General features: G+C 63.4%; 57 protein-coding genes, 2 pseudogenes and 1 riboswitch. Of the genes and pseudogenes, 34 read left to right on the forward strand and 25 right to left on the reverse strand.

The window, feature by feature from the left end; translation table 11 throughout:
• Positions 1-185, reverse strand: a pseudogene (locus A5481_RS28370) (DUF1236 domain-containing protein); the annotation flags it as partial.
• A gap of 247 nt (positions 186-432) precedes the next feature.
• Here A5481_RS28370 and A5481_RS28375 point away from each other — a divergent pair.
• The 5 genes from A5481_RS28375 to A5481_RS28395 all read left to right on the forward strand — a co-directional run bounded on the left by A5481_RS28375 (position 433) and on the right by A5481_RS28395 (position 4665).
• A complete protein-coding gene (locus tag A5481_RS28375) occupies positions 433-675 on the forward strand; it encodes a hypothetical protein (RefSeq protein WP_048435010.1) in 243 nt (80 codons plus the stop codon).
• Positions 676-708: 33 nt separating this feature from the next.
• Complete coding sequence (locus A5481_RS28380) at positions 709-885, forward strand: DUF1328 domain-containing protein (RefSeq protein WP_048435009.1); 177 nt, start codon at positions 709-711, stop codon at positions 883-885.
• A 36-nt stretch (positions 886-921) separates the two neighbouring features.
• Complete coding sequence (locus A5481_RS28385) at positions 922-1125, forward strand: CsbD family protein (protein WP_048435008.1); 204 nt, start codon at positions 922-924, stop codon at positions 1123-1125.
• A 155-nt stretch (positions 1126-1280) separates the two neighbouring features.
• Entirely contained in the window at positions 1281-1763 is a 483-nt protein-coding gene (locus A5481_RS28390; RefSeq protein ID WP_048435007.1) for a hypothetical protein, read from the forward strand.
• A 166-nt stretch (positions 1764-1929) separates the two neighbouring features.
• On the forward strand, positions 1930-4665 hold the full coding sequence (locus A5481_RS28395; RefSeq protein WP_082173213.1) for a PAS domain S-box protein: 2736 nt from the start codon (positions 1930-1932) through the stop codon (positions 4663-4665).
• Between the two features lie 814 nt (positions 4666-5479).
• Here the strand turns inward: A5481_RS28395 and A5481_RS28400 are convergent.
• Complete coding sequence (locus tag A5481_RS28400; RefSeq protein WP_064504453.1) at positions 5480-5698, reverse strand: hypothetical protein; 219 nt, start codon at positions 5696-5698, stop codon at positions 5480-5482.
• A gap of 88 nt (positions 5699-5786) precedes the next feature.
• On the reverse strand, positions 5787-6860 hold the full coding sequence (locus tag A5481_RS28405; protein ID WP_064504454.1) for a catalase family protein: 1074 nt from the start codon (positions 6858-6860) through the stop codon (positions 5787-5789).
• A 226-nt stretch (positions 6861-7086) separates the two neighbouring features.
• On the opposite strand from A5481_RS28405, the gene A5481_RS28410 reads away from it, so the two are divergent.
• The 3 genes from A5481_RS28410 to A5481_RS28420 all read left to right on the forward strand — a co-directional run bounded on the left by A5481_RS28410 (position 7087) and on the right by A5481_RS28420 (position 9669).
• Positions 7087-8169 (forward strand): catalase family protein, encoded by a 1083-nt coding sequence (locus A5481_RS28410; protein ID WP_048435158.1) that lies wholly within the window; start codon positions 7087-7089, stop codon positions 8167-8169.
• A gap of 39 nt (positions 8170-8208) precedes the next feature.
• On the forward strand, positions 8209-8778 hold the full coding sequence (locus A5481_RS28415) for a type 1 glutamine amidotransferase domain-containing protein (protein ID WP_048435159.1): 570 nt from the start codon (positions 8209-8211) through the stop codon (positions 8776-8778).
• Between the two features lie 84 nt (positions 8779-8862).
• On the forward strand, positions 8863-9669 hold the full coding sequence (locus A5481_RS28420) for an SDR family NAD(P)-dependent oxidoreductase (RefSeq protein WP_048435160.1): 807 nt from the start codon (positions 8863-8865) through the stop codon (positions 9667-9669).
• Between the two features lie 464 nt (positions 9670-10133).
• Here the strand turns inward: A5481_RS28420 and A5481_RS28425 are convergent, their stop codons facing one another.
• Both A5481_RS28425 and A5481_RS28430 read right to left on the reverse strand, forming a co-directional pair.
• Complete coding sequence (locus A5481_RS28425; RefSeq protein WP_048435161.1) at positions 10134-10874, reverse strand: hypothetical protein; 741 nt, start codon at positions 10872-10874, stop codon at positions 10134-10136.
• The gene (locus A5481_RS28430) at positions 10874-11884 is read right to left on the reverse strand and encodes an ArdC family protein (protein ID WP_064504455.1); all 1011 of its coding nucleotides are present in this window, start codon (positions 11882-11884) and stop codon (positions 10874-10876) included. The genes A5481_RS28425 and A5481_RS28430 overlap by 1 nt, the downstream gene beginning before the upstream one ends.
• Positions 11885-12134: 250 nt before the next feature.
• On the opposite strand from A5481_RS28430, the gene A5481_RS28435 reads away from it, so the two are divergent.
• Complete coding sequence (locus tag A5481_RS28435; RefSeq protein WP_156311931.1) at positions 12135-12479, forward strand: hypothetical protein; 345 nt, start codon at positions 12135-12137, stop codon at positions 12477-12479.
• On the opposite strand, the gene A5481_RS28440 is transcribed toward A5481_RS28435, so the two are convergent.
• The 6 genes from A5481_RS28440 to A5481_RS28460 form a co-directional block, all read right to left on the reverse strand.
• The gene (locus tag A5481_RS28440; protein WP_048435163.1) at positions 12466-12714 is read right to left on the reverse strand and encodes a hypothetical protein; all 249 of its coding nucleotides are present in this window, start codon (positions 12712-12714) and stop codon (positions 12466-12468) included. The genes A5481_RS28435 and A5481_RS28440 overlap by 14 nt on opposite strands.
• A 66-nt stretch (positions 12715-12780) precedes the next feature.
• Complete coding sequence (locus tag A5481_RS28445) at positions 12781-13113, reverse strand: DUF736 domain-containing protein (protein ID WP_048435164.1); 333 nt, start codon at positions 13111-13113, stop codon at positions 12781-12783.
• A 696-nt stretch (positions 13114-13809) separates the two neighbouring features.
• Positions 13810-14211, reverse strand: a complete 402-nt coding sequence (locus A5481_RS28450; protein WP_048435165.1) for a type II toxin-antitoxin system VapC family toxin — start codon at positions 14209-14211, stop codon at positions 13810-13812.
• Between the two features lies 1 nt (position 14212).
• Positions 14213-14455, reverse strand: coding sequence for a type II toxin-antitoxin system VapB family antitoxin (locus A5481_RS28455; protein ID WP_048435166.1), 243 nt, complete (start codon positions 14453-14455; stop codon positions 14213-14215).
• 128 nt (positions 14456-14583) lie between these two features.
• Positions 14584-14754: a hypothetical protein gene (locus A5481_RS34825; protein WP_167350077.1), complete on the reverse strand. Its 171-nt coding sequence runs from the start codon at positions 14752-14754 to the stop codon at positions 14584-14586.
• Positions 14755-14908: 154 nt separating this feature from the next.
• Positions 14909-15304 (reverse strand): hypothetical protein, encoded by a 396-nt coding sequence (locus A5481_RS28460; RefSeq protein WP_082173224.1) that lies wholly within the window; start codon positions 15302-15304, stop codon positions 14909-14911.
• A gap of 155 nt (positions 15305-15459) precedes the next feature.
• Between A5481_RS28460 and A5481_RS34285 the strand changes: the two genes are divergently transcribed.
• A complete protein-coding gene (locus tag A5481_RS34285) occupies positions 15460-16440 on the forward strand; it encodes a phosphoribosyltransferase-like anti-phage protein (RefSeq protein ID WP_156311932.1) in 981 nt (326 codons plus the stop codon).
• A gap of 5 nt (positions 16441-16445) precedes the next feature.
• Positions 16446-17081, forward strand: coding sequence for an NADAR family anti-phage protein (locus A5481_RS32930; protein ID WP_082173225.1), 636 nt, complete (start codon positions 16446-16448; stop codon positions 17079-17081).
• 470 nt (positions 17082-17551) lie between these two features.
• Here A5481_RS32930 and A5481_RS35765 read toward each other — a convergent pair whose 3' ends face one another.
• Positions 17552-17680, reverse strand: a complete 129-nt coding sequence (locus tag A5481_RS35765; protein ID WP_280946576.1) for a hypothetical protein — start codon at positions 17678-17680, stop codon at positions 17552-17554.
• 188 nt (positions 17681-17868) lie between these two features.
• Here A5481_RS35765 and A5481_RS28465 point away from each other — a divergent pair, with 188 nt between their 5' ends.
• From A5481_RS28465 to A5481_RS28480, 5 genes are all read left to right on the forward strand, one after another.
• Entirely contained in the window at positions 17869-18300 is a 432-nt protein-coding gene (locus A5481_RS28465) for a hypothetical protein (protein WP_048435167.1), read from the forward strand.
• 275 nt (positions 18301-18575) lie between these two features.
• Complete coding sequence (locus tag A5481_RS32935) at positions 18576-18869, forward strand: DUF4279 domain-containing protein (RefSeq protein ID WP_082173226.1); 294 nt, start codon at positions 18576-18578, stop codon at positions 18867-18869.
• A 539-nt stretch (positions 18870-19408) separates the two neighbouring features.
• A complete protein-coding gene (locus A5481_RS28470) occupies positions 19409-22828 on the forward strand; it encodes a DEAD/DEAH box helicase (protein WP_156311933.1) in 3420 nt (1139 codons plus the stop codon).
• A gap of 113 nt (positions 22829-22941) precedes the next feature.
• Positions 22942-24585: a phospholipase D-like domain-containing protein gene (locus A5481_RS28475; protein ID WP_342447348.1), complete on the forward strand. Its 1644-nt coding sequence runs from the start codon at positions 22942-22944 to the stop codon at positions 24583-24585.
• A 233-nt stretch (positions 24586-24818) separates the two neighbouring features.
• A complete protein-coding gene (locus A5481_RS28480; RefSeq protein ID WP_048435169.1) occupies positions 24819-25088 on the forward strand; it encodes a hypothetical protein in 270 nt (89 codons plus the stop codon).
• Positions 25089-25513: 425 nt separating this feature from the next.
• Here the strand turns inward: A5481_RS28480 and A5481_RS28485 are convergent, their stop codons facing one another.
• The 5 genes from A5481_RS28485 to dctA all read right to left on the reverse strand — a co-directional run bounded on the left by A5481_RS28485 (position 25514) and on the right by dctA (position 30916).
• Positions 25514-26587 (reverse strand): tartrate dehydrogenase, encoded by a 1074-nt coding sequence (locus tag A5481_RS28485; RefSeq protein ID WP_064504456.1) that lies wholly within the window; start codon positions 26585-26587, stop codon positions 25514-25516.
• Positions 26588-26624: 37 nt separating this feature from the next.
• Complete coding sequence (locus A5481_RS28490; protein WP_048435171.1) at positions 26625-27590, reverse strand: 2-hydroxyacid dehydrogenase; 966 nt, start codon at positions 27588-27590, stop codon at positions 26625-26627.
• Positions 27591-27646: 56 nt separating this feature from the next.
• Positions 27647-28267: a VOC family protein gene (locus tag A5481_RS35455; protein WP_245238960.1), complete on the reverse strand. Its 621-nt coding sequence runs from the start codon at positions 28265-28267 to the stop codon at positions 27647-27649.
• 89 nt (positions 28268-28356) lie between these two features.
• Complete coding sequence (locus tag A5481_RS28495; protein WP_048435172.1) at positions 28357-29520, reverse strand: mandelate racemase/muconate lactonizing enzyme family protein; 1164 nt, start codon at positions 29518-29520, stop codon at positions 28357-28359.
• A gap of 61 nt (positions 29521-29581) precedes the next feature.
• Positions 29582-30916 carry a C4-dicarboxylate transporter DctA gene (gene dctA / locus A5481_RS28500; protein WP_048435173.1) on the reverse strand — a complete coding sequence of 445 codons (1335 nt, stop codon included), beginning with the start codon at positions 30914-30916 and terminating at the stop codon, positions 29582-29584.
• A 126-nt stretch (positions 30917-31042) separates the two neighbouring features.
• Between dctA and A5481_RS28505 the strand changes: the two genes are divergently transcribed.
• Together A5481_RS28505 and A5481_RS28510 are read left to right on the forward strand one after the other, a co-directional pair.
• Positions 31043-31963, forward strand: coding sequence for a LysR family transcriptional regulator (locus A5481_RS28505; RefSeq protein WP_425339749.1), 921 nt, complete (start codon positions 31043-31045; stop codon positions 31961-31963).
• 250 nt (positions 31964-32213) lie between these two features.
• A complete protein-coding gene (locus A5481_RS28510) occupies positions 32214-33866 on the forward strand; it encodes an NAD-dependent malic enzyme (RefSeq protein ID WP_048435175.1) in 1653 nt (550 codons plus the stop codon).
• Between the two features lie 114 nt (positions 33867-33980).
• On the opposite strand, the gene A5481_RS32945 is transcribed toward A5481_RS28510, so the two are convergent.
• The 4 genes from A5481_RS32945 to A5481_RS35460 all read right to left on the reverse strand — a co-directional run bounded on the left by A5481_RS32945 (position 33981) and on the right by A5481_RS35460 (position 38596).
• Complete coding sequence (locus A5481_RS32945) at positions 33981-34808, reverse strand: hypothetical protein (RefSeq protein ID WP_082173228.1); 828 nt, start codon at positions 34806-34808, stop codon at positions 33981-33983.
• Positions 34805-37084: an anti-phage 6A-MBL system cap2_3 protein gene (locus tag A5481_RS28515; protein WP_048435176.1), complete on the reverse strand. Its 2280-nt coding sequence runs from the start codon at positions 37082-37084 to the stop codon at positions 34805-34807. Before A5481_RS28515 ends, A5481_RS32945 begins: the two co-directional genes overlap by 4 nt.
• Complete coding sequence (locus tag A5481_RS28520) at positions 37077-38231, reverse strand: anti-phage 6A-MBL system MBL-fold protein (RefSeq protein WP_048435177.1); 1155 nt, start codon at positions 38229-38231, stop codon at positions 37077-37079. The genes A5481_RS28515 and A5481_RS28520 overlap by 8 nt, the downstream gene beginning before the upstream one ends.
• A gap of 71 nt (positions 38232-38302) precedes the next feature.
• Positions 38303-38596, reverse strand: a complete 294-nt coding sequence (locus tag A5481_RS35460; RefSeq protein WP_245238963.1) for a hypothetical protein — start codon at positions 38594-38596, stop codon at positions 38303-38305.
• A gap of 116 nt (positions 38597-38712) precedes the next feature.
• On the opposite strand from A5481_RS35460, the gene A5481_RS32955 reads away from it, so the two are divergent.
• From A5481_RS32955 to A5481_RS28535, 5 genes are all read left to right on the forward strand, one after another.
• Entirely contained in the window at positions 38713-39033 is a 321-nt protein-coding gene (locus A5481_RS32955; RefSeq protein WP_082173230.1) for a helix-turn-helix domain-containing protein, read from the forward strand.
• Positions 39030-39959 (forward strand): ImmA/IrrE family metallo-endopeptidase, encoded by a 930-nt coding sequence (locus A5481_RS32960; protein WP_082173231.1) that lies wholly within the window; start codon positions 39030-39032, stop codon positions 39957-39959. The genes A5481_RS32955 and A5481_RS32960 overlap by 4 nt, the downstream gene beginning before the upstream one ends.
• A 322-nt stretch (positions 39960-40281) precedes the next feature.
• On the forward strand, positions 40282-40686 hold the full coding sequence (locus tag A5481_RS28525; RefSeq protein ID WP_048435178.1) for a hypothetical protein: 405 nt from the start codon (positions 40282-40284) through the stop codon (positions 40684-40686).
• 124 nt (positions 40687-40810) lie between these two features.
• Positions 40811-41272 (forward strand): hypothetical protein, encoded by a 462-nt coding sequence (locus A5481_RS28530; RefSeq protein ID WP_048435179.1) that lies wholly within the window; start codon positions 40811-40813, stop codon positions 41270-41272.
• Positions 41273-41414: 142 nt separating this feature from the next.
• A complete protein-coding gene (locus A5481_RS28535) occupies positions 41415-42137 on the forward strand; it encodes a phosphoribosyltransferase family protein (RefSeq protein ID WP_048435180.1) in 723 nt (240 codons plus the stop codon).
• Between the two features lie 369 nt (positions 42138-42506).
• Here A5481_RS28535 and A5481_RS28540 read toward each other — a convergent pair whose 3' ends face one another.
• Positions 42507-43568, reverse strand: coding sequence for a tyrosine-type recombinase/integrase (locus tag A5481_RS28540; RefSeq protein WP_048435181.1), 1062 nt, complete (start codon positions 43566-43568; stop codon positions 42507-42509).
• A 254-nt stretch (positions 43569-43822) separates the two neighbouring features.
• Here A5481_RS28540 and A5481_RS28545 point away from each other — a divergent pair, with 254 nt between their 5' ends.
• From A5481_RS28545 to A5481_RS28555, 3 genes are read left to right on the forward strand one after another with little or no spacing between them, the layout of a single operon-like run.
• Positions 43823-44086, forward strand: a complete 264-nt coding sequence (locus A5481_RS28545) for an AbrB/MazE/SpoVT family DNA-binding domain-containing protein (RefSeq protein WP_048435182.1) — start codon at positions 43823-43825, stop codon at positions 44084-44086.
• Complete coding sequence (locus A5481_RS28550) at positions 44083-44469, forward strand: type II toxin-antitoxin system VapC family toxin (protein WP_048435183.1); 387 nt, start codon at positions 44083-44085, stop codon at positions 44467-44469. Before A5481_RS28545 ends, A5481_RS28550 begins: the two co-directional genes overlap by 4 nt.
• Positions 44470-44485: 16 nt before the next feature.
• The gene (locus A5481_RS28555) at positions 44486-44734 is read left to right on the forward strand and encodes an AbrB/MazE/SpoVT family DNA-binding domain-containing protein (RefSeq protein ID WP_048435184.1); all 249 of its coding nucleotides are present in this window, start codon (positions 44486-44488) and stop codon (positions 44732-44734) included.
• A 154-nt stretch (positions 44735-44888) separates the two neighbouring features.
• On the opposite strand, the gene A5481_RS28560 is transcribed toward A5481_RS28555, so the two are convergent.
• The 3 genes from A5481_RS28560 to A5481_RS28565 all read right to left on the reverse strand — a co-directional run bounded on the left by A5481_RS28560 (position 44889) and on the right by A5481_RS28565 (position 47340).
• A complete protein-coding gene (locus A5481_RS28560) occupies positions 44889-46337 on the reverse strand; it encodes an IS1182 family transposase (protein WP_048435185.1) in 1449 nt (482 codons plus the stop codon).
• A gap of 73 nt (positions 46338-46410) precedes the next feature.
• Positions 46411-46947 carry a GNAT family N-acetyltransferase gene (locus A5481_RS35960; protein WP_082173232.1) on the reverse strand — a complete coding sequence of 179 codons (537 nt, stop codon included), beginning with the start codon at positions 46945-46947 and terminating at the stop codon, positions 46411-46413.
• Positions 46948-47094: 147 nt separating this feature from the next.
• The gene (locus A5481_RS28565; RefSeq protein WP_048435186.1) at positions 47095-47340 is read right to left on the reverse strand and encodes a hypothetical protein; all 246 of its coding nucleotides are present in this window, start codon (positions 47338-47340) and stop codon (positions 47095-47097) included.
• A 213-nt stretch (positions 47341-47553) separates the two neighbouring features.
• Here A5481_RS28565 and A5481_RS28570 point away from each other — a divergent pair.
• The 8 genes and pseudogenes from A5481_RS28570 to A5481_RS28605 form a co-directional block, all read left to right on the forward strand.
• Positions 47554-47850 (forward strand): annotated as a pseudogene (locus tag A5481_RS28570) (integrase core domain-containing protein); the annotation flags it as partial.
• 79 nt (positions 47851-47929) lie between these two features.
• On the forward strand, positions 47930-48418 hold the full coding sequence (locus A5481_RS35965) for a CobW family GTP-binding protein (protein WP_425339750.1): 489 nt from the start codon (positions 47930-47932) through the stop codon (positions 48416-48418).
• Positions 48415-48774 (forward strand): CobW C-terminal domain-containing protein, encoded by a 360-nt coding sequence (locus A5481_RS35970; protein ID WP_064504457.1) that lies wholly within the window; start codon positions 48415-48417, stop codon positions 48772-48774. The genes A5481_RS35965 and A5481_RS35970 overlap by 4 nt, the downstream gene beginning before the upstream one ends.
• 152 nt (positions 48775-48926) lie before the next feature.
• Positions 48927-49141: riboswitch (cobalamin riboswitch) on the forward strand.
• Between the two features lie 124 nt (positions 49142-49265).
• Positions 49266-50048 (forward strand): hypothetical protein, encoded by a 783-nt coding sequence (locus tag A5481_RS28585; RefSeq protein ID WP_053082439.1) that lies wholly within the window; start codon positions 49266-49268, stop codon positions 50046-50048.
• Positions 50048-52213 (forward strand): TonB-dependent receptor, encoded by a 2166-nt coding sequence (locus A5481_RS28590; protein WP_053082440.1) that lies wholly within the window; start codon positions 50048-50050, stop codon positions 52211-52213. The genes A5481_RS28585 and A5481_RS28590 overlap by 1 nt, the downstream gene beginning before the upstream one ends.
• Positions 52214-52323: 110 nt before the next feature.
• Entirely contained in the window at positions 52324-53226 is a 903-nt protein-coding gene (locus tag A5481_RS28595) for an ABC transporter substrate-binding protein (protein WP_082173233.1), read from the forward strand.
• Between the two features lie 13 nt (positions 53227-53239).
• Positions 53240-54232, forward strand: a complete 993-nt coding sequence (locus A5481_RS28600) for a FecCD family ABC transporter permease (protein ID WP_048435188.1) — start codon at positions 53240-53242, stop codon at positions 54230-54232.
• The gene (locus A5481_RS28605; RefSeq protein ID WP_048435189.1) at positions 54229-54981 is read left to right on the forward strand and encodes an ABC transporter ATP-binding protein; all 753 of its coding nucleotides are present in this window, start codon (positions 54229-54231) and stop codon (positions 54979-54981) included. The genes A5481_RS28600 and A5481_RS28605 overlap by 4 nt, the downstream gene beginning before the upstream one ends.
• The last annotated feature ends 145 nt before the right edge of the window (positions 54982-55126 follow it).

Consider the following 55126-nt stretch of genomic DNA (forward strand, 5'->3'; position numbering starts at 1 on the left):
AGGATGCCGTTGACGGTGCCCGTCGCCGCGCCCACAGCACCTCCGACGATCGCACCGATCGGGCCGGCAGCTGCACTGCCGTCAGCGGCCCCTTCCTGGGCGCCACGCACAAGGCCCTGCGCCTGAACTGCGACCGGCAGAGTGAGCGCGAGCAGCGCCGCAGCGGTGAAGGCTTTGATGGTCATGGTGGACGTCCTGGTCTGCATCTGGCCGCCCAAGCTTGGCGGGTGTCGGGGCTACAACGCTCAAGCTTGGCCACGGGATGCACGCGGGTGACGTGAAAATACGGGCTGGCAGCGAAGCACCGGCACGCCCCCGCGAGGCCGTACCGTTCGGTCCGGTTCCACCCCTCGACCTATAAAAATTTCCGGAACTCCATTCCTAGCTTGGCCGTTTTTAGCACATCAGACAGTCAAGCTTCGGATTGCTGCCATGAAGACCGCTCTCCTCTCTGCTGTGTTTGCTGCGTGCCTGACCCTGGTGGGTGCTGCTGCTGCGTCGGCGGAGCCGAGCGCGGCCATCTTCCTCGGCGACACCGGACTGCGACTGCCCGTCAGCGCCCTGACCGCTCCGGAGCCCCCGCCCGCCACGGTTGAGGCCGCGCCGGCAACCCAGCACGCCGCCCCGCCCCGCAAGGTACGGGTGGTGCTCGCCTCACCCTTTGCGGTCCGCTGACGGGCAATTCCTCATACCTGCGAGTGTCCCCTCATGATGTCTTGGGCCGTCACCTTCCTGGTCGTGGCGCTGGTCGCCGCCCTCTTCGGTTTCGGCGGGATCGCCGGCACGGCGATCGAGGCTGCCAAGCTGGTTTTCTTCGTGGCGATCGTCCTGTTCGCGATCTCGGCCGTCGTCGGACTGATGCGCGGCCGCGCCCCACGCGTCTGACGCAGTCCCTTTCCTCCAAGTCGTAGGAGCACCCCGATGAGCAGCACCACTGACAAGATCAAGGGCCTGGCCAACGAGGCGGTCGGTAACGTGAAGCAGGGCATCGGCAGCGCGACCGGCAACGAGAAGCTGCAGGCCGAGGGTAAGGCCCAGGAGCTGAAGGGCGAGGCCCAGAAGACCACCGGCGATGTCAAGGAGGGCATCAAGAGCGCCGCCGACACGGTGAAGAGCAAGCTCTGAACCCTAACTGAGGCAGCCTAAGGCAAGCCGCTCCGCAAGGGGCGGCTTTGCCATATGAGCAGCTCCCAAGGACAAGGCTTGATCTGGTCGCGCAGGATTTGTAATTTATGGGTTCATCGCTGCTTTGATCTTGCTTTCAGCCCTACGATGTTCTGATGCCAACTCTGTCTGACCGGCAGCGCGTCGAACTCGCGATCCCGGCCTATCTCCTGTACGCCCTGACAGCCGCGTCAGGCATGTTTGTCCCGGCCGACCCAGACCAGGCGGCAAAAGCTGAGGCCGATATCGCTGCGCTTCGCGCCGACCTGCAAGCCGCCCTCTTGGAGCCTTTCGGCGATCTCGTCGCAAAGAAGCAGCACGCCCTTCTGCGCCGGGTCGAGCGCATCGGGAAGGCCGTCATTGTCGGATGGGGTAACCGGCCGGCCCTGAGCGTGATACTGGCTCTCTGGTACTTCCTCAAGGACCTGACCGACCGCGAGGTACTGATCCTATGGGAGGGCTCGGCTATGGAGCGGGCGACAAGCAGACTCCTGCCGATGTTCGCGCACGGCTTCGAGGAGCAGATGCGTGATGCTGCGGCCCAGGATCAGGCTCATCAGCTCCTAGCGCGCATGAAGGCTGAGGGGCTGTACGGCTGAGTAGGCCAGGGGCCTACCCACTTCGAACGGAAGGGGCTGGCTGCTCTGGTTCTACGACCGCACACAATGGCAGGCGTCGCTCAGGAACAAACGTGACGGGCGCGTGGGCATCATCTATCCATCTGCCCGATGACCGCGACCCAGCGCTAGGTAAGCTTTCGAACCAATGACAGACGACGTCGGGCGGCTCTCACGGGCGGAACTCGAAGCCGAGGTGCGGCAGTTGCGCGCCGAACGAGACGCCGGTTCGACAGCCTCTTACGCAGCGAACCTGCGCCCACCGGGCCGGTCCACCCCCGCCGGTACCGGCGTGCTGTTTTCGGCAGTCGAGAGGACCGGCCTGCCGATGATCATCACCGATCCTAATCTGCCCGACGAACCCATCATCTTCGCCAACCGTGCCTTCCAGGATATGTGCGGCTATGGCGCGGATGAACTCCTGGGCCGCAACTGCCGCTTCTTGCAAGGTCCGGGTACCGAGCAAGATCGGCTGACTGCTCTACGTACGGCGCTTGCCGAGGGCAGAGACATCGCCCTCGAGATCACCAATTACCGCAAAGACGGGACCGCATTTATCAATAACTTGTTCATCGCGCCGGTCTACGAGGCGGATGGACATCTTCTTTACCGCTTCGGCAGCCAGCTCGACGTGACTGAGGTGCATCGCAACCGGCAGCGGTTGGCCGAAAGTGAGGAGCGCCAGCGCGCGATCTTCAACAGCGCCAGTGAGATGGCGATCATCGTCACGGATACCGAGGGCTGGGTGACCGACTGGAACGTCGGGGCCGAACGCATCCTGGGCTGGTCGGCCGAGGAGATGCGTGGGCAGACCGTCGAGCGGATCTTCACGCCCGAGGATTGCGCCATCGGTCGCGCGCGGGAAGAAATGAATGTCGTTCTCCGCGACGGGCATGCCGAAGACGTGCGCTGGCACCTGCGCAAGGACGGTAGCCGGTTCTATGCAGTCGGTGACATGACCGCGCTGCGCGGGGCAGACGGGACGCACCAAGGTTTCGTCAAGGCGATGAGCGACCGCACCGCGGAGCGCAACGCCGCCGTCAAGTATCAGGCCGACGCTGAGTTCATGCACAGCGTTCTCGCGTCGTCCGCCGACTGCATCAAGGTGCTCGATCTCGACGGCAGCCTGACCTTCATGAGCGAAGGCGGCATGCGGGTGATGGAGGTCAGCGACTTCAACAATATCAAAGGCTGCCCATGGCCCAGCTTCTGGCAGGGTCAAGGTCATGCTAATGCCCTCGCCGCTCTCAATGTGGCCAAAGCCGGCGAGGTCGGCCACTTCCAGGGGGCAGCCGATACCTACCTCGGCACGCCGAAATGGTGGGACGTGCAGGTTACGCCTATCCTGGGCGCGAACGGGCGGCCAGAGAAGATCCTTTCCATCTCCCGCGACATCACCGACCAGAAGGCTTTCGAAGGCCGCCTTGCGGTGAGCGAGGGGCGCTGGCGCAGCCTGTTCACCGGCATGCAGGAGGGCTTCCTCAGCGCCGAACTGGTGTGCGATGCGGGCGGCCGGGCTGTAGACTTCCGGTTCCTCAAGGTGAACCCAGCCTTCGCCGGCCTGACGGGGCTGCCGGCCGACAGCGCCGGCCGGACAATGCGCGATCTCGTACCGGATATCCCGCAGTGGCTGATCGACACCTACGCGCGCGTGGTGGAGAGCGGCCAGCCCGAGAATTTCGAGATCCACGTTCCCAAGTTGCACCGGACATTCGAGGTGCGGGCAAGCAAGCAGGACGACCGGAGGTTCATCGCGCTTTTCCTGGAGATCTCGGAGCGCAAGAGGGCCGAGGCGCGCCGCGCGGCGACGACCGAAATCGGCGACCGGTTGCGCGACGTGGCGGATCAGGGGGAGATCAGCCGGATCGCCGCCGAGATCATGGGGCGCACTCTCAGGCTGAGCCACGCAGGCTATGGGCAGGTTGACCCTGACGAGGAGACGATCCTGGTTTCCCAGGAGTGGACCGCGCCGGGACTGACTGACATTGCCGGGCTGCACCGCTTCCGCGATTACGGCTCGTACATCGAAGACTTGAAAGCGGGCCGCGACGTCGTCATCGGCGATGCCAGCAGCGACCCCCGGACAGCGCAGGACGCCGACGCCCTGGCTGCGATCAATGCGCGTGGCATCCTCAACCTGCCGGTGCTGGAGCACGGGCGGTTCGTGGCCCTATTCTACGGGTTGCGGGCCGAGCCAGGGACGTGGGCACACGAGGACATTGCCTTCGTGCGTAACGTCGTTGACCGCACCCGGACGGCCATCGCGCGCGTCGAGGCGGAGGCCCAGCAGCGGCTGCTCAACCATGAGCTGAGCCACCGCATGAAAAATATGCTGGCGATGGTGCAGTCCATCGCCACGCAGACGATGCGCGGCGCCGCCGATCTGGATACCGCCCGAAATGTGCTGGCCAACCGGCTGATCGCCCTGGGTAAGTCGCATGATCTCCTGCTCGGCGGCTCCCTCTCGAAAGCCCCTCTGAGGAGCGTGATTGAGAGCGCACTCGACATCCACCGCGATTGCCCCGACCGGTTCGTCCTCGATGGTCCGACCGTGATGGTCGGTTCCAGGGCAGCGCTGTCGCTGTCGCTGATGCTGCACGAGCTGGCGACCAACGCCGCCAAGTATGGCGCGTTGTCTACCGCGGACGGTCGGGTCACGATCTGCTGGACCCTCAGCGGTGAGGGCGACGACGCGTCGGTCATGTTGCGGTGGAGCGAGGCCGGCGGGCCGCCGGTAGTGGCGCCCAAGCGGACCGGGTTCGGGACCCGGCTGATCGGGCGTGGCCTTGCCGGCAGCTTCGATGGAGAGGTGGATCTGAGCTATCCGGCAACGGGTGTCGTTTGCACGATCACCGCGCCGCAGCGCGGCCTTATGGCGACCTAGACCTCGGATCCCGTCCATCAGAGCTGCTGGACGATCACAAGGATCGCATTCACCCCATGCACAGTCGGGCATGCAGACATGAGCGCGGGAAGCTGGTCCACTTTGGGCATGCTGATGAAGACCCGCACCGCCGGTTCGCTACGGGTGGACCTTTGATGAACGCCCCTGACAGCAGCTTCCCACCCCCAGTGGTCCTCTGCTGCTCAGCTCGACTTTGGCCAATCGCGCCCCGTTACCTGTGTAGGGCCCGCATCCGTGAGCCAGGATCCGTACGCATCCTGCGTCCTATGGCGTCTGAAGGTAAAGCCGAGTTGTTACGGTAACGAGGATGTTCCTCGGTGAGTGACTACTTGGCAGGTCCAACGGGGACTTTCGCCATGTCCCATCGACGAGGTGAGAGTACAAAACCCCCTCGGCGCGTCCAGCCTCGCCGGAGGAGACCGTCAACAGGCACTGGCCGATCGGACAAAGTCGAGCTCAGAGCACCTGTAAGAAAAACGACGGTTTTTTAGCCACTTCAACCCGTTAGGTTTGCATGTCAGGAATTCAAAAGGGCGTCCTCGGGCAATTGGCACGCGTCGCTTGAACCAGCGTCACCATAAGGCGTCCTGGGAGCAGACCAGGGCAGCCACGGGCCGAACCGCCGCTCTCGACCCCTTCTGACCCTCAGAACGTCTAGCTTTCGGCCGCGTGGTGGACAATCACCTAGGGCCCAAACGGGTGGTTTCCTACCCATCCGCTTCGGACGGCACAGGTGCTGCGAAACAGGCTCTGACGAGCGTCTTGTCATCTTTCGATGACATGCGGACCTCGTTCAGCGCGACTCGACCTTGATGCACGTGAAGGCGACCGGAAGCGCTTTGCCGCCATCCGTCTTCTTCGTGAATGAGGCCGCATTGGCCGTCGTCGAGGCGATAGCATGCTCCGCGTCCGGGCTGTCGACCGGCAGCACGTAATCCTGGCCGCCCTCGATACCCTTCGTCGGGTCGAAGACTCGGATGGTGACGTTGAACGGCTTCAACTGCGTCTTCACCGGTCCTTCCGCCCGGACCGCGCCATCGTCATCATGGTGAGCGCCGCGAGCGCGGCGAACGTCTTGAGGCCTCGCATCACCGTCTCCCTCAGCGGCCGGCCGGCTCATGGATCGGGCAGCCGTTGAAGCGCTGCCGGAAATCGGCCGAGTGCCTGTATGGCGCGTTGCGGGCACGGTTGATGTTGCCGAGCGGCTGATGCGCCGCGAGCCCGGTCCAGACCGCAAACCGCATGCGCTCATCTACGGCGTCGACCCGAGCCGCGTCCCAGCTGTCCTGAGGTCGCACGGTGATGGTGGCAACCCGCTGGAACGGTGCCTCCTCCTCGTCCCACTGCACCGTCGGATCCTCCACCGGCTGGCGTTCGAGGTCGCGGCATAGCTGCACCCGGAACTCCCAGACTCCCTCGATGCCGGCCATCTCGGACTGCACGGTCTCGCGAATGGCGTCCGGGCGGCCGGAGGCGTCGATCTCTGTCCCTGTCAGCGCTATAAGCGCCGGGGCGACGGGAGCGACCGAGAACTTGGCAATGTGGTCGCCGTATCGGAACGGGGTGACGCTATAGTAGGTCTCGCCGAGCGGATCGACATTCGGCGCGCCGCCGAGCGACCCCAGGGTGGGACTCTCGATGCCCACCGCCGTGAGCGCCTTGTTCACCCCGCGCAGCACAGTGGAGGCGGCGACCTTCAGACCCTCGACGCGGTTCGTAGTCCCCGCGAGCAGCTTTAGGCTGCCCAGGAATTTCTCGGCGTTCGGCGCCTGGAAGACGGGGCCGTTGACCATGACGAAATCCTGGCTCGTTCCCTTAGCGTCAGGCAGGCGCTCGCCAGCCACGTCCAGGACCTTCAGGGCGAGACCGCGGGGAAGTGAAACGGCATCCGGCAGGATGTCGCCCGCGTTGGTCGACATCCGCATGTAGACCTTGTGTTCGCCCGGCGTCGCGAAAAGGCCCTGCGCGAGTTCGGGCGGCAGCCCGGCGTCGATTGTCAGCGTGCCCTCCAGGATGCCGTGAGACTTGGCGTGGACCGAGCGAACGGCATGGCCGGAGTCGTTCGCGACCGTCTCCAGGATACCGTCGAAGGTTTCATTGAGCTGCTCGATGGTTCGGTCCTCGTCGGGCCTCAGGGCTTCGACGTCGGGGCTGTAGCGGACGGGTGCTGGCAAGGTCTGTCGTCCTTCGTTCGTCTGGGGACAAAACTGACCGGAGTGATCGACGTTCCGGGTTGCGCCCGACTCAATAGCCCGTGAACGATCTTAGGAGCGACGCGTTGCCAGGATCCTCGTCCCGAGGTCAGTGCGCCTTGGCTTGGAGTCCCGCGACTACCGAGGCGGGACAGGAACGAATTGCGTTCGGCTCTTCCGATAGCCGCGGCGCACGGGAGAGACTGGAATGACCTACCTTCGCTATGCCCCCGACATCGAGCGGCCTACCCCTGACGAGCAGGAGACCATCGACGGCATCATCAAGGGCATGACCCAGCAGTCGCAGACGGTGGAGAAGCGCGAGCATCACGCGGTGCGCGCCAGCCACGCCAAGAGCTCCGCTTGCGTCATAGGGGAAATGACCGTCTCCGAGGGCTTGCCCTCGGAGCTCGCGCAAGGACTGTTCGCCAGACCGGGTACACACAAGGTGGCCGTGCGCTTCGCCCAGGGCCCGGGCGAGACGCTCGGTGACCGGGTCTCCACGCACCGCGGTATGTCGATTAAGGTCTTCGGCGTGCCCGGCGACAAGCTACCCGGCCACGACGTCGACACGCAGGATTTCGTGCTCGCCACCGGTACGACCTTCCCGTCCGGGACGGCAGCTGGGTTCCTGCGCGACGGTACGGTCATCGGCAAGGCAACCGGGCTGCCCGAGGGCGTCAAGAGTGCGGTCGCCGCCACCGCGCGCAACCTCAACCGTGTGCTGCATGCCTTCGGCACGGAGAGCGCCATGGCCGACTTTCTCGGCCATCCCTACAGCCATCCTCTCGCCGACAGCTACTTCAGCCAAGCTCCGATGCGGTTCGGCGACTACGTGGCCAAGCTCGGCGCGGTGCCGGCATCGCCGGCGCAGCACGACTTGGCCGAATGGCGCCTCGACCCGCACCAGGACGAGGACGGCTTCCGCCATGCGGCCGTGGACTACTTCGGCGGCAACGATGCGGTCTACGAACTGAAGGCGCAGTTGTGGGCGGACGCCGAGCGCCAGCCCATCGAAGACGCCTCGGTCGATTGGCCGGTCACGGTCAGTCCCTACCGCACGGTGGCGACGATCCGCCTGCCTCGGCAGGACGCCTACTCTCCCGAGCGGGTACGCTACTTCGACGAGATGATGACCTTTCGGCCGGCGCACAGCCTCTCGGAACACCGTCCGCTCGGTTCGGTGATGCGGGCGCGGCTCCAGGTCTACCGGGCGCTGAGCGATTTCCGGCACCGGGAGAACGGCGTGACCGCCGAGAACACCGCCTCACCCGAAGGCATCCCGGCCTGACGCCGCCCATTCACGCCTTCACATGAAGAGGAACGACCCATGACGCTTCAAGGAAAGACCGTCGCTATCCTGATCGCCCCCCGGGGCACGGAGGAGCCGGAGTTCACCAAACCCCGTGACGCGCTTGTTGCGGCCGGCGCGACCGTCACGGTGATCGGGCTTGAGGCCGGCGAGGCGGAGACGGTCAACAACGACCTCGAACCCGCTGGGAAGTATCCGGTCGACAAGGTCATCGATGTCGTGTCCGCCTCGTCCTTCGACGGACTCGTCATCCCCGGTGGCAGCGTCGGCGCCGACAAGCTCCGAGGCAGCGAGGCCGTGATCGCCTTCGTGCGGGACTTCTTCCAGCAGGCCAAGCCGGTCGGGGTCATCTGCCACGGGCCCTGGACCTTGGTGGAGGCTGACGTCGTGAAGGGGCGCAAGCTCACCTCTTTCCCGACGGTGAAGACCGACATCCGCAACGCGGGCGGGGAGTGGGTCGACGCGGAGGTGGTCGTCGACAAGGGGCTTGTCACGAGCCGTAACCCCAACGACCTGCCAGCGTTCTGCGCGAAGATCGTCGAGGAGTTCGCCGAGGGCCGTCATCCGGACCAAGCTCGCAGCACCTGAAGCCCTCCCGCGTCCGGTTCGACTGAGCCGAGCCCCGGCGCTTGATGCCGGTTGACCTCACACTGCATTCCCAAGGAGGTATCCATGGATCTCGGCATCAAGGGGCGAGTCGCTGTCGTCACGGGCGCCAAGTCGGGGATGGGTCGCTCGACTGCCGAGCATCTGCTGCGTGAGGGCGTCCACGTCGTCCTAACCGACAAGGAAGGTCCCGAATTGCAGGCCACCGCCGCAGAGCTGGCGGCACTGGGTCAGGTTCGCGCCGTCGAGGCGGATCTCACTGGAGCCAAGGGGATCGAGGTGCTCGCCGCCTTCGCTAACATGGCCTTCGACGACAAGCCGACCATCCTCGTCTGTGCCGCCGGCATCACCGGGGCGTCGGGAGACTTTCTCGACCTCACCGACGACGACTGGCTGGAGGCATTGCAGACCGACCTCATGGCTGGGGTGCGCGCGACCAGGGCGTTCATCCCACACATGCGCAAGGTGGGCTGGGGCCGCGTCGTGCTTTTTTCCTCGGAGGACGCGGTGCAGCCCTACGTTGAGGAGCTGCCGTACGCTGCTGCCAAGGCCGGGGTCCTGAACCTTGCGAAGGGATTGTCCAAGGCCTACGGGCCGGATGGCGTGCTCGTGAATGCGGTCGGCCCGGCGTTCATCGCCACGCCAATGACTGACGCGCAGATGGAGAAGAAGGCGAAAGAGAAGGGAGTCTCGTTCGACGAGGCAATCCAGCTGACGCTGGACGAGGAACGCCCCGGCATCGTCGCCAAGCGCCGTGGCCGGGCGGAAGAGGTCGCCGCCGCGGTTACGTTCCTCTGCTCGGAACACGCCAGCTTCATCACCGGCGAGTTCCTCAGGGTCGACGGCGGCTCCGTCATGACCATGGGGGCCTGAGGTTTTGCCACAGATCAGCGGCTGTTCGGTGCCTGTGAGCGCACCGAACAGCCGCTTTCGGGATGCCTGCTCCTCACAATAGTGACTGGGTCGGCTTGGATGCGGAACGTTGGCTTCCGGATGGAATACCAAGGACCGGTTGCCACTCCGAGCGGTCTTCCGCCGCTCGGGGCTACATGTAAGAAAAACGACCGTTTTCCTTACACTGTCAGTTTGGGGCGGCTGATGCCTTCAATCCAGGATCACGACGCACGGCAGGTGTCAGTGTAGCGTGTCAGGAATTCAAATGTCGGGAAATCCCTTGCGACCGGACATTCCTACATCGCTAACGCGGAACCGCTTTGGGTCAGCAGCGTGGATTGCGCGAGCACCACTAGGATGTCCGAGTGGGGTCGGGAGCAGACCCTGGCACGGTCAAGCTGATTGGGATTTGACCGTCGGCCGCGACGCATGGCGCGGAGCGGTCACGCCCGCCTCACCTCTACAGGACGATCCTCCGTGGCTTCAGCGAGGCGACGGATCAGGGCGAGGTCCGCATCCGAGCAATTGCCGCGCACCTCGAGGTCGACCCAATGCCCGCCGCGGCCGACGTGGCTGCCCGACAGGCGGTGGTTCGAGGAGGTGTAGAAGCTCTCGTTCGGCTCGATCAGTCGCACGCGCGAGGTCAGGAACAGGATCCCCGAGCCGAGATTGCCGCAGAACAGGCGCTCGTCGGCTCCCGTCGTCTTCGGCCCGCCGCCGACCGTGCGCTGGCCGATCTGCCGGAACGCCTCGGCAAAGCTCTTCGGGTCCGGGGTCGTCCGGGGGGTGAGCGTGTGTCGCCCGCCCCAGGGGGGCCGCTCCGGGTCGATCCGCCCGGTGGCGATCTCGTGCAGCAGCGTTCCGAGGTAGCTCGGATCGGCCGGGTACGGGCAGACCCGCCACAAGGCACGGATCACCAGCCGACGGGGCGCAGGGTTCTTGAACAGGCGCTCGCGCATCTTGCGCCAGCCCTCGGCCCGCTGCTGGCGCGTCTCCTGCTGCTGGCGCTCCCACTGTCCGGTGCGCCGGACCATCTCCTCGTCGACGTCGAGCTGGCGCTCGGCGATCGCCCCGGCGAAGAGGGGCAGGGCCGCCTGCTCGCGGATCTGCTTGCGCCGGTACGCCGCGCGCTTGCGCAGCGTGTCCTCGAACGGCGTCGGTCGCGGCCAGGGCTTGAAGCGCATCACGCCGCCGCCCGCAGGTCCGGGGCGGTCTCGTCGCCCTCGTCCGGCCCGCCGGCGCCGTCCAGGGCGAGCGCGGGCGGGAGGTGGCCGAGCAGCCAGTCCGCGGAGCGGCTGGCCATCCCCGCCGCCTGCACGATCGCGCGGGGATCCGAGCGCAGCACCTCGAGCCAGCTCGCGATGTAGTCGGCGTGGCGCACCGTTGGCACGATGCCGAGGCTGGCGCAGACGTAGGCCGCCGAGATCTCCGCCACTAGCTCCTCGCGCGCGTAGCCCTCGCTGCCGAAGCGGCCGGTGAAGTCGCGGGCGAGCCGGGAAGGGTGGCCGCTCGCGTGGCTCATCTCATGGGCCGCGGTCCGGTGGAAGTTCACCGGCTCGAAGAAGGACTGCGGCGGCGGCAGCACGATCACGTCGTCGGCCGGGCGGTAGAACGCCCGTTGCCCGCCAAGATGGATGGTGAGGCCGGTGCCATCCATCAGGGCGCGGAAGCGCGGCTCGATCAGGTCCTCGCGCGGCGGCGGGGGCGGCACGTACAGGCCCTCGGGCAGCCCGTCGCACTGCGCGGCGTTGAACACGGTGTACTGCTTCAGGAAGGCGATCGAGCGCGCCTCCTCACCAGCTTGAGCGGCCCGCGCACGCTCCTGCTCGGGGGTGAAGCGGTTGGCGTAGACGACCGGGGTGCCCTTCTCGCCGCGGCGCACGTTGCCACCGAGGCTGAGCGCCTGGCGGAAGGTGAGCCAGCGCTGGGTCGGGTAGCCCGCGGCCATGCCGCTCGACCACAGCAGCATCACGTTGATGCCGGAATACGCCCGCTCGGTCTGGGCGTTGCGCGGCATCCCGACCGCGGCGGCACCCGGCAGGTCACCCCACGGCAGCACCCACGGCACCCGGCCCTCCTCGAGCTGGGCAATGATCGTGTCGGTGATGCGCTGGTAGACGTCGGGGCGCTGCTCTGGAGCGGCCTCGGTGCGGCAGGCAAGGGATTTCCGGGAGGGGGAGGGGCGTCGGGCCATCGGCGTGGTCTCTCGACGGGCGCCGGAGCCTCTCTCCGGCCTGATCTCCCGTCGTGACCTTCCAGGCCACCTCTCCCTCCGGCGCGACCTCCGAGGCCGGTCGCGACGCCGGCAAGTGAAGAGCGCGGCATCATCACGCGCTGGCGGCCAACTCGCCGCCTGGTTGCCAGATCGATAAAGAAATTTTGCTTAAGATTGCAATAGACCCGCACGGAATCCCCTGCGGAAGGCAAAGACGATGGGGACGGCCTTGGATCGGACGAGCGGCGAAGGTGAGACTCTGGAGCAGCGCACTCGCGCAATCCATCGCCTCTATCTCAAGGCCTTGATGCGGCTCGATGCTCTGGCTACCGCTGATGGGCCCGCCGCCGGCGTGTGCGAGAGCGAGTACGCGACCGCGCAGGTCGAGCACAAGCTTCAATTCCATCGGCTGAACGTGCTGCTCGTACAGCTCGGCTACGTGCCAAAGGATCTGGCGACGCGCGCCGAGATCCAGCGGGAATTGGCGGCGCAGACGCCCCGGCCGGGACGGCGTCGGCCGGAGCGGACGACCCGCGCGGCGGCGCGGGCCGAGATGCCGGTCACGTCAGCTTGATGAGAGCGGCGAGAGCGCCGAACATCGCCACGAAGCCAGCGGCCGTGAGGCTTCCCAGACGCACGGTGATCTGGAGTGTCTGAAGCTCGAGGGCGACGCGCAGATCATCCTTCGTGACGATCTCGTGCATGATGAACTCCCGGGCCGCTGCGGCGTGCGCCTCGGCGTGGTCGATGGGAATGCCCGCCTCGCGCAGGGCCTTAGAATATCCGAGTGTATCGAACGCGTAAGCCATGGAGTGGGCTCCTTTTTCGTCGCAGGTCCGGCCCCGCCGCGATCGGCGGGGCCGTGAGAGCCGGGGTCAGTCCTGGCGGCGGCCGTTCGGGCCGTTGGAGCGGGTCCAGACCAGCGAGTGGGTCCTGCCGTCCTCCTCGGCGAAGAGGCGGGCGTAGAGGGGACCCGTCAGGCTCGGGTCGTCGATCTTGATCGAGATGTAGTCCCGGCCCTCGTTCGACCGCTTGGCCCACCCGGCGCCGATCTCGGCCTTGCCGAGGTAGATCCGGTGGGTCGGCCCCTTCTCGGCCATGCGCTCCGTCTCCGCCTGGATCGAGACCTTCTTGGCCTGGATGGTGAGGGTGGTGATCTCGCCGGAAAAGCCGTTCTGGGTCTGGGTGAAGGTGCCGATGGTCGCCATGGTCGTGATCCTCTCATCCGGTTGCTCTTGGCCGCGCCCCTGCGGCCTCGATGGCGTTCGTCGAGCCGGAGGCGACCGGCGCCGCACCTGCGCAGCGGGCCGCAGCGTCAGCGGAGGATGGCGAGGGACGGTTTTCTTGTTGCGCGAGGAGACGCCGTGAGGCGGCGGGGAAGAAAACCGGCATCCGGCGTTGCGGTGGTCCCGGGCGCCCCGGATAGAACCACCCATCACCGAGGCCTCTGGGCTGCGGCTCAGACCCACCGGATCGCGGGAACGCCTATGCCTTAGGCTCGAGTGAAGCGTCCTGACAGCGACGGTTCGGGAGTACCGCTTCCCGGTCCCGGGTCATGGACCGCATCCAGGGGACGCTTCGCGGTGTCCGCTCCGCCCCCTCCCGTGCCACCGTGAAAGGGCCTGACGACGGGCCGGTCGACCTTTCAGCGAGGCGCGAGGGTGCTACTCGTTCGAGCACGAATGCCTAGAATGCTGCGCTTGCTAAGTAACCTATTGCAACGCAGCATGGACACTCCCTCGACGCCTGCCTTGGGACGGAAGGATCGCCGACCATGATGCTCAAGGGCTTCTCGTACCTAATGATCGGTGTGCTCGTTGGTGGGCTGGCCATGACAGCTATTGGCACGGCCAGTCATCTCCTCGGCTTGTAGCCGATCGAGCCGAGGAAGCGTGGACCAGGCGTCAAAGTGCGATCCTGAGGTCTGTGTGGACGAAATCACGGCCTTTGAAGAGGATTGGGGAGCGGTAGTACGCAGCGCACGCATACGACAGGCAGTCGGCAAAGTTGAGTTGCGCCGGATGGCTCCGCCCCTTGCCATAGGTATCATAGGCATCGACGGCCCGGCGAGCGATGGCGTCACCGATCGAAACGACGCTGATCCCCGCCGCAGCCAGGAATGCGTCGTACATCTCCTGTGCGACACTGACCGGAACGCCAAGGATGCGCGCCAGGTTGATCGTCGCTTCCAGACGAACGTGCGGCGCGGTTTCCCGGCGCTTAGCGGCCTCGATGCAGGCGAGGAAGCTCGCCGCCTCGGGCTCGTCGGCCAAGATGGCGACGACAGCGGACGTGTCGATGAACACGTCAGCGAGCCCAGAGGGCGTCGCGTTCGGCTTCGCTCAACGGGGGGGCGGGTGGCCGGTCCGCCTTCGCTATGGCCGCAGCCCGGATCGCAGCCACACGATCGATCAAGGGCACGGCCTGTTCGGCGCGCTTGATCTCGCGCTGCAAGGCGAGTTTGATAGCTGCGGTGAGATTGGGTGCGCCGCTCGTCCTCATGACGGTTTCGGCGAGGGTTCGAACCTCCTCGTCCCTGATGCTGAGCATAGCGGCCTCTCGTCCATACAATTTTTGTATATGCGTATTGGCATCGACTGTCCATACAGCTCGGATACGGGGTCTCTTACGACGCCGTGCTGGCGGCAGGGCATGTAGCGCCCTGCCCGGCGCGAGGATCACTCCTCGTAGGGGTCGAACTCGGTCAGGACGTCGGCCGGATCGCCCTCGTACTCGTCCGAGGTCACGACGCCGTAGCCGGCCTCGGAGCGGAAGACGGTGACCGGGACCATCAGGGAGGCCGCGAGGCTGTGGGCGTAGCGGTTCGCGAGGGTGAGATCGGTCGCCATCGGGGTCTTGCTCCTGACGGAGCGGGGGCGATCCCCGCTCGACAGCGCCCCAGGAGGCCGGGAGCGGCCGCGATCACCGCGTAGGCGCAGCCGCAGCGGCCGCCCGCTTGCGGAGCGGACCCCTTGAGGGTTGATCGTGGAAGGCCGCGACGGCTTATCGGGGTTGCTGCGAGAGAGCGGGGTCGTCCACCGCCGACCGGGCGCGACATCGACATGACACCAGTATCATAGCGGTGGGCCGCACTCCGACGAGGGCGATTTCCTCGACCAGCTCGGCGCCGTCGCGGGTGAGCCCGGCGATCTCGGCCCTGGCATGGATCCCGTAGGTGTCCGGCCGGCACGGGAAGGGTTGTCGGGTCCAGCGCGTGGTCACGCCGCCGGCGATCATCCGCTCGGCGAGGTCCCGGGTTAGGCGCGCGTCGTAATCGGCGATCGGAGTCGCCGCATCGCGAAAGCCGTAATGGGCCGAGAGGAAGGCGACCTTGGACCGCCGGCCATCGGGATCAGGGCGCTTGGTCACCGAGCAAGCAAGGACGAGAAGGCGGGCCATGACCGTGCTTTCGCGGCGGGGGCCGGGGCCTCTCTCCAAACTACCCACCCCGCCTGAAAGCCTCGTCTCACCATTGGCTCTGGTCCCTCATTGACTTCAGGTTGCCACTGGCTTCTCCAAACGCCATCTTGTGGTTGGATACTGCAGGGGGGAGCATGAGCGAGCGCAATAGGTTGCTGCGGGCGATTGCAACGACGATCAGTGACTACCAAGCCGGCACATTTCCGACACCGACACCTGAGCATGTTGAAAATTGGATTAACAATTTTTCCAAAGACGTCCAAGAACCTATTTTAAATGAAGTTGCTCATGTCTTCGAAAAAACTTACTTTTCTAAAATTCGTGTCAGGGGCATCATGAAGGGTCTCGTTCGCCACCCTGGATGGACCGCCGGTGATCCGCCTACGTTCTGGCGACAAGTAAATTTTCTTAATATACAACCGCGAGGCAACAGCCAGAGAGAACTTCTGACTGTTTTTGACAAAAAATTAAACAGTGAATGCGGGTTCTCCATAGAAGATTGCGGGCATGGAAATAAATATTTCTACCTTGACGATGGCTTGTTTTCTGGAGGCCGGATCGGCATGGATCTGGAAAACTGGATTGTTGGGTCAGCTCCACAACGGGCCGACCTGTTAATTGCAGTCATTGCCCTACACACACAAGGTCATTATTTTACTAATCAGAGTCTAAACAAGGCGATCGCTCGATCGGGCAAACAGATAACCTTAAATTGGGCTCACTATATCGCAATAGAAGACGGTCTTCACAAGGCATCTCATTCAGACGTATTGAGACCAACGACGCCCGGTATAGATCCAGATGTAAATGCGTACGTCGCACAACTTGGAAAGCCGCAAACATGGCGAACAGGCAAAAGCATTGGACCCAACAAATTTTTTTCGTCGAGTCAAGGGCGTGAGTTACTTGAGCACGAATTTCTCAAAAAAGGCGTTGAAATTCGCGGAATGTGCCCTTTACTAAATATTTATCAACGTCCTTTAGGAAATACCACAATGAGGACATTCGGATTTGGAACTCTATTCGCTACATACCGGAATTGCCCTAACAACGCACCCTTGGTGTTGTGGGCAGGCGATCCGTGGTACCCTCTGCTCCCGAGGATAACGAACTGACCGTCATGGCCAACGCCGATCCACGGACCTATCGCGCCGACGAAGTGGTCTCGTTCCGCAAGACCGGGGAGGAGTTTGGAGGCCTGTCCAATATGGCGCCCGGCTTTCCAATCCGAATTTCTGGCGTATTGGTACGAACCTCGGAAGCCCTGTATCAAGCGTGCAGATTTCCACATCTGCCCGAAGTGCAAAAGCTCATCTTGGGTGAGGCAAGCCCGATGACGGCAAAGATGCGCTCCAAGCCCTACCGAGACGACAGCCGCGAGCAATGGGACAATCTACGAGTTCCCATCATGAAGTGGTGCCTTCGTGTCAAGTTGGCGCAAAACTGGATGAAATTTGGCAATCTCCTACTTCGAACGGAAAACAAATCAATCGTTGAGGACTCTCGGAAAGATGACTTCTGGGGAGCAATAAAAGGACAAGGCGGAGACTTCCATGGGAGCAACGTCCTCGGTCGTCTCCTAATGGAGTTGCGAGAAAAGTTTAAAAACGACCCTGAAAGTTTGATGTATGTACCTCCTGTAAAAATATGCGATTTCAAGTTGTTGGGTCAAGAAATACCAGAATTGTCAGCAGATGTCATTTCAAATAACGATCGACATAATTCATTTAATTCCAGATATACTTTGCGGCTATAGGACTTGTCATAGGGATTTGCAATAATTAGTGCAGCCGGCAGGGTATGGCGACCTAATATGCGAGAGTTGGTGCGCTGTAGAGAGGAAGGGGCTGGGCTTCAAGGGGCATCGATCACTTGCCCCCTCTTACGAGACGGCGAACCTTACGATCAGGGTGGTAGAACATCGTCTGACCAATTGCCGACACCGACTCACTGACCGGCTCCGACTCAGTGGCATAGCCTATGTGGCGCGCGGCATCCTCGGTCGGGGCCACCCGCCACGACCGCACAAGCGGAGTGATCCCCGCGAGAGTACTCGGCCGAGCAATCCTTTGTCAGCTCGGCCATGATCGCCTCCAGCTGCTCAGGCGCCTCGGCGCGCTTGCGCGCGAGGAGAGCGGCGCGCACCTCGTCCCCGGCGACAGCCGCCTGCAACAGCCCGTGAGCAGCGCATCGGCTTTCTCGCTGACGGGCACGAGCGCAGTCCCGTCAATGCGGCGGCACAAGGGATCCCCCCGCGCGGGTCTGGATACGGATCGGGCGCCCGCCCACCTCACCGTCGAGATAGGCGATGTCGCCGTTCTTATGGGTGCGCAGCGTGCGCGTAGCGGTGATCATTCGCGACACTGGCGCGGACTTCGTAATAGCTCACCTCACCTCGAGCGCCGCCGTCTCTCTCGAAGGACGGCTAGGCTCGCAAAGCCCCGGCTCTCCTCTCGCTCCGGACCCGGAGAGGAAATTTACATCAGAACATGGCCAGAAGGGGGGATTCGCCCTTAACTCGGCCGTGGTAGCGTCGCCGCACTGTGCCGATCCGCCCCGAACACCGCCAATTCTACCCGATCGACTGGCCGCAGCTCTCGGCGGTGATCCGCTTCGGCCGCGCCGGCGGGCGCTGCGAGGCCTGTGGGCGCCCGCACGGTGAGTTGATCGTCTGCCTCGACGGGGGAACCTGGTACGATGCCGCGGCCGGGCACTGGCGCTCCGGCCGCGGCCGCACCTTGCGTCGAGAGCCCGGCCTCGCGGTGCTGGCCACCGCTCGGCTAACGATGCCAGTTCTAGCGACGTGCCACCGCGAGCACGACACCAGCCTCAACGGCGACCGTGATCTCGCAGCCTGGTGCCAGCGCTGTCATCTGATCCACGATCGGCCCGAGCACCTGCGCCGCCGGCGTCTGACTTATCGGCGCCGGCGGGCCCTCGGCGACCTGTTCGAGGGGCCCTATCCGCTCATCTAAGAAGACAGAAAAGCGAGGGTGCGGTCGGCCGACTGTCTCCGTCTCCAGGGCGGAACTGATCGTCGCCACCCGGTCCCGCCCGCCGCGCTTGGCCGCGCACAGCGCCGTCCGTTAGTCATTCCAACCCTAGCAGACGTAATTGGCGGGCCATAGCAGTGTTCACTGCGGCACGCCCTTATAAGCGGCTGGAATAACGAACGGTCCCGCGACGTGCAGCACATACATTCCGAGTTAGGTGTTTTGCGAACCTTTATGGCTGCGCCATAACCGGCAACATGCCTGAGCTTGCTCGTGTCACGGTCGCTCTACGTATCTTCGGCGACGGCCTCGATCCGGATGAGATCACGCGTCTGCTCGGCATTGAGCCTACGGGATTGGCGCGTAAAGGCGACGTCCATCATACGGCATCCGGTCGTGAAGTCGTCGCGCGGTCCGGGTTCTGGCGTCTCAATGCTGGCGTGCCCGGCAGCCTCAACACGCAGATCGGTGCGCTACTCACCAAGCTCACGAGTGACCCGACCATCTGGCGCGAACTGACCGAGCGCTATGAGTGCGATGTCTTCCGCTGACTGAGCGAAGGCTGCTGGGGTTGGCCTGTGGACCTCAATCTAAAGACACCGCGATCCGATCCGGCGATACCTCGAACGGACTGATCCAGATTTGCTCGCCGTCGTCCTGGCCCTCGACCGGAACACGCCTGGCGACCTCGGCGGGCGCGCCTTCGACCCGGAACCGTAAGCTGCCCCCTTCATCGATCCGGCGCACCAGGGCGGTCAGGGCCTGCGCGGCGAGCCCGTCCCGGCCGGGGAAGGCAGTGGCCAGCAGGTGATGAGCACAGCCCGCTCCCGCGGCTCAGGTGCACGCCATTTGGCGATTTCACCCCACGGCACCAGCCACCAAGGCTGAAAGGTCGCCTTCGTGCGTCTCATGCCCAAGCCTACTTGGTTATACCTTTGAAAAATTATATCACACCGGATTTGCTTGGACCCGGGGATAGAAGTGCACGATCGCCTTTACCCGGAGGCCGTTCCGGGTATGTTCGAATTAGCGCGGCCGTTGCCGACAGGCAAGATCGGCAGTCCGCTGAGCAAGATCGAGGATCAATCTCGTGAAGCACCGCTCTCGCAAGCCTTCTCTACGAAATCTGGGCGATCGCTTCAAGTTCTCTGATGACTCTCTACGAGCCGCTGGCGGAGCCCTTGCGTCACGACTAAATCCTGCGACTGATTTGGAAACTGGCGAGCAGTATCTTGTTAGGCTGTTCACAAAGACTGGCACGTCCATTGATAGGGATGTTCGGCAGCTTGTTGATGGCGGAATGCGTCGCATTCGCCGCGTATTCTCGTCGCGACGAGCGAAAGAGGTCCTCGTTGAGATTATCGAGGTTGTAGAAGACGAATATGAGCTTGGCATTGTTATGCTCGATCCCGGATCTCCGCTGCTAGGATTGCCACGCACAACCCTGGCGAGGCGCCAGTCATGCATGACAAACAGTGGTCGTCGTGATTTTTGGCGAAACATATCTCGGGTTGTCGAGGGTCTCACCTATTGTCATGATGCAGGCATTGTACACGGTGCCATCGACGAGTTTGCGATCTTCGCTGGTGACGAACAGGTACCGACCTACAGACTAGGCGGTTACGAGGCCTGCGTGCATATCTCCGCCGAAGGCTTGACTCCATCCGAGATGTCTCTTCGATCGTCCAAAGCTGTTTCGTTCCGTCAGGATCTGGCCGACTTGGCTAAGGTGATCCGCTCGACCCTTGGTATAGCGCAGCCGGACGAACCTGTTTTGACGAGCATCGAGCGTCGCATGCTGGCTAGAATGACTGACCCACCACATTTTCAGCTCTACGATAGCCACATAGCTTTGGAGGATTTGGCTGAAGTCATTGAAGAGCTTGGCCAATTAGGCACGAACGTAGAAGGGGAGCTCGTACTTTATGCGCGTCAGGACATCCTGCGGAGTGACCTTCCATCGTTAGCCTCAGGTGCAATCCCAGCAGACGACACGGAAGCGGTCATGCGTTTCGTCGCGGACGACCTGCTCGGACCCGACACTCGCGCAGGTATCATTGACGCGCGCACGATCCGCCTTGTGACAGATCTTGCGACGTACAGAGTCGAGATGGTCGAAGATCGGATTGGCGTGATCACGCGTGGCGCGAAGCGTCAACCACACGACGCAATCGCGGACGCATTCGAGATCAAGCGACGCATCCATTTGGCGAGGAACCGTGGCGCCGCGGGCGAGCGCGTCCGAAGGCTCGGCAATGGCGCTCTATTGTGGTCTAGCCTGCGCCAGAAGCCAGTGGCAGCAGCTACGTTCGACGACCCGCCGTCGTGGCACGCGCTGATCCTGCTGGAAGCCTTCTCTCTCCTGAGGCAGCAGTTTCGGACCTTCCCAGTCGAGGTGTTGACGCCTCCTCGGGATCAATCCGATCTTGTGTGGATTGCCCCCCGCGGCGACGAGGTGCGGGACGCACAACGGAAGCGGTTGAAGCTGCCACCGCTAGGCATCGCTCTCGACCGGGAGATGAATCACGATGAGGGTCGTCCAGACTGGACTGTCTCGGCCAGTGACACGCTCGGTCGGCCAAGGGAGAGGCTTCCAGAGCTTGCTTTGGAGAAAATCTCAGAAGTTAATGGGCGTATTGCCTATGCGTTCAGGTCGAATGAACCCCTTCTGCCTGAGCAAGACCTATTCCTGCGACCCCGCACCGAAGCGGGCACCGAAGGCGCGATCCGGCGCCGGCTGCAGAACGTCGTCGCAGCGAGGGCAAACGTCGAGCTTCTAAGAGCGCTCGACGACCCCACAACAGTAGCGATCGATGACGCACTGCGGTCGGTTGCGGCTCCCGGCGATCCGCCCAAGGGGCTCGATGACTCGAAGAAGGACGCCTGGGAGGCCATTACAGCTGGTAAATCGATCAGCGTGGTTGTCGGACCGCCAGGAGTTGGAAAGACCTATCTTGTTGCGCAACTACTCAAGAGCATTCTACTACAAACTCCAAGTGCTCGTATTTTAGTATCGTCTCAAAACCATGAGACACTTATTGCAATGGAACATGAGCTGAAGAAGGAACTAGCACCTCTCGGAAAAATCGTAGTGCGCGTGCAAAAGTCTGATGTAGATACTGATGCAACGCTGCTAAGACAGAACTCTCGCAACGTACTTGAGACAATATCACATCCAAATATATCTGGCGCACTCATCAATTCCTTCCATGAAATCCGGGTTGCATTAAAACCGACAGACGAGACCGAGCGAGCCGTCTCGGAGCGGGTCCTGCGCGATACTGATAATTTGCTGCTGCGCTCAGCCGACGTAACCTTAGCGACAACGTCATCGCCTTTTGTCGAAGACATGATCGCGGATGGCGAGCAATTCGACTGGGTATTTGTTGAGGAAGCCGCACGCGCTAACGGCACCGAGCTGATTGGATCGCTTTTGCTCGGCAACCGACGCGTGATGATTGGTGATCATCGACAACTATCACCGTTCGAAGTCGCCGAAAGAAAAAAATTCTTTGAACCATTTCGCGCTGAGGAACTGCTGAAAGATGGAGCTGAGCGCTTACTATCTATTCCGGATCTACCTCCAGAGGTCGATGCAACTCTAAAAATATTAAGGGAAAGCAACTCTTTATTGATCGATGTGTTGGCGGCCGCTACCCGCATGGAGGAACCTTTTCGCTCCATTGCAGAGCGCGAAGAGGAGCGTGAGATCGAGACCGGCCGCCCGAGCCCAATTGCGAAGACGCTGTTGGAGCAGAGCCGAATGCATCCAGCAATCTGCCAAGCCGTTTCCCACACATTCTACGGCGGCAAACTCGTTCCATCCGCTCGAGTGAAAGAGAGAACAGCAACAGTTGGATCACACGGCGGTTTTCCAACCTCGCCGCTCGTCGTGCTGGATCTTCCCCCACTGAGCACAACTCGTCTTCGGTCCTTCGAAAAACGCAATAGGAAGGAGTTGTCGAACCCCGCCGAGGCGGCGGCCTTGGTCGACGCGCTCTTGGGTGTGCGTCCGGAAGCGGCTCCCAAAGACAAGCCGCCGAGTCTCGTTGTGTTGGCAACATATACTGGGCAAGTCAAACTACTTGAGCGCCTTCTGAACTCTCGGGTAACCCTCGATGGGCGCCTAGGTGGTTTCGTTTCGCCACGAGGCGACGGGCGTTTCGTCTACACAAGCGATAGTTTTCAGGGCAGTGAGGCGGATGTCGTCCTGGCGAGCCTTGTGCGCAACAACGCGATGGTCGGCAGACCGGCGTTAGGATTTCTCAGTAATCCTCAGCGTCTCAATGTCCTTTTGAGCAGAGCAAGGCATAAACTCATCGTCGCGACGAGTCTTCAGTTTCTATCGAATGTGGTCGATGGAACTGATCCCGACAAGATTGGCGGCGAACTGGGTTTCATCCGCGTGCTGGTCAATGAGTTGCGTGGGCAGGCCGCCGAGGCGGCCGATAAGGGGCCGCGCGGCGTGACAATCCTACCACGGGACGAGCGCGGGAAGGCTGTGAAATGACAATTTACATTGCAGCTTGGCACTACCGAGCGCGAGTTGTCGTCCAACGAACCTGGGGCTGGAGTCCGGTCGAAGAGCTTGTGCTCCTGCATCTCGACGAAACTCCAGGTCCGATGGAGTCCATCAAGGCTCGACTAGGCCTCAACTCTCAAGTCGTTGGAGCAACCTTATCACGTCTGATGCGGTTCGGCTTGATTGAATTACGAACATCTCCCGTACCTGTACTTGCTACCAGCACGCTAGGACAGCAGCTAATCAGATCAGGGCAACCTCTTCCCGAACGAACTGTTGACCGCGAGATACCCATCAGCCTAATCTACGAACGGGTAGGTCAATCCGTATTTCGCCGTCGTGACGTAGATTTCGTGCTGGAGCGGGATGTCGGGCAACTGGCTTATGCGGTCAGGTTCTCCCGTGATGAGCGTGATGAGACCGACGAGACGATGGCTCTCCGGGTTGGTCGTTTCATGGCGGGATCAATGCGGCCAGGCGAATGGCTCCGCGGTGTGCGCGCTATCAACTCCGTTCTGCGACGGGTTTATCTTAAGATTGATCTCAACGACGCGAAAAACGGAGTTTTTCCCAAGAACGCGAGCGACGAGCTTGTTGCCGCTCTTCGCGCCACCGTCTCAACCGGCAGTTTGCCTTCGCTCGCGCATCAGGATCGCTCACCTCCTCCTCCCATCGAGACGGAGTTCGACGCTAGTAATTTTCTTGTTGGATCAGCCGAACATGTCGATCGCTTCGTTGAAATTGTCAATAAAGCAACACAGGACGTATTTGTCCTGTCAACCTTCGTCGCATCACAAGCAGATGAGAAGGGGCGGGAACAGCGTGATCGAATCATCGACGCCCTTGACAAGGCCATTAAACGTGGGGTCACTTGCCATTTATTTTTTGGGACATCACTCGATGAGAATGCAAAACATGCTCATGCCATGGAGGAGATCCGGGTTAAATTAGAGGCTGGCGGGCGCTCCCGAGGATACCTCAAAGTTCATCGCGACCCAGTAAGGAGCCACGCCAAGTTTTTGGCCGCTGATGACGGGGCAGGTGGGGCAGTCGTCGTAATTGGCTCGTGCAATTGGTTGTCATCGCCATTCCTAGCGGTGGAAGTGTCAGTACTTCTCAGGGAGGCGGGAGCTGCGGCAGCCGCCCTCGACGTCTTGCGTGCGATTGTGGCACCCCTTCACGATGCCAGTCGCTCCCGGGAAAACCTTCGGTTCATGGCGGCCGAGTTGCGACGGTCAATCATAGAAGTCGGTCGTCATCGTATGGAGCCATCTGAAATTCTGAAAGCGCGTTTCTCTGTAGTTTATTCCGCCGACCACGACGCCCTGCTCCGGAGAGCAGCTCACGATGCGAAAAAACGCTTCATCTGCTGTACTCATAGGCTTGGTGCCCCGATGGTTCCAGCGCTGTTCACGCCAGCAGAAGTCGCAGGCCGTCGCCTTGAAGATGTTCGGGTCCTTTATTCACGTCAGACAGGGCCCGTAAAACGTCGACATGTCTCTGAGCAGCGCACACGCCTTCACGGCGTGGTGGATGTAATAGGTGTACGCGACCCCCAGCTTCACTGCAAATTTCTACTATGGGATGACGACGATGTTGTGGTAAGTACGATGAATTGGGGGTCGCAATCAGGTCGAGCCGACGACCCTATGGACGAGATTGGCATCCATCTAGAAGGTCCTGGCTTGGCGGCAGCACTCCTTGATCGAGTTGAACAGCTGCTGCCCGAGGCTGACGATCCATAGTGTTCGGTCTTAACGCATACGTACCGTCGACACCGTCCTGCAAACGCGGTCGCTATCATCAGGGAGTCGACGGAGCCGAGCCGATCGTTCGAGCATTTTGTTCGATCGATCCGCGTGTAGACCCAGCGGATGGGGTGCCGTGCCACGTGCGCGCACGTCGAGGTATCCGGTTGGCACTCCGACAGCCCCTAAGATAGATCCGTCGTCCCCGCACGGGGCGGGTGGGAGAGGGCATGGCCTCCACCAGCCAGAGCAGCGCCGAGTTCCTTGCCATCATGCTAGAGAATGCCGAGCTTCGGCTGGCGCTGGCCACGGCTCAGGACCAGTGCGTCGAGCTTGCGGTCATAGCGGGTGAGCTGCACGGCGAGATCGAGGCACTGAAGCTTCGCATTGCGGAGATCGAGCAGGGCCAAGCTGGGGGCGGAACGACGCCCCTGGTCTCGCGGTCGGATCAGGCGGGCGATCACAGCCAGAGCCTGCGACCGGCTACCGAATTGGGGTAAAGGCCGGCAGGCCAGGGCTGCGATGTAATGGCGAGGAGCCAGGGCAGCTGCCCCGCCACCCGATCTGATCACGGGCTGGCGGGGAGGGTCGTCCATCTCACGCTCGAGCCGGTATGCAACGTGGCTCTGCGGCAGAATGCGGGCGGGAGCTTAGCGAAGGCTGAACCGGCGGATTGGCGCGAAACTTGGATCGGGACCGGATCGGCGCATTCGAACAGGGCCGCATTGCACACAGAGTGGGACGAGGGCCGCGCGATGCGGTCGTCACCCGCAGGGCCGAAACCCGGCACGGGGTTCGGGGAGCGAAGCGAGTAGGACGCGGTTCCGCAGGAACGCGCCCCTCCTTTCGAGACCAGGCTCGCCGAAACTCGTGCCGAACGGCATGGCATCGGTGCACCTGGCCAAGTAGCAGGGGAAAAGGTCTATTAGCTCAAGGCTTCCTCGACCGCCCTTCCGCAAGCCTCGGTATCGGCGTTGCCGCCGAGGTCGCGGGTGCGCAGAGTCTGCTCGGCCAAGACCCGCTCGATGCCGGCAACGATCTCTGCAGCGGCCTCCTTCTCCCCGAGGTGCTCCAGCATCATCGCACCGGACCAGATCTGGCCGATCGGATTGGCGATGCCCTGGCCAGCGATATCCGGCGCCGAGCCGTGCACAGGCTCGAAGACAGAGGGATGAACGCGCTCGGGGTTGATATTCCCGGACGGTGCAATGCCGATCGTACCGGTACAGGCGGGGCCGAGATCAGAGAGAATGTCACCGAACAGGTTAGAGGCTACGACGACATCGAACCGGTCGGGATTAAGCACGAAGTGCGCCGTCAGAATATCGATATGATACTGATCCCATTTTACATCAGTATAGCACTTGGCCATCTCTCGCACTCGCTCGTCCCAGTACGGCATGGTAATTGATATACCATTCGACTTAGTGGCCGAGGTCAGGTGCTTTTTCGGACGACTTTGAGCGAGATTGAAAGCAAACTTGAGGATCCGATCGACGCCATGGCGCGTCATGATCGTCTCCTGAAGCGTGAACTCCCGCTCCGTGCCGGCGAACATTCGTCCGCCCGCATTGGAGTATTCTCCCTCGGTGTTCTCACGAACCACCCAGAAGTCGATGTCACCGGGTTTGCGGTCGGCAAGCGGGCACGGCACGCCGGGCATCAGCCGCACCGGGCGCAGGTTGATGTACTGGTCGAACTCGCGCCGGAACAGGATCAGGGAGTTCCACAGCGAGACGTGGTCGGGGATCTTCTCCGGCCAGCCGACGGCGCCGAAGAAGATCGCGTCGTGCCCGCCGATCTGCGCCTTCCAGTCCTCCGGCATCATCCGGCCGTGCTTGGCGTAGTAGTCGTAGGACGAGAAGTCGAACCAGTCCTGCTGCAGCGTGAAGCCGTGGCGCTTGGCCGCCTGCTCCAGCACGCGCACGCCCTCCGGCACCGTCTCCTTGCCGATGCCGTCCCCGGGGATCACGGCGATGCGGTAGGTGCGTGACGTCATGGATTTTACTTTCTGCGCGGTAAGCTCTGGCAAGACATCAACCGGGGTTCAGCGGCCATGGCGTCTCGGACACCGGCGTGATTGGCCCTTGCCCGGAAAACCAGGCAATCAAGTTGTCCACGAGCAGTGATCCCATCGCCCCGCGGGTGTGATGGGTGGCCGAGCCGACGTGCGGAAGCAGCACGACGTTGTCCTGAGCCGTCAGGGCGGCGGGGACCCGGGGCTCGTCAGCAAACACATCGAGGCCAGCAGCTTGGATGACGCCCCGTTGCAGAGCATCAATCAGCGCAGGCTCATCGACCAGGCTACCCCGAGCCACGTTGATCAGGACGCCATTCGGCCCCAAGGCTGCCAGTACGTCCGCGTTGATCAGGTTAGATGTGCTGGCATTGCCAGGCGCCACTACAATGAGCACGTCGGTTGTCTGTGCCAGCTCAAGGATGCTGTCGCAGTAGGCGTAAGGCTCGTTGGGGCGGCGCGTCCGGGTATGATAGGCGATCGACACACCAAATCCGTCGAGGCGGCGGGCAACGGCTTGGCCGATACGACCGAGGCCGACGATGCCGATGCGACGCCCACGTAGAGAAGCCGTCAGCGGGAAGCTCGCGCCGGTCCAGGCTCCGGAACGCAGATAGCGGTCTGCCTGGGGGATGCGCCTGACCACCGCGAGCAGCAGGCCGAGAGCAAGGTCGGCAACTTCCTCGGTGAGCACATCGGGCGTGTTGGTGACAATGATGCGGCGCTGCTGGGCAGCAGCGACGTCGATCGTGTCGTAACCAACGCCGAAATTCGCGACGATCTCCAGGCGTGGCAGCTGTGCAAAGAGTTCTGATGTGGCTGGCGCTTGGCCACCGACCACGACAGCACGAATGTCGTGTCCGACGGCCGCGATGAAGGCACTCCGGTCCGCCGCCTGATCCAGGCGATGCAGAGTGAAATGTTCCTCTAGCGCTCTGATCGTATCAGGCAGAATAGCTTTGAGCAGCAGGACGTCTGGCTTCATGGAAGATACTCATCTGATCCGGGCCGTGAACCGCGCAGCGAAAGCTGCTACCCTGTTCAGGACTTGGCGGATCGCTGCAACAATTCGATAGTGACGCCATCAGGACCTTTTATAAAGATCGTCCGTAGATATGGATTTACGTCATTAATTCCTGAAATTATCTCGATATTATGCTGCTTAACATATAAATAGGCTTGCTCGATATCGTCGACGGCAAGGCCTATATGCTCAATACCCAGGTGGTGTGGTGCTGCAGCAGGCGTTGTGTTCTCTGGTGCTTGCTCGATAAAGATGGTCACGCCGCCTAGAGAGATTGTCATGCGGGTGATGATCGGGGACCCGTCACGTCGAATTTCTTGAGCGCCGAGAATATCGATGTAGAAGTGCGCTGCCGCTAAAGCGTCTCGGCTGCGCAGATGGATGTGATCGTAGCGGACGTTCATGAGTGTTGGAGTCCTGTCGATCCGGTCGGCCCGTCGCCAGCGCAGCGATGTGCGGGACAGGCAACCTCTGTGTTCCGCCAGCCCTCGGCGCTCTAGCTCCAGACACACCGCTAGTGTGGCTGGGTTTCGCTCTTCACTTGATATGCCCGCCCGAACTTTGACTACCGATGTACTCATGAACTCGTCGGTCAGGGCGTTTAGCACAGCCTGTTCAACATCGTTGAGCAAATACATGGTCGGGCAACTGGATCTTAAGCGTTGCGGCCCTGTACTTCCAGCAAGAGGCGGGCGGCGCAATTTGCGCCGCCCGCTTCACAGACGCCTTACTCAGCCAGCTCGCGCATGACCTTGATCAGGTCCGACTTGCCCTCGAAGCCGATGCCCGGCAGTTCCGGCATGACGATGTGACCGTTCTCGACCTTCACGCCATCCGGGAAACCGCCGTAGGGCTGGAACAGGTCGGGGTAGCTCTCGTTGCCGCCGAGCCCGAGGCCGGCCGCGATGTTGAGCGACATCTGGTGACCACCGTGCGGGATGCAGCGGGAGGGCGACCAGCCGAACTGGTGCAGCACGTCGAGGGTGCGCAGGTACTCGACCAGGCCGTAGGAGAGCGCGCAGTCGAACTGCAGGTAGTCACGGTCGGGGCGCATGCCGCCGTAGCGCAGGAGGTTGCGGGCGTCCTGGTGCGAGAACAGGTTCTCGCCGGTGGCCATCGGGCCGGGGTAGTACTCGGACAGCGCGGCCTGCAGGGCGTAGTCGAGCGGGTCGCCGACCTCCTCGTACCAGAACAGCGGGTACTGCCGCAGCATCTTGGCGTAGGCGATGCCCTGCTCGAGGTTGAAGCGGCCGTTGACGTCCACGGCGAGCTGCGCCTGCGAGCCGATCTCCTTCAGCACGGCCTCGATGCGGCGCTGGTCCTCGTCGATCGGCACGCCGCCGATCTTCATCTTCACGACGTTGTAGCCACGGTCGAGGTAGCCGCGCATCTCGGCGCGCAGCTGGGTGTCGTCCTTGCCGGGGTAGTAGTAGCCGCCAGCGGCGTAGACGAACACGCGCGGGTTGGCCTCGACGCCCTTCTGCTCAGCGAGCAGGCGGAACAGCGGCTTGCCGGCGATCTTGGCGGTCGCGTCCCAGATCGCCATGTCGAGGGTGCCGACCGCCACCGAGCGCTCGCCGTGGCCGCCGGGCTTCTCGTTGGTCATCATCGCTGCCCACAGCTTGTGGGGGCAGAGGTTGTCGCCGGCCTCGTTCAGCTGGTCCTTGGTCTCCAGCTCCAGGATGCGGTTCTTGAAGCGCTCGCGGATCAGGCCGCCCTGGCCGTAGCGGCCGTTCGAGTTGAAGCCGTAGCCAACCACGCGGCGTCCGTCGCGCTCGACGTCGGTGACGACGGCCACGAGGCTGGCGGTCATCTTCGAGAAGTCGATGTAGGCGTTGCGGATGGGCGAGGAGATCGGCTTGGTGACCTCGCAGACGTCGACGATACGCATGGGTGTTCTCCTGTAGGGGTTCTAAGAGGATTGGACGGGGTGTTCAGGCGCTGCCGGAGCTCTAGTGGGCAGCGACGACGGGACGGGGCAGGGCGGCAGGCTCGGCTTCCGTCTCGGGGATGACGTCCTCGGCCGCGACCTCGGCCCGGTTGAGGTAGGCATCCTCGGCCTTGGCTCGATCGAAGGCGCCTTCCCATTTGGCGACCGCGATGGTGGCGACCGCATTGCCGATCAGGTTGGTCACCGCCCGCGCCTCGTTCATGAAGCGGTCGACGCCGAGCAGCAGCACCAGGCCGGCAACGGGGACAGTGTGGATGCTCGACAGGGTGGCGGCGAGGGTGACGAACCCGGCGCCGGCGACCCCAGCCGATCCCTTGGAGGTCAGGAGCAGCACGCCGAGGACAACGAGCTGGTCGCCGAACCCGAGTGGCGTGTTGGTGGCCTGGGCGACGAAGATCGCCGCCATGGTCAAGTAGATGCAGGTGCCATCGGCGTTGAAGGTGTAGCCGGTGGGCAGCACCAGGCCGACCACGGACTTCTCGCAACCCAGCCGCTCGAGCTTGGCCATCATGCGCGGCATGACGGCTTCGGTGGAGCAGGTACCGAAGGTGATCAGGATCTCGTCCTTGAAGTAGCTGAGCACCTTCGCGAGCGAGAAGCCGGTCCAGGAGCAGACCGCGCCGAGGACCACGCCGACGAACAGGATCGAGGTCGCATAGACACCGAGCATGAGGTAGGCGAGCGACCAGACCGTGCCGAAGCCGTACTTGCTGATGGTGAAGGCGACGCCGGCACCAGCGCCGATCGGGGCCAGACGCATGACCATGCCGACGATGCGGAACAGCGAGTCGAGCAGGCTGTCGATCACCACCACTACGGGCTTGCCGCGCTCGCCGGCTTGGACGAGGGCCAGGCCGAACAGCAGCGAGATCAGGATGATCTGCAGCATGGCGCCCTTGGCGAAGGCGTCCACCATCGTCGAGGGAATGATGTCCATCAGGAAGCCAACCATGCCGGGCTGAGCCTCGGCCCGTTTGGCATAGCCAGCGATCGCACTGCCATCGATGTGCGAGGCATCGATGTTCATGCCCACGCCGGGCTTCATGACGTTGACGACGACGAGTCCGATGATGAGCGCCAGGGTGGAAACCACCTCGAAGTAGATCAGTGCCCGCACACCGATGCGGCCGACCTCCTTCATGTTGCCCATTTTGGCGATGCCGACGACGATGGTGCCGAAGATCACCGGCGCGAGCAGCATCTTGATCAGCTTGATGAAGCCATCAGCAAGAGGCTGCAATGTGATGCCGATATCGGGCAGGAAATACCCGATCAAGCCACCCAGGATGATGGCTATGAATACCTGCACGTAGAGACGGCTAAGCCATATTTTCATGGCATCCCTCCTCCCTATTTCGTTCTTGAGGGGATGTTCAAGCGAAACCCTCTTGTAGTGGCTTGGGAGGTGCCATACGGCTGGACACGGCCCCTGGGCCAATGCCATGTTCGGAATGCGCTATGCGTGAATGGCATCGGCATGGAACTGGACTGGCTGAAGGACTTCCTGGCCCTCGCGGAGCAGAAGACATTTTCGCGTGCGGCCGAGGTGCGGCACGTCTCCCAGCCCGCCTTCAGCCGGCGGATCCGTGCCCTCGAGGACTGGGTCGGCACATCCCTGTTCGCGCGGGGAGCCCAAGGCACCACGCTTACGCCGGCCGGCACGCATTTCCAGCCAGCGGTCCACGATCTCATCCGTGGGCTTGAGAAGGCTAGGCGGGACACACGCGCCGTCGGCGCGCGGGATACAGCGACGCTGTCGATCGCAGCGACTCACGCACTCTCGTTCACGTTCTTCCCGAACTGGATCCGCGGACTGATGCGGACCCAGGCACTTGGGACGCTTAACCTCATCTCGGACAGCATGGAGGCCTGCGAGCAGATCCTGCTCTCGGGTGAGGTGCACTTTCTGCTGTGCCATCACCATCCGGAGGCACCGACCCGCTTCGAAGCCGAGCGCTTCCCGAGCCTTCCGGTGAGCTCTGACGTCCTCGTTCCACTCTGCGCACCCAGCCCCGAGGGCCACGCGATGTGGCCGCTGCCGGGCACGTCAGCCGCCCCGCTCCCCTATCTCGGCTACAGCCAGGCGTCAGGACTCGGTCGCATTCTGGCGGCTTGCCAGGATCGGGAGCTTACGCACATGGCCACGGCACTGACCTCGCATCTGGCAGCGACGCTCATGACGATGGCGCGTAACGGGCATGGGGTGGCATGGCTGCCGCAGACCGTAGCGGCGGACGATCAGGACCGCGGCCAGCTTGTACGCGCCGGATCGGAGATATTCGACGTACCAATTGAGATCAGGCTGTTCCGGTCGCTTGAGTGCCGCAACCAAGCAGCAGATGCTCTTTGGGAGCATCTCAGCCAGACAGCCATTAGCGCGTAGAAGGACGCAAATGTCTTCGCGGCTGCGGCCGGTGGATCCCAGCCTGAAATCCGAGGTTTCCTTGGGTGGCCCTTGCCCTGAAAGGTAATGCGCGGCGCACATAACGCGATAACGAACTGGCATTGGCCCTTTCGCCCTGCTGTCGTTAATGAGCATCAAACGTGCGCAACCCGGCATTGACCGGGCGTGATTGGCTCGCTTCCCAAGATTAGAAGTGTTGCTCATCATTCAATCAAGGGGGGATGCGACCATGAGCGCGGTGCGCAGTGGGCTGGATATTCTTCGAGATCCGCTACGGAATAAGGGAACTGCGTTTTCGGAACACGAACGCGACAAGTGGGGCCTTCATGGCCTGCTTCCCCCTGTCATCGCATCGCTCGATGAGCAAGTTGCACGGCGCCTTCAGGCTTACCGCAACTTTCCGAACGACTTCGACCGGTATGTCTTCCTGAGAGGCCTACAGGATAGCAACGAGATCCTGTTTTACGCCTTATTGAGCCGGCATCTCGAAGAGATGCTACCCGTCGTCTACACACCTACCGTTGGCCTCGGGTGCCAGTCGTTCAGCGAGCATTTCTGGAAGCCACGCGGCATCTTCCTGAGCTACCCGCATAAAGATCGGATGGTGGAAATCCTTTCCAGCCCGCGCTTTGATGATGTAGAAGTCATCGTTGTGACGGACGGCGAACGGGTGCTAGGTCTCGGCGACCAGGGCGCTGGGGGTATGGGTATCTCGATCGGCAAGCTCGCCCTCTACACGGCTTGCGGCGGGATCAATCCGGCGAAGACGCTGCCACTGTTCCTCGACGTGGGTACCGACAACCCAGAACGACTGGCAGACCCGCTCTACGTCGGCTGGCGCCACGAGCGCGTTCGTGGTGAGGAGTATGACGCCTTCATCGAAGCGTTCGTCGAGGCGGTGAGGCAGCGTTGGCCCAATGCCCTGCTGCAGTGGGAGGACTTCGCCCGACACAACGCCACGCGTCTCTTGGACAAATATCGCGACCGGCTGTGCACCTTCAACGATGACGTGCAGGGCACGGCGGTCGTTGCGGCCGGTACGCTCCTGGCGACCGGCAATGTGACGGGCATTCCGATCAAGGACCAGAAGATCGTCGTACTGGGCGCAGGCGGTGCTGGCTGCGGCATCAGCGCCCTGCTCCTACGGGCGATGATCGAGGATGGCCTGAGCGAGGCCGAAGCCCGCTCACGGTTCTATCTGGTGGACCGCAATGGGCTCCTGGTCGAAGGCATGCCGGAGCTACTGCCGTTCCAGGAGCCCTTCGTCCAACCGCGAGACGTTGCCGGGCAGTGGCAGCTTGACCGAGCAGGCTTCGTTGGCCTGGCTGATGTCGTCCGCAACGTCCGGCCCACCACGCTGATCGGCGTATCAGGACAGCCGGGCGGGTTCCCGGAGCAGGTCGTGCGGGACATGGCTTCTGGCGTCGAGCGGCCCGTGATATTCCCGCTGTCGAACCCGAATTCGCGGGCAGAGGCCACACCGGCCGATATTCTAGCCTGGACGGACGGCCGGGCGGTGGTCGGTGTCGGCAGCCCATTCCCCCCCGCACCAGTAGGCGACAGGCTCAAGCGCATCGACCAAACGAACAACTCCTACGTCTTTCCCGGCATCGGCCTTGGGGCGATGTCTGTCAAAGCACGACGAATTTCCGATGGCATGCTGATGGCTGCAGCGCGGGCGCTTGCATCCGTTTCGCCGACATCTAGCGACAAGGATGGCAACCTCCTGCCGCCGGTCAACGAGTTGCGCCAGGTATCCCTTCGCGTGGCGGAGGCAGTTGCAAGGCAGGCTATCGCCGAGGGCTTGGCCAGTGCCACCACTGACGATCTCAACCTGACCATTGAAAACAACATGTGGCACCCCGGATACGCTTCAATTTAGATTGCGTAAATCATCGTCACTTTGAGCGCTATGGGACGTGTCGCGGACACCGTCCCGTGGAACCCGGTCCCGTTGATTGGGTATTCCCTAATTACTGACCGACGGCCTTTACCGTCACAGATTTTTCGACTCGGAAGCCTTTTTACGCTGCCGCGACTTTGCTGGCATTGCAGCGCTCTTGGTAGCCTCTGACAACACAGGGCGAGCGCGAGGTGACTTTGCCGGGGCTTCACAGAAAGCCAGCAATCTCTGCGCATACGCTAACGAAGCCTCTGCCACCGCCCCTTTCGTGACAAGGAACACCCATCCGAAAAGGAAGATGGTGAGTGGGATGCAGATTGCGACGCCGAGCCACAAACGTTCGCCTGTAGGCATCGCCAGCGCAAGTAGGAGGCCATGCACCACGAGCGCGGTGACGCTCAACGCGATGCCGAACGGCTTGAGACCTAGAAGATTACGCTGGAACCCGTAAGATATGTTTTCGTCGAGAAGAAGAGATGCCCCCGCACTAATTCGACTGTGCTCAAGCAACCAGTCGACCGCCGATCGCGCGCGGCGGAAAGCCTCCTCCGGCCCCACCTTTTCCTCATCAAACGTCGACAGTGCCCTGTCATGTCGCAGCAAGTAGGCGTGATAGCGAGCCTTGGTTTCAGCCACGAGCGTGTTGTCGGAGTGCGTCAGGAGCTTGGCGGTATGATCTCGGCCTGCCTTACGTTCGAGTCTGCGCTCTATGACCCTTCCACGATTTCTTGCAAGTTGCGCGATGGCGTAGAGCACGCCGCACGCGCTGCCAACGGCCATGATGGAACTTACGACGGACCATACCCCTGGGTACCAGTACAGGGCGACACAGAAGGTTGGGAGCAACGCCAGGAGTGCTGGCTTCAAACGCGCGTTCAGTTCGTAGCGGCTCAGGCCGACGTGCCGGAGAAGGTCTGTCATTCGGCTACGCGCTCCATCGCCAACGCAGAAAAAGCCTGAGCACCGAGTTCGGCGGAGAAGAACGAATAGCCTTCGGGATGGGCGATCAGCATGAGCACCGGGAAGAACTGGCGAAGTGCCAAACGTGCAGCGGTCGCAGCATCTAATGCTGACGGGCCACTCGGGACGAGGTGGTTGTGCCAGGTCCCCAGGACGTAGAGCGACCCGCCGCTCTCCTCGAGAAGTTGACGAACGGATTGCCTCAGGCCCTGGACCCCCAGCACGAAACGTTCGGCGGAAAACACGCTGTCGGGCGGAGCGGGCAACAGGTCGACGATCTGGAAGGCCTCTCCGACCTGCGAGTACCGGCCGACGATTACCCCCCCTGTCTCGACGCCAGGACGCGCGGCGATGGCCGCTCTGATCTCGGAGTCCACCCTTGGGCTGATCCTGACCTCGACAGCGCCACTCCGCACCACGATGCGGGGTTCGATCTCGGCTGACGTCCACGACTGAGAAAGCCCATCAGACAGGATATGCCCGACGCGCAAGGTTCCTTGCTCAGGCGCCTCATCTCGCCGGAGGTAGCCGCATACTGTCTGAGCCAGACCCGCTGCGAGCGCGCTGAGGCGGTCATCAGGCATCGGGAATGTCAGAGCACCGCAGCCCTGTCCGATGTCGATCGCCTGCGCCTCCGCACTGAAAACGCTGCTCCTGAGCCCTTCGTCCTTGGCGAGGATGCGGTAGGACTCTGCGGCAAGGTCGCTCAGGTTGGGGTTACCGTTCACCCCTTCGAAGGCAGCGTAAGCGACACTTCCTGCACCGAGGAGGTGAGCGTCGGCAAACCTCGGCCTTGCCTCCCACTCACGGAAGGAGACGACCTCGCGGAGCAGGCTGGAGCCGGTCGTGTTCACGACCAGGCGGCAATCGCCGAGCTCCACGCGTCCCTCTGCGGAGGCACACAGTTCCTCCACGCTGCCGATCTCGAAACGCGGCTCTTGTCGGAAGCCCAAGAGGGTATGTGCCAGGACCTGCGCCTTGTACGCCATGGCCCCGCCGCGGACGTCCGGCTCCGGCAGCAAGGCGTGACGAGCGTAATTGTGTGGCGCCATCGTTGCGCGGTCCACCATGTCCGTCGGCCCGAGGCCGCGCCTCGCTGCATGGACGGCGATTTTCGATCCGACACTGCCGCACCCGAGAAGCGCCCAGCGTGGCCTGTCGGCTTCTACCGGATCGCCGGACGCTCGCCGCAGAAGGTTCACCGAGATGTCGTCGCGAACCCCGCAAAGGCGGACGTGTCCGATGCCCCTCAGCAGATCGCCGCCGGGTTCCAGGTCGAGAAGGTAGGGGCAAATCTCAATGCTCGAGGTGCTGCCGACGAGAGCGAATGGCCGACGCACGAGAAAGATGACAGGCAACGGGCAGGCCTGGAACCTGCCCTGATCCAACCGGAACGCGATATGATCGAGCTTGGCTCTCAATATTTGGGCACATCGGTACAGCGTCGCCCGATGCATGAGATCTTCGACCGTCTCGACGTCCTCCGGAACGGCTGTGTCGATCACCGTCGGAGCTCCGTTTGAGTCCGGGGCGGAGACCACAAGGGCGATGCCCCGGCCCCTGGCGGTCGTCTCCGATACCTTGCTTTCGCTGCATTGAGCCTTGGCAGGATCGACCCGGACGGCCGGATTGAGCGCGACCCGCATCATCCGCTTGCCGTCGCCTAGGTCGAACCGAAGGTAGTCCGTGGCAACCACAACGCATTCGCCCGACGGAACCGCCAACTCCCGGATCACGTCGGGGTCGAGGATGATCTCGTCGTCGACGCGATTGCGGCGGACAGGCTCCCAGCCATGCTGCGGGTTGTTCAATTGCAGCATGGCGGCTTTGTCGAGCCAGTCCGCGAGCTGGTCGAGATAACCCGAGAAACCGCGGGCCTGGATGAGTTCGGACGGGAAGGCTTGCACGACGCAAGGCTGCGGTGGCAGCCCAAGCGATTTGGGCACTGGGAGGAGGTGGGGATGGGTGCGGTCGAAGTCTGCCCGGAGAAAGGCCCGGGGCGAACCCCGGGGGAAATCCGACGGGAAGCGAATGGTGACGCTCTCGATGGACCGGACGCCGCTCGGACTGACACCGGCGACGCGCCACGCGGACGGCAGCTCCTGCGCGATGTCGAGTTCAGCCCAGACTGAACCGTCCTCGTGCGATTCCTCGACGCGCACGGCGCGCACGGCCGGGTGAGCTGTGGAGATCCGCAACGCCCTGAGGACGGCGGGTGCGATCGTGGCATCAGCCATGGGCCAGGGCCTCACTGCCGACACCCGTGGCAAGGCCGCCGGCCACCCCCGCAAGGAGACGGGACGGCTTGACGCCGAAATAGCTGATGCTGATCTCCAGCGGATCGTCACCCGGCTCATCCGCGACACACCGGAAGGGGCCGGAGACGGGTTTGAGGATCGCCTCATACTCCCGCTTCGCACGGATGCAGGGAGGATCGCGGTTGTCGTCCAGGATGGCGTTGCTGCTGGAGACGATGATCGCGCCGGACGCTGCCTGAGCGAGCGCCGATCTTGCCCGTTCCGACACCACGGCCTTCTCGCGCTTCTCCGACCAGCTATCCCAGGAGAGGCTGTGCCAGCTGCAGTGATGCGGCGCCATCAGAACGTCATAGGTCAGTTCCTGGTCCGTGTACCTGTCGCGGACCCTCTCCCAGATGGCAACCTCGGCGTCGCCGCCGAACAGGAAGCGCCCGGCCGTAGGATTGCCACCGGCCGCCAGGGTCAGCCGCACGATCACGCTGGAGTTGTTCTTCGAGAGGACCTCCGCCTCCGCGTCGTCATCGGCGAGCATCGGCGCCATAAGCAGCCCGGAGAACGTCGCATCGGTGACGCCGCAGATCGTCGAGAAGACCGATCCGGCCGAGACGAGGATCGGCAGGAGGTCGCCCGTCTTGCCATCGACGTCCTCGCCCAGGATCTGAATGCGGTCGCCATCAGCGAGCCACCTCTGTGCCCGGAACAATCTGACCCGGCGGCGAGCCTCGTCGCGCCATGCCTGCGCATCCTCGCACAGGGTATGCCCGCCCTTAGCGTTCTTTCGATCGGCGCGGCGGAAGACGATCGGCGACGACCACATCTCGCGGATAACGATCTTGTCGTCGGCCTTCACCCACGAGGCAGGGGGGCCGAGGTGGAAATGGCGCCGCAAGCCCGCGCAATGGTCCTGGTCCGGATGCGTGAGCAGGAAGGCATCGACGAACAGGCGCCCGCTGGCATCGCGGGTGAGGCGGTCGCGAAGCTGGGCGCCGACGTCAGGGGCATCATCGTTCGGATCGTCAGCTGCGACGCCGATCTTGCAGTCGATGAGGAGGCAACGGCCGCTCTCTAGCACCATGAGAGTCATGTCGCCGTTGCCAACCTTGAAATGGGTAGTCTTGGCGGACATCGCCGTCTCCTTGAGATCGCTTAGGCCAGACAGTTGACAGGGTTGCTGTTGAATTCGCCCGCCGCTCGATCTCAGGCGTTCGGCGTGTCGCGTCCGTCCGGCTCGCGGGCCACCCCCTTGAAAGGAGTGCCATTGTCCTTGACGCCCATGAGTTGACCCGTGCGCTCGTCGCGCTTCTGCCAATGCCCGTCAGGACGCTGGAACTGCGTTCTCCCGGTCACTGCTCCCCGACGGAAGCCGTTGCCCGTGTTCTTCGCCATCTCCAGCCCCTCGTCCTTGAGTTGCGGCGCTCTGCGGCGCACCTGCGCCGCATGCCGAGCGGCACCTCCATCATAGGCGTGCCAACCGCTTTGATGGTACGTCATGTATCGCTACTCCGAACAAAGTGGGCGCCTTGTTCTTCGGAGTCAAGGGACCTACGATACGCCTACAGCGAACAAGGGGATAACGCGGATATGGCCATGCACGGACGACGGCATCGATGAGTTTCGGTCCAAGGATCAAGGAACTTCGCACAGCCAAGCGGATGACGCTCGACCAGCTCGCTGCCGCGACGGGGTCTTCCAAAAGTTATGTGTGGGAACTCGAGAACAAGAACCCTCCGCGACCGTCAGCAGAGAAACTGTCTGCTATCGCTACCGCGCTTGAGGTTACGGTAGATTATCTCCTTGGGTCTGACAGACAGTCTCTCGGCGATGCGCAAGATCAGGCTTTCTTCCGAGAGTACAGTGGTATGAACCCGGACACGAAGCGGCAACTCAGGGAGATCGCTAAGACACTAGGCGGTAAGCGGCCGACATGAAAGGTGCCCTGCCGCAGCCACTCAAGGAGGCGAACAATCTGACGATGATGCTGGACACCGTGCTCGGGCTGAACAGGTTCGAGGATGGACCGGTCGATGTCGAACGCTTGGCCATCGAATATTCCAAAATGACGGCACCAGCGACTCCGATCCGCGAGGTCATCGACCGCGACCTGTCAGGCTGTGTCGGCGCCCTCGTCTACTCTGATACCCCTCCGCGGCAATGGGGCATTGTCTGCTCAACCGGACAGTCCCCGGGACGCCGCAACTTCACGATCGCCCATGAATTCGGGCACTACGTTCTCCACCGCAAAATGATCGAGGACGGGGGCGAGTACGACGGCGGCATCTATTGCGATGAGGGTAACGTCCACCGAGGAGAGGGACCTGATATCGAGCGACAGGCCGATCAGTTTGCGGCCAATCTTCTCATGCCCTTTAATGACTTCCGGAAGTCGCTTTCGGCGCGGACGCGTCCGGACTTCGAAGTTCTTGGAACTCTTGCGACCCGTTACGGCGTTTCACTAACCGCTGTGATCCTGCGGTGGCTCGAGTTTACGCAGACCCGGGCCTTGGTGGTCGTTTCGAACGAGGGACTTGCGCACTGGGCCAAAGCCAGTGAAGCGGCCTTCAAAAGTGGGGCCTTTATCGCCACACGGGCAAACGTCTACGAATTGCCCTCAGCTGCAACGGCGGTGACGGGAGACCATTCAGACGAAGCGAAGACCGGCATTTTACGACCCGGTGGATGCTGGTTCAGCGAACCTGTACTCGAGATGTGTATCCGGTCTGACCGCTATGATCGCGAGATCACTCTACTCCACCTCGAGGACGACGATCCGCATCATCACGATGATGAACCGCCCGAAGATACTATAGACTTCTTTCACAAAACCGACAGGACCCGGAGATTTGATACAACTTAAAGACGTTCGAACGCCGCGCACCTCGTGCGTCCCCGGCGCGGCTTATGGTGGGACTAGCAACGCGGAACCCGCTCCGCCAGCGGATCGACACCCCATAGGGCCAAGACCCATTCTACGGGGCTTGGGGAGCAAAGCGACGAGAGCCGCGGTGCCGACCGCAAGGGCGGCAGGCGCCATCCTTTCTTCGTCGGACAACTGCGGGCTGGCCTACCTTACGTCGCTGACCTGACCCTCCTGTCGTACCAGAAGCGTGAGCTTGCAAACTGGGTATCGTCCACACTCTGAAACTGTGCCAGCATCCGAAGGGGAGAAGGAAGCGCATATGGAAGGGCACAATTTCGAACGACTGAAGGCTCACATACTGCCCCGCTCCGTCGCGCAAGAGTTCAACGCGGCGCGATCAGAGTGGGATCTGATGTACGTCGAGATGAGCGATGAGCCTGACCATTGCCCATGCGGGCAGCAGATTTTCGAGCACTGCTACATTCGCAACCGTCTCACGCGAAGCGAGACCTATGTTGGAAACGTCTGCATCAACCGGTTTCTGGGGATCGACACCGGCAACCTCTTTGACGGCTTGAAAAGGATCCGCGACGATCCTTCCGCGAACGCAAACGAATCGTTGATCGAATATGCGAGGCGAAACGGGTTCCTTTTCGACAAAGAGTATCAGTTTTTGCATAGCACTAAGCTCAAGAGGAAGCTCAGCGGTCCACAATTGCGATGAAAACTAAAAATTAACCGCCGCATTCTCGATCGAACGGTAGTCCGTCAGCGAACGAATAGGCCATCGACGTAACGGGTTCGAGGCGGCATCCCTCGTTGCATGCGGCAGATCGAGAAGGTGTACCATGTGGAGCATCGTTAATTTCGGCAAGTGGAAGGAGAAGGGCAAGACACTGCCGCAGATCATCGTGAGCGATCCGGACTGGTTCTTCTGGGCAATGGAGACCGACTCGTTCCTCGGGTCCTTGAAGGCCGAGGCCGCGATGCTGGCGCGACGGGCGCAGTCAATCAGATTGCCGGCAAGCTATGGAAACGATCATTGCATCCAGTACATGCTGACGCCTGACAGAAAATTTGCGGATTTCAACATCATCCCATCCAATCGGCCAGCTCATCTGGGATCGAGCTCGGAGATACGACGTGCGTATCTCAGTCTTCGCATGCCACGCGAGATCAACGAGTACGACAAGCTTGGCGGTAGACAGATCATTAGAACCTTCAAGTACCATTGGTTCAACAACAAAAATCTGACGAAAAAGGCTGTTGAGACTTTCTTTGACACGGCCTCCCACTTCGAAAAGCCGTAGCCAGCGTGGGAGGATCGCCGCACGTCGGAGCTCTTGCGTAGGATCGGACAAGCCTACAGATATTAGCTCATAATGGACCGTCCAGCGGCTTGCCTCACCTGAGCGCCTACGGGTTCCAGAGCACGAGGCGTGAAAGACCGGTATGGGCATTGAGGTGTCGGCTACGAAGGTCGTGACGGTCAACGACGCTCACCAGAATGGTGTCGATACGTCGATAGAAGCGAACCCGACTCATGGGCGACTGAAGGGTATCTGGCTCACCCACGTCTTCAGCCGCAACCGGAAAGGTGACCGCCGCGACGACGGCAATCCCCTGATGCACGCGCTGAAGGGGCGACGGGGATACTCCATCATGCCGTTCTGGGAGCAGCAGCTCCTGACGCGCGCGGAGCGTATCCTTGCGAAGGTGAGTGGGGATCTGCAGGGTTTTGACCACTGCATGCCGATCCCATCGTCCTCACCGTTCTGCGCTCGCTTCGCTGCGCTCGTGTCGGCGGCGTCTGGAGCACCGCTTCTCGAACCCTCATTCCTGTGCAAGAGACAGGTCGGCGAGCTCCTGGTAGAGGCGCGCGCCGCCCCCCCGAAAATGCGTCCTGGCTTGAAACGGGACTTCACCTCTCAGCTGCACGCGTGGGAGCAGATGGACCCGGCGTCGATCTACCAGGCTAAGGACCTCGACGTTAACCTGCGCCAGTTCTTTGGCGCTTTTGCGCTGACCGGCGATCCGCCGGAGGTTCGGGGCACGCGCATTCTCGTCGTGGATGACCTGTTCGCGAGCGGGTCATCGCTCCTAGCTGTGAGGGAGATCCTTCAGAGCCGGCTCGGTGCCGAGGTCGCGTGTGTGTGCTTTCTCAGCGGTGTGTAAGGCCAAGATCGTTATCTTGACCCGGCGCGTTGGGGCGCTTAGATACAGGCCACTGGAGCGATCCACGACCTTGTATCAACCTCAGGGTCGTTAAATATGAGGCAAGGCCTAAAAACCTTGCAGGTCCGTGCTGGCACCGTGTCCCGAGGTCATACCCATAAGGGGAAAGTATCGGGAGGCCGCGAAGCGGGTGGCAAGAATACGAAAAGGGAGGCTGAAAAGCCTCCCTTTTTCGCGTTCGGTGCCTGCATGGTGTGAGCCGACTCGGAGATTGCGCTTCTTACAGCCTTCGTCCCTCTGCAGACTTAGCTGCTCCGCGGGAGACAGGCCAATGCTTAAATTTGATATTAGGAGCACAAAACACGCATCTTATGCCCTGTTCTGTAGTGTCGCGAGTTTCCGGGCGGCACCACGCTGTGCGCGTAGGCGCTCGCCATAGCGGGCCGGCATGGTCGGTGTTTTCCAAGACCCGGCCTGCATTACCTCGAGCAGCTCGAAGCCAGCCGCGAACATGTCCTGGGTCGCTCCGACGCGGGTCGAGTGCCCAGAGGGGAGGCGTCCGAGCTTCAAGCCGGCCGCCGCAGCCAGCGCTCGGAACACCCGCGCCACGTCCCTGTCACCGAGCGCGCGCGCGCCGACCTTGCCGCCCTTGGTCAGCGGCCGGAACAGCGGCCCACTCTCAAGCCCGGCCGCGGCGATCCAGGCCTCGACATGGCCCATGGTGTCGGGGGCGAGGTACTTGATCGCGCCTTCGCCTTCCTGGTCGGCTTTCGACCGCCGCACGAGCACGGTGCCCGAGCCGTCGGCGCCACGCTCCAGATCCCCTATATCTAAGGAGACGAGCTCGGAACGGCGCAGCAGCGTGTCGTAGGCGACCGCCACGAGGGCGGTGTTGCGCAGAGCGATCAGCGGGGATCCGCCTTCACCTTCCGACACCCGCCGATGCAGGCGCTCGGTCGCCTTCGTGGCGAGCATGCGGTCGATGCTGGTGCGGTTGAGGGGCTCGGCCTGCTTCTGGCGTCGGCCCTTGGTGCGGTTCATCCGTTTGATCGCGAGCCGGACGATCTCGTCGGTGCAGGGGTTAGGCAGGCCTGCGGCCCGGTGCAGTGCGGCGATCGACGAGCGGTAGCGTTCGACCGTGGCGCGCGATTTCACTACGGCCTGGGCGTCGATGAAGGCGGCAATCGTCTCGGGAGTTGCGGGCAGCATGGTCCGACCGGTCTCTCGGCACCAGGTGGCGAAGATCCGGCTGTCGGCGGCGAAGGCCCGCACCGTGTTGTCGGCGAAGGCACCGTGTGCGGCGCGGGCGTGCGCCTCCACGCGCTCGATCAGGATCTCGTCGGCCGGCGGCAGCGCTGCGGCGAGCGGGACCGGCAAGGCCGGCGCCTCGTGGAGGGATTCAGGGGGCGGGTCGGCGCGGTCGAGGTCCATGGGCGGACCCTAACCGATCGCACCCTAACGATCCACTAATTAGGTCCGATAGACGCTATTATCGGTAGCAATCTGATGCCTCAAAATCGGTTGTCATTATGCTCCTCTGAGACTGCCGTGCGCCGCCGCCATTCGGGCATGACCGACTCCAGAACCACTCATACCGGTGGCATTGAATGTCACTTCGATAAAAATGACATTTCCTTACCTACCTGATACGATGCCCTTCTCCCCTTGAGAGAAACAGCCATTCCATGACGCTCGTTACCGATGTGAAGCTGGCTGCAAATGGCCGCATGCTTCTGCCACAGGCTGTCCGCGATGCCATGGGTATCACAGGCGAGACGCGCATCATCGTCACCGTCGATGGCACCGAGGTACGCCTATCGCCGATCAAGAATGTGGTCTCGAAGCTGCAAGCCCTCTATCGCGAGCATGCCACGCAGGATGCGGATTCGGCTGCCTTCCTCGACGAGCGGCGCGAAGATGACGCCGATGGGCAGGATGCCAAGGTATGAGCAATGTCGTCTTCGACACCTCGGCAGTGGTCGCCCTGCTGCGGGGTGAGCCAGGAGCGGACGCGGTGGCGAGCCGAGTTGGCCAAGCCGCCATGTCGACCGTCAACCTCCAGGAGCTGGTGAAGGCGCTGCTCCTGCGCGGCCTGACGCGGCCTGTGATCGAGGAGATGGTTCGTGAGCTGCGCCTCGACCTGCACGCCCACGATCGCGACGCAGCCTTTCGCGCGGCCTTCCTGACCGAGGCGACACGCCAGCATGGCAGTGGGCTTGGCGACCGCACCTGCATGGCTCTGGCGATCAAGCTCGGCGTGCCGGTGATGACGACGGATCGCGCCTGGGCGAGCTTGGAGATCCCTGGCTTGTCGGTCGAGGTGATCCGCTGACCGGGAGGGCACTGGCATGGCCTCGCATTCCGCCACGATCCACGAGGGCGGTAGGATCGCCATTCCCGCCGACCTGCTGCACGAGCTCGGGCTCCAGGACGGCGACACCGTTGTTCTGGATGTGGTCGAGGGCGTACTCCGGGTTCGCTCGCGCGACGCGGTGATCGCCGAAATCCAGGCACTCGTCCGGGGGTTCGTTCCCGAGGGCGTCAGTGTGGTCGACGAGCTGATTGCGGAGCGGCGTGCCGAGGCGGCGAGGGAGTAGGCGTAGGACTGGTGCCTCCAGGCCCGCCGGGGTCAAAACCCAATCAGCTCGACCGTCCGAAGGGCCGTTGAGGGTGCAGGCTGTGTGAGAACGCGGTTTTGGTGGATGGGCAGGTGAGTGAGCCCTTGCAGCGAACTCGCGTGCACAGGTCGGCTCACGCCCGGATCGCCGTGATCAGCGCTCCAACCCCGAGGATCTGGATCATTCTCTTCATGTTGTAGGCCAGAACCTGCAAGCTCATTTCGGTTCTGACCTTCGCCAGTGTTCGGGTCAGGAAGTGCGTCGCCCCCATCCAGGCCTTCATCGTGCCGAACGGATGCTCGACGGTCTGGCGACGGATCAGCATCGCCTCCGGCATCCTATCGAGCCGCTCCTGCATGGCATCGAGCACGCCCTCATGCACCCAACGCTTGATCCGCCTCGCCTTCGTTGGCGTGCAGCGAGGTTTGAGCTCACAATTCGAGCAAGCCGTCGGATTACTGTAGGGATCCATGGCGTCATCACCGGACTGGCGGTCAGACCGGGCAGCCCCCTTGGTCAGATGCTGGCCGGCGGGGCATGTGTAGTGGTCTTTCTCGGCGTCGTAGATGAAGTCTTGTCCGGTGAAGAGGCCTCGCTTGGCGTGGTTCGAGGTGAGGGTCTTGGGCACGCACGGCAGGAGGCGAGTGCCTTCACACGCCAGAACTTGATCGCCGTTGAGGTAGCCCCGGTCGGCCAGCACCGTGAGTGTGGGGCATCCCGTCGCCTCTTGGGCCAGGAGCCCCATCGGAACGAGCTGGGCGCGGTCGTTGCCGATGTTGGTCACGGTATGGGCGACGATCAGATGGTGCTCAGTATCGACGGCCGCCTGAACATTGTACCCGACGATCCCAGTTCCCTTGCCGCGGGTCGCCATCGCGCGAGCATCGGGGTCGGTCAACGAGATCTGCTGGTCAGGTGCTTCCTCGACCTGCTGACGCATGGCTTGCAGGTCTTTCATCTGCTCGCGCAGAGCTGTGATCTTCTCGGTGAGCCGCGCCGTTCGTGCCTCGGCGATATCACTTGGCTGGCGGTCGGCTCGGTCCAGGGCCGCGAGATAGCGGGCGACGCTCGCCTCGACCTGAGCCAGACGCGCCTCGACCTTGGCCGCAGTAAAATTCTTGTCGCGATTGTTGACAGCCTTGAATTTGCTCCCGTCGATCGCAACGACCGCCTTGCTGAACAGGTTCAGCCGACGACAGAGGACGACGAACTGTGCGCAAACGGCCTGGATCGCGGATCCATTGTCCTTGCGAAAGTCGGCCAGGGTCTTGAAGTCGGGCATCAGCCGGCCGGTCAGCCACATCAGCTCAATGTTGCGCTGGGTCTCGCGTTCGAGACGGCGGCTCGACGGGACGCGGTTGAGGTAGCCGTAGAGGTAGATCTTGAGAAGCGTCGCCGGATCATAGGCTGGACGGCCAGTCGCCTCAGGTACGGCTCTGGCAAACCCGAGGGTGGCAAGATCGAGTTCGTCAACAAAGACCTCGACGAGGCGGACCGGGTTATCCGCTGTCACGTAATCATCAAGGCAATCAGGCAGGAGCGTGCTCTGACGACGATCATCACCGGCGATGAAGCGGGCCATCCCGACCTCCTCAGATCGGGAGAAAGCTTAGCAGATCAGGGCGTTTTCACACAGCCTCGGTGGAAAGCAGCCCTTAAGCGCGATGCATGCGGCTCTGGCCGTAAGCCTCAACGGTGGATGCCTCGAACGGCGCTGGGAGCATGGTTGGGCCGATCCTTCGAGATCCCAACCGCTTTGCCACGGCGATCGAAGGATGGTTCTCCGGGTCGATGATATGGATGACCTCTTCCCACCCGAGATAGTTGAACACCCAATCGATGCAGGCTCCCGCCGCCTCCGTAGCGTAACCCTTTCCCCATGCCGAACGAGCCAATGACCAGCCGACCTCTGGTCCAGGCCAGCCCTCGGGTTGCCAGGGCCCAGCGTGACCGATCCAATGGCCCGTGTCCTTCTCAATGATCGAGAAGTTGCTAAACCCACGCACAACCCATGCGCCGACGTAGGTAGAGAGGCTTCGCCACGCCACTGATCGAGGCTTTGGCCCTCCCAGGTAGCGGGTAGCTTCGGCATCACCCATTAGGGCGATCCACGCCTCCAGATCGTCCGCCGTTGGCGGTCTGAGAACGAGACGGGGTGTATCGAGGGTTGGGCCAAGCATCACAGATACCATACCGCCGAGACCGAATGCTCGATGTCTAGGGCATGGCTCTAAGTCCGAAAAGGGTCGAAAGCTGCTGTTCACAACGGTCAAGCTGATCGGTTTTTACCCTAGGTCGCAGGCTGCGCGAGCCTGGTGCAGGCCCTGGGAGCGGAGCCCTTACCCCACCGGTGCCACCAGCACCGCCGTCCTTACCGCCTGCCGCCTTCGCTCCGGCGTCGCATCCTCGACGGCAAGCTCGTCGGTCGACCACTTGTGCGCGAGGACGGCCGCGGCGACGTCGAGGCGTTTGTCGCCGATCTCCAGCACGACCGGCTGAGACGGGTCGGCGAGGTAGGCCGAGACCGACGCGTCGAGCGCGTCGCGGGTCAGGAGCTTGGCTCGAAAGGCTTCACCGCCAGTCATCACATCTTCACCCGGTCGATTCCTGCGCAAAGGGGGGGCCCCTGAGTCTCACCATGAGACTTTTGGTACAGGTCCCGCTCCCCCCCTCCCGCCGCCCCGAAGGGTCATGCGCGGGGCCTCTCCAGTCCCACCATGGGAATTTTGGTACAGGTCCCGCTCCTGGTCAGCCCCCGTCGGAATGGTCCGCCCTGAAGTATGGCTTTGAGCCGACGGAAGACGGCCTACATCACGCCTGGCTCACCGTGGGAGAACGGCTACATCGAGAGCTTCAACGCGAGGCTACGGGACGAGCTGCTGAACGGAGAGATCTTCTACTCTCTGCGAGAGGCGCAGATCCTGATCGAGAGCTGGAGGAGGCACTACAACGGGGTTCGGCCGCACGCCTCGCTCGGCTATCGCCCGCCGGCCCCAGAGGTATTCGTGCCAGCCTTAACCGCTTGGCCGGCTGCGCTCGCCCGACCGGCTCCGCCGGCCAAGCTACCCGTGGTGGAAAGGCCCACGGTCCACTAACATTCCACTCGGGCCACCTCGTGGGGGCTGACCACCCATCGCAGCAACCTTCGACTTCCGCGACGAGACCGGCGCGAGCCTGTCGGATGTCGCGCGGCTCGACACCATGGTGACCGTGGTCGACGCGGTGAACTTGATGAAGGATTACGACTCGCGCGACTTCCCACGCGACCGCGGCGAGACGGCCCGGGAGGAGGATGCCCGGACCCTGGTCGACCTCTTGGTCGAGCAGATCGAGTTCGCCGACGTCGTGGTCGTCAACAAGGCCGACGACGTCACGGACGAGGAGCGCGTCCGGGTCATCCAAGTCGTGCGCGGGCTCAATGCCGATGCCTGCATCGTCCCGGCTAGCCATAGCCGATTAGCCCTGGCGGAGGTGCTGGAAACCGGTCTCTACAGGGATGAGCGGTCGCAGACTCATCCGCTCTGGTACCGCGAACTGTTCGACTTCGCCAAGCACGTACCGGAGACCGAGGAATACGGTATTCGCAGCTTCGTGTTCCGGGCCCGCCGCCCATTCACCCGCGCAAGTTCTACAATCTCGTCGAGCGCGGCTTCCCGGGCGTGATCCGGGCCAAGGGGCATTTCTGGATCGCCTCGCGCCCGGACTGGATCGGCGCGCTCTCGATCGCCGGACAGATCACCCGCACCGAAGGCCTCGGCTCCTGGTGGGCCGCCGTGCCGAAGGCGCGTTGGCCCACCAGCGAGGAATTCGCGTCCCTAATGCGCCGGCATTGGAGCCCGAGCTGGGGCAACCGGCGCCAGGAGATCGTGTTCATCGGCGGCCCGGACATGGACGAGGGGGGCGATCCGCTCCGCCCTCAATCCCTGTCTTGTCGGCAGCGTCACGACGGGGCTGACGAAGGCGCAGAAGTGGCTCGACGATCCGTTCCCGGTCTGGGGATCGTGAGCGGAGGAAGATAATCGCCCAGGCGTCTTCGCCCGTTGAGCGTCGGACCCGGCATCGTTCCGCGACAGACACGGTCTGTCACACAATGGCAACAGACGGGAGTCGATCCGGCCCGTCATCCGTTGGGAGACGCGACTGCGATTGACAGCAGGGTGGACGATCCCCGACGACCGACATCGGTCAAGGTTCCCGTCATCCCCTGGATGGCGGGCTAAGAGGGAATCCGGTGCGGCGCGCCATGCGCCCAGGCCGGAGCTGTCCCCGCAACTGTAAGCGGTGAGCCATCCGTCGAGCAGGGTCACTGGTGCACGAGCACCGGGAAGGCCGGACGGATGGCGGCGACCCGCGAGCCAGGAGACCTGCCCTGACCCTGTTTCGTCTCGTGGGCGGGGTGTCCCGGCGGGTCGCGCACATGCGCTGCCGGTGCTCGGCCGCGCATGCCTCGCGTCCTCGGTCATCCCCCTGCGATCCTCTCTCATGACGGTTCGGGGAAGGACCATCGGACTTGGAACGCATCTCAGGACAACCTGGCACGCCATCGCGCCCGCCCGAGATCGTCGATGACGGGATCGACCCGCTCGAGCTGTATGCCTCCGGCATCGACGCATCCGACTACGTCGAGCGGATCGCCCCGCTGCTGCGGGCGGCTCTTCCGCGCGTCGGCGATCTCCTCGATGTCGGAGCCGGCGGCGGCCAACTCGGTGCAGCCTTGCGCGACCCCGACGCCGCCTGGACCGCGATCGAGCCGGCGCCGGCCATGCAGGCCCGCCTGCAGGCGCTCGTGCCGCCGCCGGTCCTCGTACCGGCGGCGTGGCGGGACGCCGACCTGGCGGCCGGGTTCGCCGACACGGTGCTCGCGGCCAACATGCCGGGCCCCCTCACCGAGGCAGCCCCGTTTCTCGCGCGCTGCCGCGCCTGGGCGCGACGCAACGTGGTCTGGCTGGTCCCGGCGCAGAACGGTCCCCGCAGTCTCTGCCTCGCCGGATGCCTGCCACGCGAATGGCACGGCGAGGACGAGACCCCGGGCGTCGACATCGTCCTGAGACACCTGCCGAGAGCCGACCATCCGGCGATCGTCGCCCGGGTCGACTGGACCTTCCGGGCGATCGTGCCGAGCGTGCCGGGGATCGCCGCCTACCTCGCCAGCCGGCTCGGCTGGGAGGCCGACGACCCGCGCCGGCCCGCCTTGTCCGGCCATCTCGCGGCCCAGGCCGAGCCGGTTCCCGGCGGCCATCGCCTCAGCGTCCCGCGCAGCTCGGCCGTTCTCGTATGGAGGACAAACTCGTGATGCCCCGCCATCTCCGGATGCTCGCGCTGGCGAGCGGATGCGTGCTGCCGGCTCTCGCCTTCGCACAGGACCAGGCCAACCTTCGCCTCGACGAGATCGTGGTCACCGCCACCGGCCGGCCGGAGCCGCGCTCCGAAATCGCCGGCACCGTGCAGGTCATCGACCACACGATGATCGAGAACTCCACGGGCAAGTCCGTCACCGACGTTCTCGCCGAGAACGCCGTCGGCTTCTTCTCGGAATGGACCCCGGGCCAGACCTCGATCAACATCCGTGGTGGCGCCACCGACGGCCAGGGCAAGGATTTCCGCAGCCAGGTCCTGGTACTGATGAACGGCCGGCGCGCCGGCACCGCCAACCTGTCCAAGCTCTCGATCGCAGATGTCGAGCGCATCGAAATCGTGCGCGGTCCCTCCTCGGTGATCTACGGCAGCCAGAACATCGGCGGCGTGATCAACATCATCCTGAAGACCGGGCGGACCGCGCCCGGCACCCTGGTCGAGGGCATCGGCGGCGTCTGGGGCCTCGCCCAGGGACGCGCTCAGACCGGTGGCGTGGTCGGGCCGTTCGACTACTATCTCGGCGTCTCGGGCGCCAAGCGCGACGATTACTATGGTGGCTCCGGCGACCGCATGGCCAACACCCAGTGGAACCGCATGGGGATCGCTGGGGCGCTCGGCCTCCAGATCGACCCGAACCAGCGCGTCGAATTCACTTTGCGCACGGACGGGATCTACGGTGTCGGGTTCCGCGGCTCCGGCGGCAACCTCTATAGCCGCGACGACCGGATCAACGGCTCCTTCGACGCGAGCTATACCGGACGAACCGAGGATGGCCGGGCGAGCCTGTTCGCGCAGGTCTACAGCGTCACCGACGAGGACCGCTTCAAGTGGGCCTCGCCGATCCAGCGCGGTGGCACCGGGCTGCCGGTGCCGGGCACCCGCGCGGACTTCAACACCCGCGACCTCGACATCCTCGGCACCCGCTTCCAGCCGCGCTTCAACCTGTTTTCCGGCAACGACGTGCTGCTCGGCTGGGATTGGGAAACGAGCCGGCTCCGCTCGGACCGCTTACGAGCCGGCGTGCCGGGGAATCCTCTCGCCCAGGTCTCACCGCAGGACAACAACCAGACCGACCAGTTCCACGCCCTCTACCTGGAGGACACGCAGCGCCTGCTCGACGACCGGCTGGTGCTGCGCGCCGGCGTGCGCCAGACCTACGGCACGACAAGCTTCGATTTTACTCCCTACCTGACCGGCCAGATCAACGGCGCGCGGCCCTACGAAGCCACGACCTACTCGGTCGGCGCCACCTACAAGGCGACCGATTGGGCCGCGTTCCGGGTCGGTGCCTCCTCGGGCTTCCGCGCACCAACGGCAACGGAGATCGCGGCGGACTACAACACCTTCGGCGGCGGCCGGATCTTCGGCAACCCGGCCATCCGCCCCGAGACGAGCGAGCAGGTCGAGGTCGGCACGACCCTGACTCATGGCGCGTCCCGGCTCGACGTGGCACTGTTCCAGAACATCATCTCGGACCGCATCACCACCCGCTCGCGCGGCGCGAATTCCAATACATCGGACTATATCAACAATCCAGGTGACGTCGTCATCCGGGGCATCGAGGTCCAGTACGAGACCGACATGATCCGGTCCATTGGCTGGGAGCCGGGGGTGTGGCACTGGCGGGCTTATGCCAATGGCAACTACAACTTCGACATGAAGGACGAGGGCGCGCGTGCCGTGCCGACGGCCAATACATATCGGGTCGAGCGGGTCTACGAGTACCAGCTCGCGCTCGGCACCCGCTTCGGGCAGGCCGGCATCCGGTATCCCTGGACAATCCAGGTCCAAGGCGTGCTGAACGGCCCGGTCTGGTACAACACCGAGGAGAACCTGCGCGTGCCAGCGGCGGAGCCGTACCGAGATTACATCTGGCGCAAGGACCCGTTCGTGCTGGTCAACCTGCGCGGCGAGGTCGATGTGATGCCGGGAGTGAAGCTGTTCGCGCAGGTGCGCAACTTGTTCGACGTGAACTACCACCCGCTCTTCATCGCCATCGCCGGACAGCAGCCGACGCTGGCCGACCTGCGCTTCTACAATGGTGGCGGCGGCACCTCTGCGCCGGGCCGCGACGTGCAGATCGGCCTCCAGGCCCGGTTCTGACCATGCGCGTCGCGATCCTCTGGGGCCGAAGCAGATTTCGCAAAAGTGGTCACCGGTTTTGCGGCGAAAATCTGCGACACGACCACCAACGAGGCAGACGAAGCGTTGGCGTGCCAATACAAGTCTGCCTCGTGCTCCTCGGCCTCGCCGCCACGCTCGTCGCTGCGCGCCCCGCCCGGCCCGAGCCGATCCACCTCGTTGATGCGCTGGGGCGGCACGTCGTCCTGCCGGCGCCGCCGCGCCGGATCGTGACGATCTTCTCGTCGAACACCGAGCTGGTGGCAGCCCTCGGGTTGACCGATCGGATCGTCGGCATCGACGCGCTGACCCGCTACCCACCGGAGGCGGCGGCGAAGCCCGTCGTCGGCGGCCGGCTCGGCTTCTCGGTGGATGCCGTGGTGGGCCAGGAGCCCGACCTGGTTCTGGTCACACCGGCGCGCCAAGCGGCGCATCTCCTGCTCGCCCCGATGGAGCGGCTCGGCGTGCCCACCCTCGTCCTGACGAGCCGCACCCTCGGCGAGGTCCTCGACAACATCCGCCTCGTCGGACGGGCGACCGGGGAGCCTGCGCGCGGGACCGCCGTCGCCGACACCCTGGCGGTCCGTCTCGCACGAGTCGCCGGTGTGGTCGCGGGGCGGCCTTGCCCGCGCCTCGTCCTGGTGACGGGGCGGCTCGGGAACGGGCTCGTCCTCGCTGCACGGGCGGGCACCTACACGGCCGATGCCGTCGCCCGGGCCGGGGGCTGCCTGGCGCTGACCGGATCCGGCAGTCTCGCCCAGGTCTCGCCGGAGGCCCTGCTCGCCGCCGATCCGGACGTCCTGCTCCTGGCGGGCCGCGACGCCGAGCTGCGCGAGCTGACGGCCCGGCCCGGCTTTCGCGACATGCGCGCGGTTCGCGAAGGCCGGGCGCATGTCGTGCCGCGCGCCGAATTCCTGATCCCCGGGCCGCGCACCGTGGACGGGATCGAGCGCCTCGCAGCGCTCCTGCACCCGAACCCCGAAGGGCATCCATGAGCGCGCGCCATCCATGAGCATCCCCTTGCGCATCGCGAGCCGGCTCCTGCCGCTCCTCGTCCTCGCGCTCGCCTTCGGCATCGCGGCCGGGCACGACTGGGCCGGGCCAGCCCGGATTGTCCGGGCGCTCGGCGGCGCCGAGGATCTCCGCTCGCGCCTGCTCCTCGAGTGGCGGCTGCCCCGCGTCCTTGCCGCCGCTTTGGTCGGCAGCCTCTTGGGGCTCGGCGGAGCGATCTTCCAGGGCGTGTTCCGCAATCCCCTCGCCGAACCCTACCTGCTCGGCTCGGCCGGCGGCGCGGCGATCGGGGCGACGGTGGCGCTGCTCGTTCCCCTCGGCCTGCCCTCCTCCCTGGCGCTCGGCGGGTTCTCCTTCCTGGGGGCCTGGGGGGCGACTCTCATGGTCCTTGCCGTCGCCCGGGGGGCCGGCACGCGCGATGCCGCCGGCCTGCTGCTCGCCGGTGTCGCGGTCGCGGCGATGCTCGGGGCGGTCCGCTCCTTCCTGATGCTCGCCCTCTCCGACGAGAGCGTCAGCCTCCAGGTCGTGCTGAGCTGGACGCTGGGGGGCGTCCAGACGCCGACCTGGGAGGGGCTGGCCTGGCTCGCCGGACTCTCGGGCCTCGCCCTCGGGGCAAGCCTGCGCCTTGCGCACGGCCTCGACCTCCTCGGCCTCGGCGAGGATCAGGCGCAGGCCTTCGGTCTCGACACGGCACGCTTCGTCGCCCGGGCGATCCTGGTCGGCGCCGCCACCGTCGCCCTGGCGGTGGCCTATGGCGGCCTCGTCGCCTTCGTGGGATTGACCGCGCCGCACGTGGCCCGCTGGTGGGTCGGGCCGCGCCATCGCGGCTTGCTGCCGGTCTCGGCCGCCATCGGCGCGCTCCTCGTCATGGTCTGCGACGGACTCGCCCGCTCGGCACTGCCGCCGGCGGAGATCCCGCTCGGGCTCGTGACGGCGGCCGCGGGCGGCCCCTTCTTCCTGTTCCTCCTGCGCCAGCGGATGCGGGCATGACCCGGCTTCGCGCGGACGACCTCGTCGTGACGGCCGGCCCTCGCCGCCTGCTGGACGCCGTATCGGTCGATCTCGCCCCGGGGAGCCTCGTCGGGCTGATCGGGCCGAACGGAGCCGGAAAGTCGACGCTGCTGCGCGCCCTCGCCGGCCTGCTGCGTCCCGCCGCCGGCCGCGTCACGCTCGACGGGGCGCCGCTCGCCGACATTCCGCCCCCCGAGCGCGGCCGCCGCATCGGCTACCTGCCCCAGAGCTTCCAGCCGGCCTGGGACTACACCGTCCGGGAAGTGATCGAGCTCGGCGCAAGCCGCCGTCCCGGCGCCTCGCTCGCGATCCCGGATATTCTGCACGACCACGATCTCGCCGGACTCGCCGAAAGCTGCTGGTCGCAGATCTCCGGCGGCGAGCAGGCCAGGGCGCTGCTCGCGGCCACCCTCGTCGCCAGGCCGGACGTCGTCCTTGCCGACGAGCCCGGCGCGAGCCTCGATATCGGCCATCGCCTCGACCTGATGCGCCGCCTGCGGGACTGGGCCCGGCACGGGATCGTGGTCGTCGTCCTGCACGACCTCGATCGTGCGGTCCTCGATTGCGACCGGCTCGTGCTGCTGGAACGCGGCCGGATCCTATGCGACGGGGCCGCCGCTACGGTCGCGGTCTCGCCGGAGCTCGATCGTGTGTTCGGCGTGCGCTTCGAGCGAGGCCATCTCTCTCCGACGATGGATTCCTACCTGCCGATCAAGCGCCGAACGTGATTCCCCTGAAGCGCGGCCGTTTCGCCCGAGCCGACGTCGTCTCGCTGTGTGTCGCGGGATTTCATCGTCCTGATGCCATGAATGCTGACCCGTCCGCGAGCATCCGGACAACCAGACGCTCGCGCCGGTCAGGCCACCCGGTTCA

Origin of the sequence: Methylobacterium platani, from assembly GCF_001653715.1 — a bacterium.
Classification (GTDB): domain Bacteria; phylum Pseudomonadota; class Alphaproteobacteria; order Rhizobiales; family Beijerinckiaceae; genus Methylobacterium; species Methylobacterium platani.

What these genes read in the sequence shown, in the direction of transcription:
- A5481_RS28375 (WP_048435010.1), top strand. Translation starts at nt 433, where the DNA reads ATGAAGACCGCTCTCCTCTCTGCTGTGTTTGCTGCGTGCCTGACCCTG.
- A5481_RS28380 (WP_048435009.1), top strand. Translation starts at nt 709, where the DNA reads ATGATGTCTTGGGCCGTCACCTTCCTGGTCGTGGCGCTGGTCGCCGCC.
- A5481_RS28385 (WP_048435008.1), top strand. Translation starts at nt 922, where the DNA reads ATGAGCAGCACCACTGACAAGATCAAGGGCCTGGCCAACGAGGCGGTC.
- A5481_RS28390 (WP_048435007.1), top strand. Translation starts at nt 1,281, where the DNA reads ATGCCAACTCTGTCTGACCGGCAGCGCGTCGAACTCGCGATCCCGGCC.
- A5481_RS28395 (WP_082173213.1), top strand. Translation starts at nt 1,930, where the DNA reads ATGACAGACGACGTCGGGCGGCTCTCACGGGCGGAACTCGAAGCCGAG.
- A5481_RS28410 (WP_048435158.1), top strand. Translation starts at nt 7,087, where the DNA reads ATGACCTACCTTCGCTATGCCCCCGACATCGAGCGGCCTACCCCTGAC.
- A5481_RS28415 (WP_048435159.1), top strand. Translation starts at nt 8,209, where the DNA reads ATGACGCTTCAAGGAAAGACCGTCGCTATCCTGATCGCCCCCCGGGGC.
- A5481_RS28420 (WP_048435160.1), top strand. Translation starts at nt 8,863, where the DNA reads ATGGATCTCGGCATCAAGGGGCGAGTCGCTGTCGTCACGGGCGCCAAG.
- A5481_RS28425 (WP_048435161.1), bottom strand. Translation starts at nt 10,874, where the DNA reads ATGCGCTTCAAGCCCTGGCCGCGACCGACGCCGTTCGAGGACACGCTG.
- A5481_RS28430 (WP_064504455.1), bottom strand. Translation starts at nt 11,884, where the DNA reads ATGGCCCGACGCCCCTCCCCCTCCCGGAAATCCCTTGCCTGCCGCACC.
- A5481_RS28440 (WP_048435163.1), bottom strand. Translation starts at nt 12,714, where the DNA reads ATGGCTTACGCGTTCGATACACTCGGATATTCTAAGGCCCTGCGCGAG.
- A5481_RS28445 (WP_048435164.1), bottom strand. Translation starts at nt 13,113, where the DNA reads ATGGCGACCATCGGCACCTTCACCCAGACCCAGAACGGCTTTTCCGGC.
- A5481_RS28455 (WP_048435166.1), bottom strand. Translation starts at nt 14,455, where the DNA reads ATGCTCAGCATCAGGGACGAGGAGGTTCGAACCCTCGCCGAAACCGTC.
- A5481_RS34825 (WP_167350077.1), bottom strand. Translation starts at nt 14,754, where the DNA reads ATGGCGACCGATCTCACCCTCGCGAACCGCTACGCCCACAGCCTCGCG.
- A5481_RS28460 (WP_082173224.1), bottom strand. Translation starts at nt 15,304, where the DNA reads ATGGCCCGCCTTCTCGTCCTTGCTTGCTCGGTGACCAAGCGCCCTGAT.
- A5481_RS34285 (WP_156311932.1), top strand. Translation starts at nt 15,460, where the DNA reads ATGAGCGAGCGCAATAGGTTGCTGCGGGCGATTGCAACGACGATCAGT.
- A5481_RS32930 (WP_082173225.1), top strand. Translation starts at nt 16,446, where the DNA reads ATGGCCAACGCCGATCCACGGACCTATCGCGCCGACGAAGTGGTCTCG.
- A5481_RS35765 (WP_280946576.1), bottom strand. Translation starts at nt 17,680, where the DNA reads ATGATCACCGCTACGCGCACGCTGCGCACCCATAAGAACGGCGACATC.
- A5481_RS32935 (WP_082173226.1), top strand. Translation starts at nt 18,576, where the DNA reads ATGCCTGAGCTTGCTCGTGTCACGGTCGCTCTACGTATCTTCGGCGAC.
- A5481_RS28475 (WP_342447348.1), top strand. Translation starts at nt 22,942, where the DNA reads ATGGAGTCCATCAAGGCTCGACTAGGCCTCAACTCTCAAGTCGTTGGA.
- A5481_RS28480 (WP_048435169.1), top strand. Translation starts at nt 24,819, where the DNA reads ATGGCCTCCACCAGCCAGAGCAGCGCCGAGTTCCTTGCCATCATGCTA.
- A5481_RS28485 (WP_064504456.1), bottom strand. Translation starts at nt 26,587, where the DNA reads ATGACGTCACGCACCTACCGCATCGCCGTGATCCCCGGGGACGGCATC.
- A5481_RS28490 (WP_048435171.1), bottom strand. Translation starts at nt 27,590, where the DNA reads ATGAAGCCAGACGTCCTGCTGCTCAAAGCTATTCTGCCTGATACGATC.
- A5481_RS35455 (WP_245238960.1), bottom strand. Translation starts at nt 28,267, where the DNA reads ATGTATTTGCTCAACGATGTTGAACAGGCTGTGCTAAACGCCCTGACC.
- A5481_RS28495 (WP_048435172.1), bottom strand. Translation starts at nt 29,520, where the DNA reads ATGCGTATCGTCGACGTCTGCGAGGTCACCAAGCCGATCTCCTCGCCC.
- dctA (WP_048435173.1), bottom strand. Translation starts at nt 30,916, where the DNA reads ATGAAAATATGGCTTAGCCGTCTCTACGTGCAGGTATTCATAGCCATC.
- A5481_RS28510 (WP_048435175.1), top strand. Translation starts at nt 32,214, where the DNA reads ATGAGCGCGGTGCGCAGTGGGCTGGATATTCTTCGAGATCCGCTACGG.
- A5481_RS32945 (WP_082173228.1), bottom strand. Translation starts at nt 34,808, where the DNA reads ATGACAGACCTTCTCCGGCACGTCGGCCTGAGCCGCTACGAACTGAAC.
- A5481_RS28515 (WP_048435176.1), bottom strand. Translation starts at nt 37,084, where the DNA reads ATGGCTGATGCCACGATCGCACCCGCCGTCCTCAGGGCGTTGCGGATC.
- A5481_RS28520 (WP_048435177.1), bottom strand. Translation starts at nt 38,231, where the DNA reads ATGTCCGCCAAGACTACCCATTTCAAGGTTGGCAACGGCGACATGACT.
- A5481_RS35460 (WP_245238963.1), bottom strand. Translation starts at nt 38,596, where the DNA reads ATGACGTACCATCAAAGCGGTTGGCACGCCTATGATGGAGGTGCCGCT.
- A5481_RS32955 (WP_082173230.1), top strand. Translation starts at nt 38,713, where the DNA reads ATGAGTTTCGGTCCAAGGATCAAGGAACTTCGCACAGCCAAGCGGATG.
- A5481_RS32960 (WP_082173231.1), top strand. Translation starts at nt 39,030, where the DNA reads ATGAAAGGTGCCCTGCCGCAGCCACTCAAGGAGGCGAACAATCTGACG.
- A5481_RS28525 (WP_048435178.1), top strand. Translation starts at nt 40,282, where the DNA reads ATGGAAGGGCACAATTTCGAACGACTGAAGGCTCACATACTGCCCCGC.
- A5481_RS28530 (WP_048435179.1), top strand. Translation starts at nt 40,811, where the DNA reads ATGTGGAGCATCGTTAATTTCGGCAAGTGGAAGGAGAAGGGCAAGACA.
- A5481_RS28535 (WP_048435180.1), top strand. Translation starts at nt 41,415, where the DNA reads ATGGGCATTGAGGTGTCGGCTACGAAGGTCGTGACGGTCAACGACGCT.
- A5481_RS28540 (WP_048435181.1), bottom strand. Translation starts at nt 43,568, where the DNA reads ATGGACCTCGACCGCGCCGACCCGCCCCCTGAATCCCTCCACGAGGCG.
- A5481_RS28545 (WP_048435182.1), top strand. Translation starts at nt 43,823, where the DNA reads ATGACGCTCGTTACCGATGTGAAGCTGGCTGCAAATGGCCGCATGCTT.
- A5481_RS28550 (WP_048435183.1), top strand. Translation starts at nt 44,083, where the DNA reads ATGAGCAATGTCGTCTTCGACACCTCGGCAGTGGTCGCCCTGCTGCGG.
- A5481_RS28555 (WP_048435184.1), top strand. Translation starts at nt 44,486, where the DNA reads ATGGCCTCGCATTCCGCCACGATCCACGAGGGCGGTAGGATCGCCATT.
- A5481_RS28560 (WP_048435185.1), bottom strand. Translation starts at nt 46,337, where the DNA reads ATGGCCCGCTTCATCGCCGGTGATGATCGTCGTCAGAGCACGCTCCTG.
- A5481_RS35960 (WP_082173232.1), bottom strand. Translation starts at nt 46,947, where the DNA reads ATGGTATCTGTGATGCTTGGCCCAACCCTCGATACACCCCGTCTCGTT.
- A5481_RS28565 (WP_048435186.1), bottom strand. Translation starts at nt 47,340, where the DNA reads ATGACTGGCGGTGAAGCCTTTCGAGCCAAGCTCCTGACCCGCGACGCG.
- A5481_RS28590 (WP_053082440.1), top strand. Translation starts at nt 50,048, where the DNA reads ATGCCCCGCCATCTCCGGATGCTCGCGCTGGCGAGCGGATGCGTGCTG.
- A5481_RS28600 (WP_048435188.1), top strand. Translation starts at nt 53,240, where the DNA reads ATGAGCATCCCCTTGCGCATCGCGAGCCGGCTCCTGCCGCTCCTCGTC.
- A5481_RS28605 (WP_048435189.1), top strand. Translation starts at nt 54,229, where the DNA reads ATGACCCGGCTTCGCGCGGACGACCTCGTCGTGACGGCCGGCCCTCGC.